At 56.2% G+C, this 57342-nt stretch carries 53 protein-coding genes (2 of these 53 running past the window's edge); 29 read left to right on the forward strand and 24 right to left on the reverse strand.

What is annotated here, in order from left to right; genetic code table 11:
• A protein-coding gene (locus THINI_RS23045; RefSeq protein ID WP_002706953.1) for a helix-hairpin-helix domain-containing protein crosses the window boundary here: on the forward strand, nt 1-540 show its 3' portion. The gene continues 75 nt to the left of window position 1, outside the view; 540 of the gene's 615 nt are visible here — the last part of the coding sequence; its start codon lies off the left edge, out of view; it ends in the stop codon at nt 538-540.
• A gap of 86 nt (nt 541-626) precedes the next feature.
• Here THINI_RS23045 and THINI_RS01690 read toward each other — a convergent pair whose 3' ends face one another.
• On the reverse strand, nt 627-884 hold the full coding sequence (locus THINI_RS01690; RefSeq protein WP_002706954.1) for a helix-turn-helix domain-containing protein: 258 nt from the start codon (nt 882-884) through the stop codon (nt 627-629).
• Between the two features lie 630 nt (nt 885-1514).
• Nucleotides 1515-3545, reverse strand: coding sequence for a cation:proton antiporter (locus tag THINI_RS01695; protein ID WP_040838969.1), 2031 nt, complete (start codon nt 3543-3545; stop codon nt 1515-1517).
• A 107-nt stretch (nt 3546-3652) separates the two neighbouring features.
• Here THINI_RS01695 and THINI_RS01700 point away from each other — a divergent pair, with 107 nt between their 5' ends.
• Complete coding sequence (locus THINI_RS01700; RefSeq protein WP_002706956.1) at nt 3653-4093, forward strand: hypothetical protein; 441 nt, start codon at nt 3653-3655, stop codon at nt 4091-4093.
• Between the two features lie 41 nt (nt 4094-4134).
• Here THINI_RS01700 and THINI_RS01705 read toward each other — a convergent pair whose 3' ends face one another.
• The 3 genes from THINI_RS01705 to THINI_RS01715 form a co-directional block, all read right to left on the reverse strand.
• Nucleotides 4135-4572, reverse strand: coding sequence for a TA system VapC family ribonuclease toxin (locus THINI_RS01705; protein ID WP_002706957.1), 438 nt, complete (start codon nt 4570-4572; stop codon nt 4135-4137).
• Entirely contained in the window at nt 4569-4793 is a 225-nt protein-coding gene (locus THINI_RS01710; protein WP_002706958.1) for a hypothetical protein, read from the reverse strand. Before THINI_RS01710 ends, THINI_RS01705 begins: the two co-directional genes overlap by 4 nt.
• A 67-nt stretch (nt 4794-4860) precedes the next feature.
• A complete protein-coding gene (locus tag THINI_RS01715) occupies nt 4861-5427 on the reverse strand; it encodes an AAA family ATPase (protein ID WP_050987977.1) in 567 nt (188 codons plus the stop codon).
• 361 nt (nt 5428-5788) lie between these two features.
• On the opposite strand from THINI_RS01715, the gene rsxC reads away from it, so the two are divergent.
• The 9 genes from rsxC to THINI_RS01760 all read left to right on the forward strand — a co-directional run bounded on the left by rsxC (nt 5789) and on the right by THINI_RS01760 (nt 13214).
• Entirely contained in the window at nt 5789-7294 is a 1506-nt protein-coding gene (gene rsxC / locus THINI_RS01720) for an electron transport complex subunit RsxC (protein ID WP_002706959.1), read from the forward strand.
• The gene (locus THINI_RS01725; RefSeq protein WP_002706960.1) at nt 7291-8364 is read left to right on the forward strand and encodes an RnfABCDGE type electron transport complex subunit D; all 1074 of its coding nucleotides are present in this window, start codon (nt 7291-7293) and stop codon (nt 8362-8364) included. Before rsxC ends, THINI_RS01725 begins: the two co-directional genes overlap by 4 nt.
• Nucleotides 8361-8999: an electron transport complex subunit RsxG gene (gene rsxG / locus THINI_RS01730; protein ID WP_002706961.1), complete on the forward strand. Its 639-nt coding sequence runs from the start codon at nt 8361-8363 to the stop codon at nt 8997-8999. Before THINI_RS01725 ends, rsxG begins: the two co-directional genes overlap by 4 nt.
• A complete protein-coding gene (locus THINI_RS01735) occupies nt 8996-9694 on the forward strand; it encodes an electron transport complex subunit E (protein WP_002706962.1) in 699 nt (232 codons plus the stop codon). The genes rsxG and THINI_RS01735 overlap by 4 nt, the downstream gene beginning before the upstream one ends.
• Nucleotides 9691-9972 (forward strand): RnfH family protein, encoded by a 282-nt coding sequence (locus THINI_RS01740; protein WP_002706963.1) that lies wholly within the window; start codon nt 9691-9693, stop codon nt 9970-9972. Before THINI_RS01735 ends, THINI_RS01740 begins: the two co-directional genes overlap by 4 nt.
• A 109-nt stretch (nt 9973-10081) precedes the next feature.
• Nucleotides 10082-11398, forward strand: a complete 1317-nt coding sequence (nhaD, locus tag THINI_RS01745) for a sodium:proton antiporter NhaD (protein WP_002706964.1) — start codon at nt 10082-10084, stop codon at nt 11396-11398.
• Between the two features lie 15 nt (nt 11399-11413).
• Entirely contained in the window at nt 11414-11740 is a 327-nt protein-coding gene (locus THINI_RS01750) for a (2Fe-2S) ferredoxin domain-containing protein (protein WP_002706965.1), read from the forward strand.
• 2 nt (nt 11741-11742) lie between these two features.
• On the forward strand, nt 11743-12123 hold the full coding sequence (locus THINI_RS01755) for a hypothetical protein (protein WP_002706966.1): 381 nt from the start codon (nt 11743-11745) through the stop codon (nt 12121-12123).
• 62 nt (nt 12124-12185) lie between these two features.
• Complete coding sequence (locus tag THINI_RS01760; protein ID WP_002706967.1) at nt 12186-13214, forward strand: L-histidine N(alpha)-methyltransferase; 1029 nt, start codon at nt 12186-12188, stop codon at nt 13212-13214.
• Here the strand turns inward: THINI_RS01760 and clpX are convergent.
• From clpX to nifW, 4 genes are read right to left on the reverse strand one after another with little or no spacing between them, the layout of a single operon-like run.
• Nucleotides 13202-14503, reverse strand: a complete 1302-nt coding sequence (clpX, locus tag THINI_RS01765) for an ATP-dependent Clp protease ATP-binding subunit ClpX (RefSeq protein WP_002706968.1) — start codon at nt 14501-14503, stop codon at nt 13202-13204. The two genes, THINI_RS01760 and clpX, sit on opposite strands and share 13 nt — an antisense overlap.
• Before the next feature lies 1 nt (nt 14504).
• Nucleotides 14505-15383: a nitrogen fixation protein NifM gene (gene nifM / locus THINI_RS01770; RefSeq protein ID WP_002706969.1), complete on the reverse strand. Its 879-nt coding sequence runs from the start codon at nt 15381-15383 to the stop codon at nt 14505-14507.
• On the reverse strand, nt 15376-15864 hold the full coding sequence (locus THINI_RS01775; RefSeq protein WP_002706970.1) for a nitrogen fixation protein NifZ: 489 nt from the start codon (nt 15862-15864) through the stop codon (nt 15376-15378). Before THINI_RS01775 ends, nifM begins: the two co-directional genes overlap by 8 nt.
• A gap of 3 nt (nt 15865-15867) precedes the next feature.
• Nucleotides 15868-16191, reverse strand: coding sequence for a nitrogenase-stabilizing/protective protein NifW (gene nifW / locus THINI_RS01780; protein ID WP_002706971.1), 324 nt, complete (start codon nt 16189-16191; stop codon nt 15868-15870).
• A gap of 265 nt (nt 16192-16456) precedes the next feature.
• On the opposite strand from nifW, the gene THINI_RS01785 reads away from it, so the two are divergent.
• The 8 genes from THINI_RS01785 to acnB all read left to right on the forward strand — a co-directional run bounded on the left by THINI_RS01785 (nt 16457) and on the right by acnB (nt 26816).
• Complete coding sequence (locus tag THINI_RS01785) at nt 16457-16999, forward strand: sigma-70 family RNA polymerase sigma factor (protein ID WP_002706972.1); 543 nt, start codon at nt 16457-16459, stop codon at nt 16997-16999.
• A complete protein-coding gene (locus THINI_RS01790; protein WP_002706973.1) occupies nt 16996-17724 on the forward strand; it encodes an anti-sigma factor in 729 nt (242 codons plus the stop codon). The genes THINI_RS01785 and THINI_RS01790 overlap by 4 nt, the downstream gene beginning before the upstream one ends.
• Nucleotides 17725-17935: 211 nt before the next feature.
• Complete coding sequence (gene odhB / locus THINI_RS01795; RefSeq protein ID WP_002706974.1) at nt 17936-19153, forward strand: 2-oxoglutarate dehydrogenase complex dihydrolipoyllysine-residue succinyltransferase; 1218 nt, start codon at nt 17936-17938, stop codon at nt 19151-19153.
• 11 nt (nt 19154-19164) lie between these two features.
• Nucleotides 19165-20601, forward strand: coding sequence for a dihydrolipoyl dehydrogenase (lpdA, locus tag THINI_RS01800; protein WP_002706975.1), 1437 nt, complete (start codon nt 19165-19167; stop codon nt 20599-20601).
• 118 nt (nt 20602-20719) lie between these two features.
• Complete coding sequence (sucC, locus tag THINI_RS01805) at nt 20720-21889, forward strand: ADP-forming succinate--CoA ligase subunit beta (protein ID WP_002706976.1); 1170 nt, start codon at nt 20720-20722, stop codon at nt 21887-21889.
• Entirely contained in the window at nt 21886-22758 is an 873-nt protein-coding gene (sucD, locus tag THINI_RS01810; protein WP_002706977.1) for a succinate--CoA ligase subunit alpha, read from the forward strand. The genes sucC and sucD overlap by 4 nt, the downstream gene beginning before the upstream one ends.
• A gap of 65 nt (nt 22759-22823) precedes the next feature.
• Nucleotides 22824-24128 (forward strand): citrate synthase, encoded by a 1305-nt coding sequence (locus THINI_RS01815; RefSeq protein WP_002706978.1) that lies wholly within the window; start codon nt 22824-22826, stop codon nt 24126-24128.
• 84 nt (nt 24129-24212) lie between these two features.
• Entirely contained in the window at nt 24213-26816 is a 2604-nt protein-coding gene (acnB, locus tag THINI_RS01820; protein ID WP_002706979.1) for a bifunctional aconitate hydratase 2/2-methylisocitrate dehydratase, read from the forward strand.
• 117 nt (nt 26817-26933) lie between these two features.
• On the opposite strand, the gene THINI_RS26950 is transcribed toward acnB, so the two are convergent.
• Entirely contained in the window at nt 26934-27059 is a 126-nt protein-coding gene (locus THINI_RS26950; protein ID WP_281054666.1) for a hypothetical protein, read from the reverse strand.
• A gap of 25 nt (nt 27060-27084) precedes the next feature.
• On the opposite strand from THINI_RS26950, the gene THINI_RS01825 reads away from it, so the two are divergent.
• From THINI_RS01825 to THINI_RS01835, 3 genes are read left to right on the forward strand one after another with little or no spacing between them, the layout of a single operon-like run.
• Nucleotides 27085-27327, forward strand: a complete 243-nt coding sequence (locus THINI_RS01825) for a toxin-antitoxin system TumE family protein (protein WP_002706980.1) — start codon at nt 27085-27087, stop codon at nt 27325-27327.
• 40 nt (nt 27328-27367) lie between these two features.
• Nucleotides 27368-27727, forward strand: coding sequence for an HVO_A0114 family putative DNA-binding protein (locus THINI_RS01830; RefSeq protein WP_002706981.1), 360 nt, complete (start codon nt 27368-27370; stop codon nt 27725-27727).
• Nucleotides 27727-28293: a Uma2 family endonuclease gene (locus THINI_RS01835; RefSeq protein ID WP_002706982.1), complete on the forward strand. Its 567-nt coding sequence runs from the start codon at nt 27727-27729 to the stop codon at nt 28291-28293. Before THINI_RS01830 ends, THINI_RS01835 begins: the two co-directional genes overlap by 1 nt.
• A 22-nt stretch (nt 28294-28315) precedes the next feature.
• Here the strand turns inward: THINI_RS01835 and THINI_RS01840 are convergent, their stop codons facing one another.
• Nucleotides 28316-31531: an Eco57I restriction-modification methylase domain-containing protein gene (locus THINI_RS01840; protein WP_002706983.1), complete on the reverse strand. Its 3216-nt coding sequence runs from the start codon at nt 31529-31531 to the stop codon at nt 28316-28318.
• Between the two features lie 159 nt (nt 31532-31690).
• Here THINI_RS01840 and THINI_RS01845 point away from each other — a divergent pair, with 159 nt between their 5' ends.
• The 3 genes from THINI_RS01845 (at nt 31691) to THINI_RS26955 (ending at nt 32531) form a co-directional block, all read left to right on the forward strand.
• Nucleotides 31691-32005: a hypothetical protein gene (locus tag THINI_RS01845; protein WP_002706984.1), complete on the forward strand. Its 315-nt coding sequence runs from the start codon at nt 31691-31693 to the stop codon at nt 32003-32005.
• Complete coding sequence (locus tag THINI_RS27115; RefSeq protein ID WP_169314577.1) at nt 32002-32265, forward strand: HNH endonuclease; 264 nt, start codon at nt 32002-32004, stop codon at nt 32263-32265. Before THINI_RS01845 ends, THINI_RS27115 begins: the two co-directional genes overlap by 4 nt.
• Before the next feature lie 134 nt (nt 32266-32399).
• Nucleotides 32400-32531, forward strand: coding sequence for a hypothetical protein (locus tag THINI_RS26955; RefSeq protein WP_281054667.1), 132 nt, complete (start codon nt 32400-32402; stop codon nt 32529-32531).
• A gap of 69 nt (nt 32532-32600) precedes the next feature.
• Here THINI_RS26955 and THINI_RS01855 read toward each other — a convergent pair whose 3' ends face one another.
• From THINI_RS01855 to THINI_RS01880, 6 genes are all read right to left on the reverse strand, one after another.
• Entirely contained in the window at nt 32601-34490 is a 1890-nt protein-coding gene (locus tag THINI_RS01855) for a propionyl-CoA synthetase (protein ID WP_002706985.1), read from the reverse strand.
• 21 nt (nt 34491-34511) lie between these two features.
• Nucleotides 34512-35699, reverse strand: a complete 1188-nt coding sequence (gene prpF, locus THINI_RS01860) for a 2-methylaconitate cis-trans isomerase PrpF (RefSeq protein ID WP_002706986.1) — start codon at nt 35697-35699, stop codon at nt 34512-34514.
• Nucleotides 35700-35827: 128 nt separating this feature from the next.
• A complete protein-coding gene (acnD, locus tag THINI_RS01865) occupies nt 35828-38434 on the reverse strand; it encodes a Fe/S-dependent 2-methylisocitrate dehydratase AcnD (protein WP_002706987.1) in 2607 nt (868 codons plus the stop codon).
• A gap of 105 nt (nt 38435-38539) precedes the next feature.
• On the reverse strand, nt 38540-39688 hold the full coding sequence (gene prpC / locus THINI_RS01870; protein ID WP_002706988.1) for a bifunctional 2-methylcitrate synthase/citrate synthase: 1149 nt from the start codon (nt 39686-39688) through the stop codon (nt 38540-38542).
• A gap of 20 nt (nt 39689-39708) precedes the next feature.
• A complete protein-coding gene (gene prpB, locus THINI_RS01875) occupies nt 39709-40605 on the reverse strand; it encodes a methylisocitrate lyase (RefSeq protein WP_002706989.1) in 897 nt (298 codons plus the stop codon).
• The gene (locus THINI_RS01880; RefSeq protein ID WP_002706990.1) at nt 40553-41275 is read right to left on the reverse strand and encodes a GntR family transcriptional regulator; all 723 of its coding nucleotides are present in this window, start codon (nt 41273-41275) and stop codon (nt 40553-40555) included. The genes prpB and THINI_RS01880 overlap by 53 nt, the downstream gene beginning before the upstream one ends.
• Nucleotides 41276-41493: 218 nt before the next feature.
• Between THINI_RS01880 and galU the strand changes: the two genes are divergently transcribed.
• Together galU and recD are read left to right on the forward strand one after the other, a co-directional pair.
• Entirely contained in the window at nt 41494-42399 is a 906-nt protein-coding gene (gene galU / locus THINI_RS01885; RefSeq protein ID WP_002706991.1) for a UTP--glucose-1-phosphate uridylyltransferase GalU, read from the forward strand.
• Complete coding sequence (recD, locus tag THINI_RS01890) at nt 42396-44057, forward strand: exodeoxyribonuclease V subunit alpha (RefSeq protein ID WP_002706992.1); 1662 nt, start codon at nt 42396-42398, stop codon at nt 44055-44057. Before galU ends, recD begins: the two co-directional genes overlap by 4 nt.
• Here the strand turns inward: recD and THINI_RS01895 are convergent.
• Nucleotides 44054-45499 carry a sigma-54-dependent transcriptional regulator gene (locus THINI_RS01895; protein WP_002706993.1) on the reverse strand — a complete coding sequence of 482 codons (1446 nt, stop codon included), beginning with the start codon at nt 45497-45499 and terminating at the stop codon, nt 44054-44056. The genes recD and THINI_RS01895 overlap by 4 nt on opposite strands.
• Before the next feature lie 169 nt (nt 45500-45668).
• Here THINI_RS01895 and ggt point away from each other — a divergent pair, with 169 nt between their 5' ends.
• Nucleotides 45669-47333, forward strand: coding sequence for a gamma-glutamyltransferase (ggt, locus tag THINI_RS01900; protein ID WP_002706994.1), 1665 nt, complete (start codon nt 45669-45671; stop codon nt 47331-47333).
• A gap of 13 nt (nt 47334-47346) precedes the next feature.
• Here the strand turns inward: ggt and THINI_RS01905 are convergent, their stop codons facing one another.
• The 5 genes from THINI_RS01905 to THINI_RS01925 form a co-directional block, all read right to left on the reverse strand.
• Nucleotides 47347-49791: a tetratricopeptide repeat-containing protein kinase family protein gene (locus tag THINI_RS01905; protein ID WP_002706995.1), complete on the reverse strand. Its 2445-nt coding sequence runs from the start codon at nt 49789-49791 to the stop codon at nt 47347-47349.
• Nucleotides 49792-49914: 123 nt separating this feature from the next.
• On the reverse strand, nt 49915-51408 hold the full coding sequence (locus THINI_RS01910) for a hypothetical protein (RefSeq protein ID WP_002706996.1): 1494 nt from the start codon (nt 51406-51408) through the stop codon (nt 49915-49917).
• An 18-nt stretch (nt 51409-51426) separates the two neighbouring features.
• Complete coding sequence (locus THINI_RS01915; protein WP_002706997.1) at nt 51427-52290, reverse strand: hypothetical protein; 864 nt, start codon at nt 52288-52290, stop codon at nt 51427-51429.
• An 88-nt stretch (nt 52291-52378) separates the two neighbouring features.
• Nucleotides 52379-52699 (reverse strand): MGMT family protein, encoded by a 321-nt coding sequence (locus tag THINI_RS01920; protein WP_002706998.1) that lies wholly within the window; start codon nt 52697-52699, stop codon nt 52379-52381.
• Entirely contained in the window at nt 52696-53088 is a 393-nt protein-coding gene (locus THINI_RS01925; RefSeq protein ID WP_040838977.1) for a VOC family protein, read from the reverse strand. Before THINI_RS01925 ends, THINI_RS01920 begins: the two co-directional genes overlap by 4 nt.
• Before the next feature lie 175 nt (nt 53089-53263).
• On the opposite strand from THINI_RS01925, the gene dnaE reads away from it, so the two are divergent.
• Nucleotides 53264-56791 (forward strand): DNA polymerase III subunit alpha, encoded by a 3528-nt coding sequence (gene dnaE, locus THINI_RS01930; protein ID WP_002707000.1) that lies wholly within the window; start codon nt 53264-53266, stop codon nt 56789-56791.
• On the opposite strand, the gene THINI_RS01935 is transcribed toward dnaE, so the two are convergent.
• A protein-coding gene (locus THINI_RS01935) for a polysaccharide biosynthesis tyrosine autokinase (RefSeq protein ID WP_002707001.1) crosses the window boundary here: on the reverse strand, nt 56788-57342 show its 3' portion. Its footprint extends 453 nt past the window's final position; the window shows 555 of its 1008 coding nt (coding positions 454-1008); its start codon lies beyond the right edge, outside the window; it ends in the stop codon at nt 56788-56790. The two genes, dnaE and THINI_RS01935, sit on opposite strands and share 4 nt — an antisense overlap.

A 57342-nucleotide genomic window follows, 5' to 3' on the forward strand; every position in this document is an offset into this window, starting at 1 on the left:
GAGTGGATTTTTGTCCGTTTGTTTGTGCCTAATCCTGGCAAGAAGGCAGAAACCGAGCTGAAAGCAAGCCGTAAGCAAGTCGAAGACCTGCAAAAGAAAAACGCCGAATTGCAGGCATCGCTCACAGCAGCGCAAGCAAGTGCTGCCAAGGCCGAAAAATTAGCGGCTGAAACCAAAGCAGCGCCTGCCCCGGCAGCTATTGTAGAGGCCAAAGCGGCTCCGGCAGCAGCGGCTGAAACCAAACCCGCCGCCAAACCTGTGCCCGCCAAGGTGGAAGCAGCGCTAGTCGGAACCGGCAATGACGACCTGACCAAGCTGGGTGGCGTCGGCCCCAAACTGGCCGAAGCCATGAACGCGGCAGGTATCAGCAGTTACGCGCAGATTGCGGAGTTAGGCGTGGAACAGTTGAATGAGCGGCTGGCTGCCAGCGGTATCCGCTATAGCAAGGCGGCTGTGGAAAGCTGGGCACCGCAAGCAAAACTGGCGGCGATGGGCGACTGGGAAGCCTTGAAAAATTACCAGGCTTCCCTCAAGGCTTGATCGTTTGCCTTTGAGCTGACAGACGCAATAATGCCCGCCAAAAGCGGGCATTATTCAATCTACACGCAGACATTGCTGCCCTGAAATCAGAGCAGGTTATGACGCTTTAGTTTGGTACGCAGAGTGGCACGGTTAATGCCCATGCACTGAGCTGCCTTGGACTGGTTACCATGTGTGTAACGCATCATGATTTCCAGCATGGGGCGTTCCACTTCATCCAGTACGAGGCGGTAAATGTTGGACGCCTCATGATCACCTAAAGTGTCCAGATAATCCTGCAAGGTACGGGCGACCGTTTCTGACAGAGAGGAATCCAGACCGACACGAGAAGATGTATTTGTCATATTCATGCAACCTTTTTAATATATTGTCGAGTACGATTCTAATCAATGCTTTATGAACCGCAACCAACTGTTTTTGAGAAACCGTGATTGCAAAAATCCCTTTTTGTAACAATTCGTAACTAGTTTCGGAGGCACTTCTTCCTGACACCACCGTCTGCATCCATGCAATACGGATAGCTGTACCCGCTCCGTCAAAGTCAGTAGATAAGCCCTGACATGAATCCCCAGCAACTTGCAGCTAGATAGACATTCGTCCCGGTGAAAAGTTCCTCACTTTTAAAAAAATGCTTTCCACCTAAAACGTCTGCGACTAACGCTTTGTTGCCAAGTCTGTCAGAGCCATCGGCATGCGCCTAACTGGACTGGGATAACGCCCCACGCTGTAGGCATCACCCACCTGAATGAACATAAGTGGCACTACATTGCTGTCGACGTTACACCAAGGATTTTTGCCTGTCGATATAGGATCGACGCAAACACCTACATAAACGCATATCCTGTGTAAAAGAATACCATAGCGCAGAATATAAACATGATTGACCTGATAGGCGGTAAATAATAAGCAATAAACGGTGACACAGTAATTTTTATAGACTATTTATTAAGCGCTTCGGGTGTTTTTTGGCAGCTTCAGGCAGCCCGGCTGTTATGCAGCTCAACTGCCTTGGTGGTTTTGCCGCCAGTACGCAGGTGGTTTTCAACTTCCCGGAAAGCGTCTGTCTTGCTACCTTCCAGCACCAGTACATCACCAGCCTGCAAGCTGATTGCTGTCGATGGCTGTTCACCGCGGATTTCGCCCCGCCGTAGCGCCTTGATTGCGACACCGAACTGTTCCAGCTCCAGTTCAGCAATACGTTTGCCGACAGCAAAATCGCTTTCCTGCAAGGTGAAGGTGTGCAGGAAGGCTTCCGGCGGGTTCTTGCCCGGCAAAGGTTTTTCCTGCTCGCCGTGGTAATAGCTGCGCAGTGAACGGTAGCTATCCCCACGGATTTTTTCTGTCATGCGGAAAACCTCATCCGGGGTGAAGCCCAGTTGTTCCAGCATCCGTTGGGTGATCATCAGGGTGGCTTCCAGCGTTTCCGGTAACACGCTGGTGGCACCCAGTTGTTCCAGCGCCTCCAGGTGGCGTTCGTCACGGGTGCGCACCAGCACGGGAATGTCGGCACGCTTTTGCCGTACTGCTTCCACCATGCGTTTGGCGGCGTCAATATCCACTGCCGTAACCACGACCATGCGCGCGCGGTGCAAGCCAGCGGCCAGCAGGATTTCCGGTCGGGTTGCATCTGCATAGTACACAGGGTCGCCCGCTTCCCAGGCTTTTTCCACGATGCCGGGGTCGAGTTCCAGCGCAATGTACGGAACACCCTGCTCGTGCAGGAAGCGCGCCAGGTTTTGCCCCATGCGCCGGTAGCCACACAGGATGACATGATCTTCGACCTCGCTGACGGCAGCGCTGAATGCCTGGGCATCCTGACGTTGTTGGCGCACGTAGGTATCCGCCAGTAGCTGTTTCGTCAACTTGTCGTTGTAACGGATGATGAGCGGGGAAATCGCCATGCTGATGACAATGGCCGCCAGCGTGGTTTGGGATTCGCCGGAGGACATCAGCTCATTACCCAAGGCCAGGGCAAGCAGGGCAAAACCGAATTCCCCGCCTTGCCCTAGCACCAGGCCGGTACGTAGGGCGGCACCATTGCTGGCGGAAAACAGCCGGGTGAGGAAAGCGATCAGCAATGCCTTACCCACGGTCAACCCCAGCACCAGCAACAGCACCGGCAGCCACAGCGAGGGCAGGATGCCGAGGTCAAGTTTTGTCCCCACCGTGATGAAGAAAATCCCCATCAGGATGTCGCGGAATGGGCGGATTTCACTTTCAATCTGGTGCTTGTATTCGGTTTCGCTCAGCAACATGCCGGCCAGGAACGCACCCAGCGCCAGTGACAACCCCAGCGACTGGGTGATCCAGGCGGCAGTCAGTGCCACCAGCAGCACGGTAATATTGAACAGCTCGATGGATTCCGCCCGCGAAATGTACTGAAACAGCGGGCGCAGGGTGTAGTGGCCGACCATCAGCATGGAGATGAACAAAACGGCGGCAATGACAACTTTCCAGGCTAGCTCGGCGGTATTGCCGGTCAGCTCTCCACCACCAGCCAACAGGGGGATCATGACCAGGAAGGGGACAACGGCAATATCCTGAAACAGCAATACACCCAGCGCCAACTGGCCGTGTTGGGCGCGCATTTCTGCCTGGTCGGTCAGTTGCTTGACCACGATGGCGGTGGACGACATGGCCATCGCCCCGCCCGCCACCACGGCGCTTTGCCAGTTAGCGCCGAAGTAGGAGAGGATACCCATGCCCGCCAGGGTGGAAATCAGAACCTGTAAGCCCCCCAGCCCGATAATGGTCGTGCGCATGGCCATGAACTGCTTGAGCGAGAATTCCAGCCCGATGGCGAACAACAGGAACACTACCCCGACTTCCCCCATGAAGTCGAAGCCCTCGCTGTCACCGACAAAGCCCAGCCCATGCGTACCTGTCAACGCACCCACCAGCAAATAGCCAAGGATCGGCGGCAAGCGCATGGTGCGGAACGCCGCAACAGCCCCCACTGACATCACCAGCAATAGCAGGATGCCGTTTAATAGATTATGTTCCAAGGAATCCCCTAACATTTAGCCGAGTAGTTAACCGTTAAGTATACTGATTTCTGACCACCTGCGCATGGTGTGGGTTCAATTCCGACCCTGGCTGATGAGGTAAAATTGTGAGAAAACGCCCATTTTGGCTACAGCTGTTGGTGTATTTGTGGGTCAGCCCGGTCACATTGCTGTGCTTGCCATTGGCTTTGTTGGCGAAGTGGACGGGGGGCGGTTATGCAATCCACTCCGGTGTGGTGGAAATATGGGGCGGTTGGGTAGGGCAGCGGCTCGACAGCGGCATCCCCATCCTGGGGGCTGTTAATGCCGTGACGGTGGGGCATCTGGTTGCGGGCATTTCCCAGCTGCATCTGGACAGCAGCCGGGTGCATGAACGGGTACACGTGGAGCAGTTTGAACGCTGGGGCGTCCTGTTCCCGCTGGTCTACCTGTTGGCCGGGTGGCGGGTGCACAGGCGAGGAGGCAGTTTCTACTGGGATAACCCTTATGAAATCGAGGCGCGTGCAAGAGCCGCTGTCGCAAAAGTGGGTCAGGGAAGGGTTTGCTAGTGGGCTTTTCAGTTGAAATGCGCCCGCTGATGCCGTTGTTCCTATGCTTGTAGAATATGAAGGTGCTTGTCGGCAACTGCTGGGTATAGCGCACTGATTCCACTATCAAACGTTACCAGCCGTGCATCATGGTGAATAGCCAGTGAATACAGGTAGGCATCGGTAATCTGCCTGTGTCCAAGCACATAGCCTTGCTGGAAAACGATGCCATCCGGTAACGGCAAACTGTCTTCCCAGAACTGGTGGGTAGGAATTTCAGTCATGGCTTTCAACAAGCCCAGAGCATCGGCAAGGCTAACGGCATCCGGCAGGATTTTAGGGTTGGATGACAAGCGCAGCAAGGCGCTTTGCGTGATGGGGCAGGTTGCCCAGCCATATTGCTGTTCCAGACTGAACCACTCATGCGCTGCCTCATGATGAATATGTGAGGGCCACGCCAGCGCCACCAGTACGTTTACGTCCAACAAGGCTGTTTTCATGCTTCATCTTCCAGCATTTTGACGTGCTCGGGGGTTATGATTGCTGCATTGGCTGGGAGCTTGAAGACGGGGAATAAACCACGCTTGCTGTATTCAGGCGATTTTTGTAATCCCTTACGCGCTAGTTCGGAAAGTACAGTACCAAGCGCCTGTTTTTTCTGTTCAGCAATGTAGCGAACGATGTTGAATACATCATCATCAATGGTCAGGGTGGTGCGCATGATCGGTTTCCTTTAGCTTATGCTTGGAAGGCCAGTATAGATGCCATGATGTTGCTGCATCAAGTCATCAATTAGCATCGAAAATCATCGCGTCTAACTTCAGTCTCAGTATTAGCAGCCCCATACGCTGATGGATGATGTTGAAGGCGCTACCGCCGGTGATGATTTCCTTGTCGGAGCTATGAATCCGGTAATCGCGCACGTCACGCACCCCACACAGGATGATGCTGTGCGGGAAGGCATTCGGGCGCTGAGCATAACCGGCGCGGATTTGCCGTAACAGGGAAATCAGGGTGTCGCCCACCAGTGCGTCGACTTCATCCAGCATCAATACGATTGGCTTGCTGCTGGTTTTTGCCCATTCCGTGAGTAAGCGGGTTAGCGCCCCGGTCGGACTCTTTTCATTGAACAGGCGTCGGTTGATTTCCCCTAGCCCGGTTTCGATGCCATAAGCTTCGGCACTACCTTCGATGGCTTCGCAAATCAGCCGGATGGCTTCACCCACATCGTGGCGCAGCGCCTGCGCGGCCTCGATATTGACGTACAGCGCCTGATAACGGCCTGCTTCGTTCAGCGCTTTCATCATCGCCAGCAGGGTGCTGGTTTTGCCGGTCTGGCGCGGGGCGTGCAGCACGAATTATTTCTTGCTGGCGATCAGGTGCTGCACTTCCTCCCAGTCCAGGCGGTGCAACGGGTCGATGTGGTAATGGTCTTCAGGGATGATCGGCCCTGCGGTATTGAAGAATTTTTCCATGGGTTGGTAGACCTGGGTGGCAATCAGCGTAGTCTAGCACGCACCTCCTGTTTTCTTTTAGATACAGAGTACGGTGCTGTAATTTTACATGGATGTCGCAAACCCTACATCCCCCACCCCTTGTCACAAACCCCACCAATAAACACTCCATAAAAGCCTTATCTATTCAGCCACCTACGCCCCGTCCAACCTCTGGCACGCTCCCTGCATAACCTTCCCAAAGCCTTTCAGAGGAAATGCCATGGGATACCTCAGCACCCACAAAATCACCAGACTGTTCCGCATCCGTGGCGGTGTACATCCGGACGACTGTAAGACCCTGAGCGCCAGCCAGCCGATCGAAGACTTACCGATGCCCGACCTGTTGCATATCCCCTTGCAGCAGCACATCGGTGCGGCGGCGAAACCGGCGGTCAAGCGCGGTGATTACGTGCTCAAGGGGCAGTTGCTGGCCAACAGCCAGGGGATGATTTCCGCGCCCGTGCACGCGCCCACCTCCGGGCGTATCGTCGGGGTCGGGCATTACCCGGCGCATCACGCTTCCGGCCTGTCGGTACACACCATCACCCTGCAACCGGATGGCAAGGATGAGTGGATCGCACTCGACCCGGTAGCCGACCCGTTCGCGCTGGAGCCTGCCGAAATCGCTGCCCGCGTCGCTGCTGCCGGAATCGTCGGCATGGGCGGGGCAACCTTTCCTTCCGCCGTCAAGCTCAACCTGCGCAACCGCTACGCGCTGCACACGCTGGTGATCAACGGCGCGGAATGCGAACCCTACCTCACCTGCGACGACCGCCTGATGCGCGAGGAAGCGGATGGTGTCATCGACGGCGTGCGCATCATGGCCTACGCGCTGGGCGTGGAAAACATCGCCATCGGTATCGAAAACAACAAGCCGGAAGCGCAGGCCGCGCTGCGTGAAGCAGCCAAGGATTTCCCCAACATCCAGGTGATCGGCCTGCCGATGCGCTACCCGATGGGTTCGGAAAAGCATCTGGTGCAAACCCTCACCGGGCTGGAAACGCCCGCGCGCGGCCTGACCGCCGACATCGGCATTGTGGTGCACAACCCGGCCACCGCGCTGGCGGTGCACGAAGCCCTGCGGACAGGCAAGCCGCTGGTGTCGCGGGTCGTCACCGTTTCCGGCGGGGCGATTACGCAGCCGCGTAACCTGCGGGTGCTACTGGGAACCAAAGTGCAAACCCTGATCGACCATTGCGGCGGTTTCAACACCGAACCCGCCCGCCTGATCAGTGGTGGGCCAATGATGGGTAATGTGCTGCCCGACACGCGCGTGCCGACCGTGAAAGGCGGCAACGGCATCCTCGCCCTGACCGCCAAAGAGGTTTCCGAAAACCAGGAATCGCCCTGCATCCGTTGCGCCAGTTGCGTACAAGCCTGCCCATGCGGTCTGCTGCCGCTGGAAATGGCCGCCAACGCCCGCGCCGGTAATCTGGATGCGGTCACCAAACTGGGGCTGATGGATTGCATCGCCTGCGGTTCCTGCTCGTATGTGTGCCCGTCGCATATCCCGCTGGTGCAGTATTTCAACTACGCCAAGGGTGAACTGGCCAACCGCCAGCGCGCCAAGCACAAGCAGGATGAAACCAAGCGCCTGATCGACCACCGCAATGCCCGCATGGAAGCCCAAGCCCGCGCCAAGAAGGAAGCGATGGAACGCCGCAAACGTGAAGCCGCTGCCAAAAAGGCCGCTGCCGCGAAGAAAGCCGAAGGAGCGACCGCATGAGCCTGATGATCAGCAGCCCGCATACCCATTCCGGCAAGAGCGTGCAGCACACCATGTTGTTGGTGATGCTCGCGCTTGCCCCCGCGACTGCCTTCGGCCTATATCTGTTCGGCTGGCCTGCCATTAACCTGTTTCTGGCCACCATCCTCGGTTGCCTGCTGTTTGAGGCCATCAGCCTGAAAATCATGGGCAAGCCGGTTGGCAAATATCTGTCCGACGGTTCCGCGATCCTCACTGGCTGGCTGCTGGCGATGAGTTTGCCGCCATCCGCGCCGTGGTGGATCGGGGTGCTGGGCGCATTCCTTGCTATTGTGATCGGCAAGCAGGTGTTCGGCGGCATCGGCCAGAACCTGTTCAACCCGGCGATGGTGGCGCGGGTGGCGCTGCTGATTTCGTTCCCACTGGAAATGACCACCTGGGCGCATCCAGCCCCGTTATTTACCGATGGTGCGCCGGATTTCATGCAGGGTTTGCAGATTACTTTCGGCGGCTGGGTTCCCGACGGCTATACCGGCGCGACCACGCTGGGGCATATCCGTACCGAAACCGGGCAGGGGCATTTGCTTTCCAGCTTGGGCGACATGGCATCCGGCGCTGACATGGCGCTGGGTATGATCGGCGGCAGCATGGGAGAAACCTCCGCGCTGTTACTGCTGGGTGGCGGGTTGTTCCTGCTGTGGAAACGCATTATCAGTTGGCACATTCCGGTATCACTGATCGGCACGCTGCTGTTGTTGGCCACCATCATGCACGCACTTCACCCGGAAAAATTTCCCGGCGCGGACGTGCATCTGCTGGCGGGGGCAACCTTGCTCGGCGCGTTCTTCATCGCCACTGATCTCGTGACCTCACCAGTGTCTCCGACTGGGCAGTTGCTGTTCGGTGCGGGCTGCGGGCTGCTGGTGTACGTGATCCGCACCTTCGCGGGCTACCCGGAAGGCATGGCCTTCGCGGTATTGCTGATGAATGCGCTCACCCCGCTGATCGACCATTACCTGCGCCCGCGCATTTACGGGCGTGACCGCAAGGGCGAGCCGCTCAACTACGTCAGCACCGGAGGCAAGTCATGAGTGACGCTACCGTGAAAACCGGCGTGGAAAAGTGGCTGGACAAGATTCCCTATCAGGCTGCCTTGCTGGGCGTATGTGCCGCGATTGCCGCCGGACTGCTGGTCGGGGTCGACAATGCCACCCGCGCACCGATTGCCCAGCGCCAGATGGAAGACCTGCAAGTCTCGCTGGAACAGGTGGTTCCGCATGAATTGCACGACAACAACATGGTCGCCAAACCCTTGCTGCTGACTGGTGCGGATGGCAAGGAAGTCAAAGTCTATCAGGGCACCAAAGCGGGCAAGGTAACTGCTCTGGTGTGGGAAACCGTCGGTTTCGGCTACGCCGGTGAAATCCGCACCATTATCGCGGTTGACCCTGACGGCAAAATCCTCGGCACGCGCGTGCTGGCCCACAAGGAAACCCCCGGCCTCGGTGACAAGATCGAGGAAGCCAAGTCCGACTGGATCACCCGATTCACCGGCCTGTCGCTCGGTAATCCACCCGAAGAGCAGTGGAAAGTGAAAAAAGATGGGGGTCAGTTTGATCAGTTCAGCGGTGCGACCATTACGCCTCGTGCGGTGGTGAAAAGCATTCACGAAGCCCTGCAATTTTTCGCTGCGCACAAGACCGAAATGCTGGAGGTGAAACCATGAGCACCGACTTCAAAAGGATTGCCTCGGATGGCGTCTGGAACAACAACGTGGTGTTCGCGCAGGGTCTGGCGCTGTGCCCAGTGCTGGCAGTGACCAGTTCCGCCACCAATGGTTTGGGTATGGGCATGGCGAGCACGGCGGTGCTGGTCATGTCCAACCTACTGGTATCCCTAATCCGCCAGTGGGTCAGCCCGGCGGTGCGGATTCCGGTCTACATCACCCTGATCGCTACGCTGGTGACGCTGGTCGATATGACGCTAAATGCCTGGGTGCATGAACTCTACAAGGTACTCGGTTTGTTCATTGCATTGATCGTGGTCAACTGCGCGATTCTGGGGCGGGCGGAATCGTTTGCTTCCAAAAATTCGCCGGTTCCCGCTGTATTCGACGGGTTGATGATGGGGCTGGGTTTTACGCTGGCGCTGGTGGTGCTGGGCGGCGTGCGCGAAATCCTCGGCAGTGGCACTTTATTCGCCAGCGCCTCGTTGCTGCTGGGCAAGGCTTTCTCCTTCATGGAACTGACCATTATCCCCGGCTATCGCGGTTTCCTGCTGATGATCCTGCCTGCGGGTGGTTTCATGGCACTGGGTTTCCTGCTGGCGGGCAAACGGGTGCTGGATGGCAAACTGGCCGCGCGGCGTGAACGCAAGGCGGCCGCTGTCAATGACGCCACGCTGGCGGGAGGTGAGGCATGAATGTAGGCATTGCATACGCCGACAAATTCAAACAGACCTGGCTGAAACTGGAAGTGCCGGATGGCAGCACCGTGCAGGAAGCCATCGAGCATTCCGGCCTGCTCAGGCAGTTCCCCGACATTGATCTGGACAATCAGGCGGTAGGGATCTTCGGCAAGCTCACCAAGCTGGATGCCAAGGTCAGCGATGGCGACCGGGTGGAAATCTATCGCCCGATTACCGCCGACCCGGAGACAGTCGAACGTCGTGACCGCGACAATGACGGCGATGACGAATGAGGTTCGCACCGCAACATTAATTATGCGGAAGTAATGATTTTGCTCAACGACGTGCTGAAATCAGCGCGCGCATGATGCCGATTCCTGCAACCCTTTTTAAGGAACTACCGTGAGCGAATTAACCAGTTTCACCAGCAGTGGTTACGGCATCATTGCCCTGCTGACTTTTTTTTCTGCCTACACGCTCGTTATTCTGGAAGAGCGCCTGCACATGCGCAAATCCAAACCTGTCATCCTCGCCGCCGGGATTATCTGGGTGCTGGTGGCGCTGGCTTACCACGGCATTGGCAAGCCGGAAGAAATGGCGGCCATACTCGATCACAACCTGCTGGAATACGCCCAATTGTTGCTGTTCCTGCTGGCGGCGATGACTTACATCAACACGCTGGAAGAGCGCAACATCTTCGCCGCGCTACGTGCCTGGCTGGTGTCGAAGGGGTTTTCGCTGTACCGGATTTTCTGGGTAACGGGCATCCTGGCGTTCTTTATTTCCGCTGTCGCCGACAACCTGACGACGGCGCTGCTGATGTCGGCGGTGGTAATCGCGGTTGCGCCCGACCGGCCAAAATACCTTGCCATGTCGTGCGTCAATCTGGTGGTGGCAGCCAATGCGGGCGGTGCATTCAGCCCGTTTGGCGACATTACTACGCTGATGGTGTGGCAGTCGCATACCGTACAGTTCTGGCAGTTCTTTGATCTGTTTATTCCTTCAGTGGTGAACTGGTTCGTGCCTGCGCTGATCATGTCGTTTTTTATTGACAAAGGGCATCCGGCGGCTTTGACTGAGACGATCAAGGTAAAGCGTGGCGGGCTGGTGATCCTGGGTTTGTTCATGACCACCATCCTGATGGCAGTGACTTTCCATAACTCGCTGGATTTGCCGCCAGTGCTTGGGATGATGACGGGTCTGGGTTTGTTGAAACTGTTTGGCTGGTATTTGAAGGTTTCCGACAACATTCCGGAAAATGACATGGCGGAGGGGGCTGTCGGGCGTTTCGACATCTTTACCCAGTTGCAGCGGGCGGAATGGGATACGCTGATGTTTTTCTACGGGGTGATCCTGTGCGTCGGCGGGCTGGGGGCACTGGGTTATCTGGCGATGGTTTCCAAGGTGATTTATACCGGGCTGGGGCCTGTGTGGGCGGGGATTCTGGTGGGAATCATTTCCGCCATCGTCGACAACATTCCGGTGATGTTTGCGGTGCTGACCATGCACCCTGACATGAACCTGGGCGGCTGGCTGCTGGTGACCATGACGGCGGGCGTGGGCGGTTCGCTGCTGTCGATCGGCTCGGCTGCCGGGGTGGCGTTGATGGGGCAGGCGCGCGGCATTTATACCTTCAATTCTCATTTGAAATGGTCAGGCGCGATCATGCTCGGCTACGCGGCCAGCATTTTGGCGCATTTATGGCTTAATGGTGTGTAACAGGAGTAATCAACCATGGCAAAACCCGAAAAACATGTATTCGTTTGTACGCAGCAACGCCCGCCGGGGCATCCGCGCGGTTCTTGTGGGGCGCTGGACAGCTTTTCGCTGTTCGCCGCGCTGACAATGGAACTGGATCAACGCGGGCTGTTCCAGAAAGTGCAGGTCACTTCCACCGGCTGCATGGGGCCATGCCACAAAGGGCCGACGGTACTGGTGTATCCGGAAGGCGTGATGTATGCGGGGATGAAACAGTCTGACCTGCCCACTTTCATCGAAGAACATCTGGTGGGCGGCAAGCCGGTCGAAAGCCTGTTGATGCCACAGGAAGATTGGGGTTAGCTATGAGTGATAGTCTGGCAGACAAAATCAGCGCCGCCGCGCCGCAAGCCGCAGCCATTTGCACGGAACTGAATCGGCAAATTATCAAACTCGGCTTTCCGGAAAAATGCGCTGATGTGGCGCTGGGCGACAACCTGCAATACAGCCTGCAACGCGACACGTTCACGGGGCAGGATTCGCTGGTTGGGGTGTGGATGCACCCCACTGGCGGCTACAAGCTGGGTTCGTTGCTGTTCCACCCCGATGGCAGTTTCTTTGCCGAATACGACGTGTTGCAGCTACATCCAAGCAAGAGTAAATGGTTTGTGGAAGCGGTGATGGTGTGGGGCAAGGGCGACGAGATCAAGGGCGATCCGCGCTTGTTGCCTGCGTTAGGGGAGTGACCTGAAACCTCACGGTATTTCCATTGTCCAACCCTCAGCAATATAAAAACAGGGGGCTTGCCGTGACTTTTCCACACCACTTTGTCAGCCTGGATGTCAGGATTCACGCTGACCACTTCACCCGGGCCATTTGCCAGGGTTTGCTGGCGGAAGAAAAATCTTTGCCGATCAAATACCTGTACGAGGCTAGTGGCGATGCCCGCTTGTTTGAGCGCCTGACCCAAAGCCAGCGGTGCTACATGGCCCAAGCCGAAGATACGTTGCTGACCCGGTTTGCGCCACGTATCGTCCAGCAACTGAAAGACAATACCGCGCTGGTCAAATTGGGCAGCCGCAGTAACAAGCAGACGCGCCGCGCCATTGAAGCCCTGTTGCACCAGCAGGGTAATACGCAATTTGCACCCATCGACATTGCGGGTGATTTCCTTTCCCACAGCATCCAGCGTCTTCAACGGGATTACCCCGACCTCAGCCTGCTGGGGGTAATTGCTGACACCGCTGGTCTGAACGTGCTCGACCAGGCTCTTGCGCAGCCTCGCCTGTTGTTGTGGCTGGGGTCAGACATCAGCCATGTGGGATACGCCGAGGCCGCGCGCCTGTTGCGCGAAAACATGGTGGCGGAGCTGAAACCGGGCGATCGCCTGCTGTTGGGGATTGACCTGAAAAAGCCGCTGGAAATGCTCCATGCCAACTACGGCTGCACCGACCAGGACAGCGCCGTGCGCAAGGTGTCGCTGGCCTTTGCCCACCATGCCCTGCGCCGCATCAATAGCGAACTGGATGCCGATTTTGCACCGGAAAATTTCGGTTATTACTGCCATTACAACCCGGTACGCGGCTGTATGCAGATTTACCTGCGCAGTGTTTGCCCTCAACAGGTGTACATCGCCAGCCTGGGGCTGAGGGTCGGGTTTGCCACTGATGAATACATCCTCATCCACGAAAGCTACAAATACAGCCAGAAGGATATCCGCACACTGGTGGATGCAACCGGCTTGAAGCTGGAACAGCAGTGGGTGGATGAGGATGCGCTTTACAGCCTCAACCTGCTGGTGGTTGAAGGCAGCGAAAGCAGCAATCAGGCTTCCTGAGCACGGGTTGCTTCGGGGGCGGGAAGGGTGGCGGGTTCACGGTATTCCAGCGCGATGTCAGCCGCACCGTTGACGACTTCCGCCGTCACCACGCAACGCGACACATTTTCCTCGGAGGGCAAGGTAAACATCAGCTTTCGCAGTAGATTTTCCAGCACGCCACGCAGGCCGCGCGCGCCAGTGCCGTGTGCAATCGCTTTCTGCGCAATCGCCCGCAGCGCGTCGTCGGTAAAATCCAGTTCCACCCCATCCAGTGTGAACAGTTGCTGATACTGTTTGGTCAGCGCGTTTTGTGGCTCGGTGAGGATGCGCACCAGCGCTTCTTCGTCCAGATCGTGCAGGGCGGTGATGACCGGGAAACGGCCAATAAATTCGGGGATCAGGCCGAAATGGCGCAGGTCTTCCGCTTGTACTTCGCTGAACAGACGCATTTTGTCGGCCAGCTTGTCGGCTTCGGTAGGGTTGGCGTGGGCGGCGTGGAAACCGATGCCTTTCGCGCCCGGTTTCATGCGTTTTTCCAATAGTTTCTCCAGCCCGGCGAAGGCTCCACCGACGATGAACAGGATGTTGCGCGTGTCGAGAATGATCGGGGCTTGATCCTTGCGGCCTTTGGCAGGGACTTTGACTTGCGTGCCTTCCACCAGTTTGAGCAGTGCCTGTTGCACGCCTTCACCGCCGACGTCGCGGGTGCCGTGTGAGTTTTCACCGCTGCGCGCCAGTTTGTCGATTTCGTCGATGTATACCACACCCCATTCAGCTAGCTCCTTGTTGCCGTCAGCGCTGTCGAGCAGGCGGGCGATGATGCTTTCCACATCTTCACCGACGTAACCGGCCTGGGTCAGGGTGGTGGCGTCGGCGATGACGAAGGGTACGCCGATGATACGGGCAAGGCTGCTGGCCAGCAGGGTTTTGCCAGTGCCGGAGGGGCCGAGCAGCAGAATGTTGGATTTATCGAGTTCCACCACCGATTTGTTGGGGTGGGTGCAGATGCGTGGCTGGTCGGTTTCCAGACGCAGACGCTTGAAATGGTTGTAGACCGCCACCGAGAGGGTTTCCTTGGCGATGTCCTGGCCGATCACGTAGCGGTCGAGGATGGCCTTGATCTCCAGTGGCTTGGGTGAATCCTTGAGCGGCTCACTCATGCTGCGCTTGCGGCTCCAAGTGCTGATGACCTGATGGGCGAGGCGCACGCAGGCTTCGCAGATGTGCCCGTTCATGCCTGCGATCAGGGGGATTTGCGGGGTTTGCACTTGGCCGCAGAAGGAACAGGCCGGGGTTTTGTCGCTCATGTCATAGCTCCGTGGATACGCTGGCTTCGAGTTGCTTCAGCCACGCTTTCTGGCAATTGCGCTGGGCGCGCTCCTGAAGCAAGGTACGGATTTGCGGGCGCGCCTGACTCAGGGAAATGGTGCGCGCGGGGAATATCTGTTCACACAGCAGCACATGGAAACCGATTTCGGATTCGACCGGCTCGCTGATTTGCCCGTTGAACAGGCTGAATAGTCTGTCGTCCAGTTGCGGGTACAGCTGGCCGCGCGGCACGGTACCGAGCTTGCCGCCTTCCATCGCGGTGGGGCATTCGGAATACTGCTTTGCCAGCTTGCCGAACTGTTTGGGGTTGCTACTTGCTTGCGCAGCCACTTGCCTGATGCGTTGCAGGGCGTTGTCGCGGCTGTTTTCCGGGTATTCGTCGTTGATGGTGATAAGGATGTGGCGCGCAGTGCGGGTTTCAGCCTGTTTGAAGCGTTCCTTGTTCATCTCGTAATAGAGCTGCACGTCGAGGTCGTTGATGTCGATGCTGCGCGCGGCGATTTTACCCAGCACGCTGCTGAAACGCAGCTCGCGTTGCAGCGCCTGACGCAGGGTGTCGGGGGTGAGGCCGTTCTGGCTCAGGTCACTGGTGAAATCGTGGTCGTCGGGGTAACGGTTGGCTATTTCCTGCACGGCGGCGTCGACCTGTTCGGGTGGCACTATCACTTGGGAGGCTTCAGGGCTTTGCAGCGCCAGTGTTTCCAACTGGAAACTGCGGTCGGCGCGGAGGCAGACCCGGTCGAATTCATTTTCATCCAGTTGCGGCAGGTTTTTCTGAAAAGTTTCCAGCGCGTTGCGCAACAGGTGGTAGCGGTAGGCAGGTGGTTTGCCGAGGATGGCGAAGTTTAGTTCAGGCATCGGTGTCTTCCTCATCCGGGAGGTCGGTCAGGTCGGGCGCATCCGCCGGGGCAGGGTCGAGCAGCTTTTCGGGGATTTGTAGGGTACGTCCCGGAAAGCGAACATGATATGCCACACCACCGGGCAAGTCGCGCAGCACTTTCAATACCTGCCCGACATCGCCGGGGTTGGCAATCAGTTCACCATTGATTTCCAGTTTCACTGTCGGCGTGACTTTTTCGCGGAACTCAAACTGGCTGGGATTCCACGGGTCATCGGCGCTGATCAGCTCTTCCTCGCGGCAACCGATCATTTTCTGCTGGTCGAAGAAGTGCACCGAGTAAATGAGTTGGTCTTGCAGGAAAGTGCCGACATCGCGCACGTACCCCACGCTGCCCCGGCGCACTAGCAGGTTGCCTATGTTTGCGCCGGGGAAAGTACCGTCATCGCGCACGTTGCGGATGACCCGCACCTGATCGCCGAAATCGAAACGCGGGCGCATGGCTTACGCCTTCCCGAACAGGGCTTCCAGCGGCACGAAGGTTTCCTGCGGCCCCAGCATCTTGTAAATCTTCAGCGCCTTTTCGGTCTTGGCGTCGGAGTCCACGAAATCACCGTAAGCCTGGGTCAGCAGGCGGGTGTATTGTTCGCGCAGGCCATCGTCATCCGCCGGTTTGGCCTCTTTCGACAGGTAATCATGGAAGCGTTGCAGGATATGCAGGCGGTAAACATGTACCACAGTCTGGTCGAACGGGATGTCAAAATAGGTGAGGAAGTCTTCGGCGCTGACCAGTTCGTCCAGGTCGAGTTCGAGGTCGGTATCTGTCATGGCAGGGTCTCCTGTTGCTGGATAGGGAATATCTAGCAAGGGTCGTGCCAGAAGATGAAAATATTTTTATTTCAATATGTTGATGTTTTTCTAAACGCTCCCTGTGAGGTTTGCGACAGAAGGGTATTTGGCCGGATTGTTAGAAACAAAACATTGTGATCTGCACCCGTGGTCGCAGCCTGTGCGATATTTACGCCATTTTGTTATTTGCCACATCCAGATGGCATAATCCAGCGTATAAACAGAAAGAAACAAGGATTGCGGAGTGGATGAACTGAATGAGTGGCTGGTGCGCAGCGGTCGCGGCGACGCGCACGCTTTCCAGCAGTTGTATGAAGCCGCGTCGCCACGGCTGTATTCGCTGTGCCTGCGCATGATGCGTGATGAGGGCAGGGCGGAGGATGTTTTGCAGGAAGGTTTCATCAAGATCTGGAACAACGCGGCCCGTTTCGCCATGGAACGCGCGTCAGCCATGACTTGGATGACAACCATCATCCGCAACCATGCGCTCGACAAGCTGCGTTCCCTCAGCCATCAGCCTGACATTGCGGTAGATGTGGAATACGAAACACTTGAGTTTGCCTCGCTGGAGCTGGAACCAGACGCCTTCGCTGCCCTGCACGAAGACACCCAGCTGCTAATCGATTGCCTGCGTGGCCTCAAGGAAGAGCAGCGGGAATGCGTGATGCAAGCGTTTTATTACGGTTACACGCATGATGAGCTGGCCATGCGCCTGTTGAAACCTTTGGGAACCATCAAGGCATGGATACGCCGTGGTCTGGAACAATTGAGGTTATGCCTGTCATGAAGCGTTATCAAAACCCGGAAGTGTTTGAGCGACTGGCAATGTCCTATGCCCTTGGGACATTGCAAGGGTCGGCGCGCCAGCGTTTTGAAAGCCTGCTGGAAAAACACTTTTACCTGCGTGCCGTGACCGCCGCTTACCAGAAACAGTTCGCCGGTCTGGTGGAAATGATTCCCCCGGTACAACCGCCTGCCCGTATCTGGAAAAACCTCGAACAGCAACTCGACCTGCAGGCCAAACGCAAAGCCACAACCAATAAACCGCAAAAGCAGCCTTTCTGGAGGTTGTGGCAGTGGCCTGCGACCGCCTTTGCGACGCTTTTGCTGGGCTTTTTTCTTGCCCCTGTGCTCAACCCGCCCAAGATGAAGCCGGAAAATTATGTGGCAGTACTGGAGTCCAGCCATAATGTGCCAATGGCCTACGTCAAGGTCGCCCATTCCGACATGCAGCTTTCCGTCAAGGTCATGAGTGAAATGCCAGTACCGGAAGGGATGGAACTGGTATTGTGGTGTGTACCCAAACAAAAAGGGATGTTACCCATGCGCATGGGCACGGTAGCCAGCAACGACGGCATGGATATGCCCATCGACAAAACCACCTGGAAGGATATGGGTCACATCGAACAACTTGCCATCAGCGAAGAGCCAATGGGGCACGCGGACGCCAAGGAGCCGATGGGTGATGTCATGTACACCGGCAAACTCCAGGTTCTGGCCTTGAATAACTGACAGTAAACCCGTAGTGTCGACAATTGCTGTTTGGTAGATCAGGTTTCTGTCAAATAGCACGATCAAAATCATAAAAATGTCGACAATTTATGAGATAATTCGTTGACCCTATACGGAAAAAAACCTATAATGTCGACAATTCCGCAGACCACCAAAACAAAAGCATGTTGCGGATGCTTCCAGACAAAATACCAATGAGGATGTGTATACGATGAGCAGTGAGATTCTGACGCCGGTGCTGCCGGAGTCTGTCGCCGATGCTACCGTGGTTGCATGGAGCAAGAAACCAGGTGATGCCGTCAAACAGGACGAAGTCTTGGTTGAAATTGAAACCGACAAGGTGGTGCTGGAAGTACCAGCCCCGTTTGATGGCGTACTGACCGAAATTCTGGAAGATGCGGGTGCTACCGTCACCAGCAGTCAACTGCTGGGTCGGATGGAGGCTGGTGCAGTTGCCGCTAAACTTGCTGAAGCAGCTTCTGCTCCCAAGGCTGAAGAAGCTCCAGCAGCTCCCGTTGCCGAAGCGCAAACTGCCCCTGCCGTGCGCAAGATGATGGCTGAAAATGATCTCGCTGCTGCTGATGTTCAAGGCTCCGGCAAACAAGGCCGCATCCTGAAAGAAGACGTGCAAGCCGCTGTTGCCGCCAAGCCTGAAAGCAAGCCAGCCGCAGCGCCTGCTCCGGTTGCCTCTGCATCAGCGCCGAAAATGGAAGTCGCCGCCTCCGGTTCCCGTATGGAACAGCGCGTACCGATGACCCGCCTGCGCGCCCGCATCGCCGAGCGTTTGTTGCACGCAAAATCCTCTACCGCCATGCTGACCACTTTCAACGAAATCGACATGAAGCCGTTGATGGATCTGCGTAACCAGTACAAGGATCAGTTCGAGAAAAAACACAAAGCGAAACTGGGTTTCATGTCCCTGTTCGTCAAGGCAGCTGCCACAGCGCTGCAACGTTTCCCTGAAATCAATGCCTCTATCGACGGCAATGATATTGTTTACCACGGCTACTGTGACATCGGTATCGCCGTTTCATCAGATCGCGGTCTGGTTGTTCCTATCCTGCGCAACACTGAAAACATGGGTCTGGCTGACATTGAATCCGGCATCGCCGGTTATGCTGCCAAAGCCCGTGAAGGCAAGCTGGATATGAATGACCTGTCCGGCGGAACGTTCACCATAACCAACGGGGGCGTTTTTGGGTCGTTGCTATCAACCCCAATTCTAAACCCTCCTCAAAGCGCGATCCTGGGGATGCACTCGATCCAGAAGCGCCCTGTCGTTGTTAATGATGAAATCGTAATCCGCCCGATGATGTATGTGGCCCTGTCGTATGACCACCGCATCGTTGACGGTCAAGGTGCTGTTACCTTCCTGAAAACCATCAAGGAACTGGTTGAAAATCCGGTTCGTCTGGTACTGGATGTGTGAGGTAGCGGGTTATGTCTGACAAGTATGATGTCATCGTCATCGGGGGTGGCCCCGGTGGTTACGTCGCAGCCATCCGCTGCGCCCAGCTCGGCCTTAAGACCGCTTGCGTGGAAGAGTGGATCAACAAGCAGCAGAAGCCAGCTCTCGGCGGCACCTGCCTGAATGTGGGTTGTATCCCTTCCAAAGCATTGCTGGAAAGCTCCGAGCGTTACGAAGAAATCGCCAAACACAATGCCGACCACGGCATTACGGTCGATGGTTTGCAGATCGACGTGGCGAAGATGATTGCCCGTAAAGATAAAATCGTACAACAACTGACTGGCGGTATCGAACAGCTGTTCAAGGCCAACGGCATCACCTGGCTGCAAGGCCGTGGCAAGCTGCTGGCTAACAAACAGGTGGAAGTTACCGGCCACGATGGCGCAACTACCACCCAAAGCGCGGGCAACATCATCGTCGCGGTCGGCTCTGTACCGATCGAATTGCCGATTGCCAAATGGCTGGATGAACGCATCGTCGATTCCGCTGGCGCGCTCGATTGGGAAACTGTTCCGGGCAAGCTGGGCGTGATCGGCGCTGGTGTTATTGGTCTGGAAATGGGCAGCGTCTGGCGTCGCCTCGGCTCCGAAGTCGTGGTGCTGGAAGCAATGGATGATTTCCTTGCTGCTGCTGATCGTGACGTTGCCAAGTCCGCACAGATGCAATTCAAGAAGCAGGGGCTGGACATCCGTCTTTCCTCCAAAGTGGCCAAGGTTGATGCAACTGACGCAGGCGTTGTAGTCACTTACAACGACGCTCAGGGAGAGCAAACCCTGACAGTTGATCGTCTGATCGTGGCAGTAGGCCGCAAAGCGAATACTGCTGGCGCATTTGCTGATGATTCCGGTGTCCAGGTGGATGAGCGTGGTCGCGTGGTTGTTGATGCCCATCTGCAAACGGCTGTGCCGGGCGTATATGCCATCGGTGACTGCATTACCGGCCCGATGCTGGCGCACAAAGCGTCGGAAGAGGGTGTGCTGGTTGCCGAACAGATTGCAGGTCAGAAACCACACATCAATTACGACGCTATCCCTTGGGTCATTTACACCCACCCTGAAATTGCCTGGGCTGGCAAGACCGAAGCTGATCTGAAAGCGGCTGGTATTGAGTACAAAGCTGGTTCTTTCCCATTTGCCGCTAATGGTCGCGCCAAGGCAATGGATCAGGCCGATGGTCTGGTGAAGGTGCTGGCTGATGCCAAAACTGACCGCATTCTGGGCGTACACTTCGTTGGGCCGCTGGCTTCCGAACTGGTAGGTCAAGCCGTGATTGCGCTGGAAACTGAATGTTCGGCAGAAGACCTGATGCGCATGACATTTGCGCATCCAACGGTGTCAGAAGCGATTCATGAGGCCATGTTGGCGGTTGATGGACGTGCCCTGCATGCCGTTGGCAAAAAGCGTAAGTAAGTCATTTTAATAAATACGCTTAACGCCACGATCAGCTTCACTGCCGATTCGTGGCGTTTGTGCGAGTATACCCCCGCAAATTGGCGTCGGGTTTAATTACTATCAAAGGAAACTGAGGATGAATTTACACGAATATCAGGCCAAGGTGGTTTTCAGCCAGTACGGTATGCCTGTGCCTAACGGCAAGGTTGCCACTACCGCTGCTGAAGCCGAAGAGGCTGCTGCATCCCTTGCAACCCCCAAGGTCGTTGTCAAAGCACAGGTTCATGCTGGTGGTCGTGGCAAGGCTGGTGGTGTCAAGCTGGTCAGCTCTCCCAAGGAAGCCGGTGAAGTTGCCGGTAGCCTGCTGGGTACGAATCTGGTGACTTACCAGACGGACAAGAACGGTCAGCCGGTCAACTCCATGCTGGTCGAAGAAACCTGCAACATCGCCCGTGAATTGTACCTCGGTGCCGTACTGGATCGTTCCAGCCGTCGTATCGTAATCATGGCTTCCACCGAAGGCGGTATGGAAATCGAGAAAGTTGCTCACGAAACGCCTGAAAAAATTCTGAAAGCGACCGTTGATCCATTGGTTGGCGTGATGCCTTACCAAGGACGTGAACTGGCTTTCGGTCTGGGTCTGGAAGGCACACAAATTGGCCAGTTCACCAAAATGCTGGTGGGTCTGGGCAAAATGTTCAAGGAAAAAGACCTGTCTCTGGTCGAAATCAACCCACTGGTGGTAACAGCTGAAGGCAACCTGCTGTGTTTGGATGGCAAGGTTAATGTCGACAGTAACGCCCTGTATCGTCAGCCTGAACTGGTGGCCATGCGTGACAAGTCGCAGGAAGATGCGCGTGAAATCGAAGCTTCCGAATGGGATCTGAACTACGTTGCACTGGAAGGCAACATCGGCTGCATGGTTAACGGTGCCGGTCTGGCCATGGCAACCATGGACATCATCAAGCTTTCCGGTGGCCAGCCAGCGAACTTCCTCGACGTGGGTGGTACAGCGACGGCTGAGCGTGTTGCTGCTGCATTCAAGATCATCCTGTCTGATTCCAACGTCAAAGGCATCCTGGTTAACATCTTCGGCGGTATCGTCCGTTGCGACCTGATTGCTGAAGGTATCATCAAGGCGGTACAGGAAGTGAACGTTGGCGTTCCGGTCGTGGTACGTCTGGAAGGCAACAATGCTGAAAAAGGTCTGGAGCTGCTGGATCAAAGTGGACTGGCGGTTATCACTGCCAATGATTTGGGCGATGCTGCCCGTAAGGTTGTTGCCGCAGTAGGAGAAGCCGCATGAGCGTTTTGATCAATAAAGACACTAAAGTTATCTGCCAGGGTTTCACCGGCAAGCAAGGTACTTTCCATTCCGAACAGGCCATTGCATACGGTACCAATATGGTCGGTGGTGTCACGCCGGGCAAGGGTGGTACTACCCATCTGGGTCTGCCGGTTTTTAACACAGTGCGTGATGCGGTTGAAGCAACCGGTGCTGATGCCAGCGTTATCTATGTTCCGGCTGCTTTTTGCAAGGACTCCATCATTGAAGCTGCTGAAGCGGGCATCAAGTTAATCGTGTGCATTACTGAGGGTATTCCTGCGCTGGACATGCTGGATGCTAAAGTAGTTGTCGACAATCTTGGCGTGCGTCTGATCGGGCCGAATTGCCCCGGTGTCATTACGCCGGGTGAGTGCAAAATCGGCATCATGCCGGGTCATATCCACAAACCAGGTAAAGTTGGTATCGTTTCCCGTTCCGGCACACTGACTTATGAAGCGGTCAAACAGACCAATGAATGGGGTCAAAGTACCTGTATCGGTATCGGTGGCGACCCGATTCCGGGCACTAACTTCATTGATGCGCTGACCCTGTTCCAGAATGACCCGCAGACTGAAGTCATCCTGATGTGCGGTGAGATCGGTGGTTCTGCCGAAGAAGAAGCGGCAGCCTTCATCAAGGCAAACGTTACCAAACCTGTTGTTTCCTATATTGCTGGCGTCACTGCGCCAAAGGGCAAACGCATGGGTCATGCTGGTGCGATTATTGCAGGAGGCAAAGGCACTGCGGACGAGAAGTTCGCGGCTCTGGAAGCAGCAGGTGTCATTACGGTGCGCTCTCCGGCTGAGCTGGGTCAGGGTGTTGCCGCTGCGTTTGCAAAGCTCGCCTGATGGCGGGCTTTTGCTGCTGACAGGATTCCTGATTTACTTTTTTGAAATTGTTTTGGAGTGCCCTCATGACCAAACAGACTGTAACCATAACTGATAACGTAACAGGCAAGCAGGTCGAGCTGGATGTTCTGTGCCCTACTATCGGGCCAAAATCCATCGACATCCGCAAGCTGTACAAGGAGCTGGGTTATTTCACTTATGACCCCGGCTTCATGGCAACTGCCAGTTGCTCCAGTCAGATTACCTATCTGGACGGGGACGAGGGCACTTTGCTCTATCGTGGTTATCCGATTGAACAGCTGGCTGAACACAGTACTTTCCTTGAGGTCTGTTATCTGCTGCTGAATGGCAAGTTGCCAAACATGATAGAAATGGTGGATTTCGAGAATATTATTACCCGCCATACCCTGCTGCACGATCAGGTGCAGGGTTTCTTCCGCGGTTTCCGGCGTGATGCACACCCGATGGCAACGATGGTGGGTGTGGTTGGGGCGTTGTCCGCGTTCTATCATGACGACCTGAATATCCACGATCCTGAGCAGCGTCAGCGTTCCGCGCATCGCCTGATTGCCAAGATGCCAACCATTGCAGCATGGAGTTACCGTTATTCCATGGGGTTACCGTTCAACTATCCGCAAAATCGTCTGAAATACACGGAAGATTTCCTGCATCTGATGTTTGCGGTACCGACCGAACCGTATGAAATTGACCCGCTGATGGCGCGCGCACTGGATATTATTCTGATTCTGCATGCTGATCATGAACAGAATGCTTCCACCTCTACGGTGCGTTTGGCAGGTTCTTCCGAGGCCAACCCGTTTGCGGCTGTAGCAGCAGGTATTGCGTCCCTGTGGGGGCCTGCGCATGGTGGTGCTAATGAAGCCGTCATCAACATGTTGCGTGAGATTGAAAAGTCCGGCCAGCCTTTGTCCTGGTGGGTTGATCGCGCCAAGGACAAGAATGACCGTTTCCGTCTGATGGGCTTTGGGCATCGTGTTTACAAGAACTACGATCCGCGCGCCAAGATTATCCGTGAGTTGGCTAACCAGATTCTGGATCGTCTGCCACCTGGCAACCCTAACCAGAAACTGTTCGACATTGCGCGTGAACTGGAGCAGGTGGCTTTGCATGATGACTACTTCAAGTCACGTAACCTGTACCCGAATGTTGACTTCTACTCAGGTGTTATCTTCCTGAGCATGGGCATTCCGGTCAGCATGTTTACGGTTATGTTTGCACTGGCACGTACCATTGGCTGGATTTCCCAGTGGAATGAAATGATGGGTGACGAAGAGTCCCGTATCGGTCGCCCACGTCAGCTGTATACCGGTGCTGAAAAGCGCATTTATGTACCAATGGATCAGCGCTAAGCAGTAAGCATTTATTGGGCAAACCAAATCAAGGGTAAATGCCCCGGCATTTACCCTGACTGTTTTTCTTTGAGGAGATCGATAATGTTGCAAGAGTATCGCAAACACGTTGAAGAACGCGCCGCTCAGGGCGTACCACCCAAGCCATTGGATGCTGCCCAGACTGCTGCTCTGGTTGAATTGCTGAAGAATCCGCCTGCTGGTGAAGAAGCATTTCTGGTTGACCTGCTGGAAAATCGTGTTCCTGCTGGTGTTGACGAAGCCGCTTATGTCAAAGCCGGTTTTCTGGCGGCCATTGCCAGTGGTGAAGTGAGCTGTGGTCTGGTAAGTCAGGTTCGTGCCGTTGAAGTGTTGGGTATGATGTTGGGTGGTTACAACGTACAACCACTGATTGCCGCACTGGATAGCGATGTAACTGCCGCTGCGGCTGTCAAAGCGCTTTCCCACACTCTGCTGATGTTTGATGCATTCCATGATGTGGAAGAAAAAGCCAAGGCAGGCAATGCTGCTGCCAAGCAGGTGCTGGAATCCTGGGCTGCTGGTGAGTGGTTCACTTCCAAGCCTGAAGTCGCACAGAAAATCACTGTCACCGTATTCAAGGTGCCGGGCGAAACCAACACTGATGACCTGTCTCCGGCTCCGGATGCATGGTCCCGCCCTGACATCCCGCTGCACGCCAATGCGATGCTGAAAATGCCGCGCGACGGTATGGAACCTGAAGTACCGGGTTCTGTTGGCCCGCTGAAGCAGATCGAAGCAGTGAAAGCCAAAGGTTTCCCGGTTGCTTACGTCGGTGACGTGGTAGGTACCGGTTCTTCCCGTAAGTCTGCGACCAACTCCGTGCTGTGGTTCTTCGGCGACGACATGCCGGGGATTCCTAACAAGCGCGCGGGTGGTTACTGCTTCGGCGGCAAGATTGCCCCGATCTTCTTCAACACCATGGAAGATGCAGGCGCACTGCCGATCGAAATGGATGTTTCCCAGATGAACATGGGTGACGTGGTTGATGTTTATCCTTACGAAGGCGTTGCCAAGCGTCACGGTACGGATGACGTCATCTCCAGCTTCGGCCTGAAAACCCAGGTACTGCTGGACGAAGCCCGTGCCGGTGGCCGTATCAACCTGATCATTGGCCGTGGCCTAACCAACAAGGCGCGTGAAGCATTGGGTCTGGGTGCATCTGAGCTGTTCCGCTCCCCTGAGCAGCCTGCTGACACTGGCAAAGGTTACACACTGGCGCAGAAAATGGTTGGCAAGGCTTGTGGTCTGGAAGGTGTTCGCCCTGGCATGTACTGCGAACCGAAAATGACTACTGTTGGTTCTCAGGATACCACTGGCCCGATGACCCGTGACGAGCTGAAAGACCTGGCTTGCCTGGGCTTCTCGGCTGATCTGGTGATGCAGTCTTTCTGCCACACGGCGGCTTACCCGAAGCCGGTTGACGTAAATACTCACCACACCCTGCCTGATTTCATCATGACCCGTGGCGGCGTTTCGCTGCGCCCTGGTGATGGTGTTATCCACTCCTGGTTGAATCGCATGTTGCTACCGGATACTGTGGGCACGGGTGGTGACTCCCACACCCGTTTCCCAATCGGTGTTTCCTTCCCGGCTGGTTCTGGTCTGGTGGCGTTCGCGGCTGCGACCGGGGTCATGCCGCTGGATATGCCGGAATCCGTACTGGTGCGTTTCACCGGCAAAATGCAGCCGGGCATCACCCTGCGTGACCTCGTTCATGCCATTCCGCACAAAGCAATCCAGATGGGTCTGCTGACGGTGGAAAAGAAAGGCAAGAAGAACGTGTTCAACGGCACTGTGCTGGAAATCGAAGGTCTGGATCACCTGACCGTTGAACAGGCATTCGAACTGTCTGACGCTTCTGCCGAACGTTCTGCCGCCGGTTGTACCGTAGCGCTGTCGGAAGATTCCGTGGCGGAATACCTGCGTTCCAACATTGTTATGCTGAAGTGGATGCTGTCGGAAGGTTACGGTGACCGCCGTACCATCGAGCGCCGTATCGGCAAGATGGAAGCCTGGCTGGAGAACCCAAGCCTGATGCGTGCTGACGCTGATGCGGAATACGCTGCCGTGATCGAAATCAACATGGACGAAATCAAGGAGCCTATCCTGTGCGCCCCGAATGACCCGGATGATGCACACCTGCTGTCTGAAGTGGCTGGCCGCAAGATTGATGAAGTCTTCATCGGTTCCTGCATGACCAACATCGGTCACTTCCGCGCGGCGGGCAAGCTGCTGGACGCTGCCAACAAGCAGATTCCGACCCGCATGTGGATTGCGCCGCCAACCAAGATGGATGCCTCCCAGCTAAGCGACGAAGGTTACTACAACATCTACGGTCGTGCCGGTGCGCGCATGGAAATGCCGGGCTGCTCACTGTGCATGGGTAACCAGGCGCGTATTCAGGAAGGTTCTACGGCGGTTTCCACTTCCACCCGTAACTTCCCGAACCGTTTGGGTACCAACACTGACGTGTTCCTGGCATCTGCGGAGCTGGCGTCAGTTGCTGCGGTGATGGGCAAACTGCCAACTGTTGAAGAGTATATGGAATTCGCGAACAAGATCGATAGCATGGCTAGCGATGTGTATCGTTACCTGAACTTCGACAAGATGGAAAGCTATCAGAATGCGGCGGCGAAAGTCGGCGATATTCCGGTAGTGGCTGCGTAATCAGCTAACCCTTTCCTTGTGAATGAAAAAGCCCCGCTTGTCGGGGCTTTTTCATAGTGCGCCAAACACGGTGTTAATCATTTCCGGGTTCAATTCCCCGCCCCTTGGGGCGATTCTTCAAACAGCATCATCGTTGAAGGCATGGCCACCGTTTTCCCGCACCACGCCTTTCGGCTTGCCGGTAGTGCCGAGCGGGTCAGTGCCCTGGACGGGTACGCGATCAGTCAGTCTTGCGTAAATCACGACATATGGTTTAAATTACCATACTATGCCAGAAGCAAAACTGACCTTGCGCCGTAAGGCTCGTTACGATGATGGAGCAATCCGCGAAATGGTGATTTGGGAACTGCCAGAATCCGTACCGGGAAGCCAGCATTCATACAAATACCGTTTTTTCTACGGCAAAGACGGTAAACGAATCATCGGCTACGATAACGAGCGAGGAAAGGGCGACCACAAGCATGTCAACGATGTCGAAATCCCTTATACCTTCACAAGCTTCGGCAGTTAGTCAGCGATTTTTACGACGATATTTAACAGGTGAGGGAATCATGAGCGATAATACCTTGATCATCAGTATCGGTGATATGGACGATGATTTCACCGATGTTATCGAAGCCTGGGAAAGTGGCAAGGCGGCCACTCCCCTTAACCGTCTGAGGTTTGAATCCATCTCCGGTTTTATGTCATACCTGACTCCCAAGCGTTGGGAATTGGTGACGACGTTGCGTAACCACGAGCATGTCAGCATCAAAAAATTGTCCGAAATCCTCAAGCGTGATTACAAAAACACACATACTGATGTGAAAGCCATGCAGGAAATCGGCCTGATTGAAAGGGATGAAAATGAACTCATTTATGTGCCCTGGGACGATCTGGACATCAAAATGAACCTGAAGCGGGCAGCGTGATGGAAGCCACCAAGCTCAAAACCGTCGACGACCTGCTGCTTGCCAGCCAGCAGGACGAACGCATTGAGCTGATCAACGGCGAAATTGTCAAACGCCCGATGGCGCGTTCCGAACATGCGATGGCACAGGCTGGTCTCTCCGGTCAGTTTCTCCCCCTTTGGCGCAAGGATGGTTCAGGCGGCTGGTGGATCATGAGTGAAATCAGCGTGCGTTACAGCGAGCATCACTGCCCAACCCATGACCTCGCAGGTTGGCGCAAGGAACGTTTTCCGCACCGCCCTACCGGCATGATGGAGATCATTCCCGACTGGGTATGTGAAATCACCTCGCCGGGACATGAGCGCAAAGATACGTTCACCCAGTTGCTGCGTTTGCAGGCTTACAAAGTGCCATATTACTGGCTGATTTCCCCGGAAGACAAAACCTTGATTGCCTATGAACTGGAAAGGGAACACTATCGTGTGGCTTTTTCGGTGGAATGCCATGATGTGGAGGTTTGTAGCAAGCTTGTGATTCCACCATTTGCGGGGCATGTGCTTGATTTTGGGTATGTGTTTGGTGAGTAAGGATAATTCTCAACACCTTTGATCATGCCAGACTCTCCTCCAGTAATTTGATTTCCACCTCATCCAGCCCAAACAGCGCATAAACCGCCTGATTCAACGCCTGTTCCTTCACGGTCAGTTGATAGCCGAGGCTCTGAATCGCTGCTTTGTCCTTATCAAACCGGCCTTCCCATTTATCGACATCATCGAAGGGAATATCCTGCTTGAAAACCTTCTTCACCTCCGCACGGAAAGCGGCAAAATCCATTTCCCACCACGCTTGCAGTTTTTGCGACAGTTTCGCTTCCCTGTCTTTGGGGCAAAGATCAGGAATCCGGCGACGGAAACCGTTTTCCAGCGCGTAACGCTGTTCTGCCAGTGTCTGGCAACTTTCAGCCAATTCCGCTATCGCCTGTTTCTGCTCCTCCGTCGCCTCCGGCACCGGCACAGTTTCCATGTAAATAGTCTTAAGACGAGAGAAGCCGCCACGAATTTGAGGGCACATATTGCGCAAGAAAAACCAAACAACTTCGCTATTTAATAATCCGCAGAGAAATTGATCAGCTTGTTTGATGAAAAAGCCAGTTGTTTCAAACAAGTAAGCTTTGCTGTCAAAACTGAATTTCAAACGGTCAGTAATGTCAGGATAGATGATTTTATTACCGTCAAATTCATCATAATAAGCACAAGCTCTGAGTTCCCACCAAAATTCACCCTGATCAGAGCGCTTTCTACCTCTTTCAGCGAAAGGTTCAAGCCACTCACAAATGGCTGGATATTGATGCTTCAACCATTCCCAGGCTTGAGTTTCTGTAGGAGCTTGCCCCGCAAGCGATTTTATTTGTTGCCGTGTCCAACCCTTAGGAAACAGAACAAGGTACAACTTGCGCGATTCTGCTCGCCATTTTTTCAGGTCTTTGCCTTCCAAAAACGGTTTTAACCGATCAAGCGATTGTGGATTGGCGCTGACTAATTTTTGGTAGGTTTCTTGGTCAATAACAAAAGCATTCATCAAACCGGTTTTGATGCCGTAGAGGGGGGAGCTGTAGACTTCTTTGAGGGTGCGTTTGCCTTTGGTGAGCTTGGCGCGTAGGGCTTGCAGGCGTTCGTCTTCGAGCCGCCAGCCGTCAAGGGCGAGTTTGTTTTGCGGCATTTCGCCAAAGCTGGCTTCCCTGAGTTCGCTGGTAAGCTGGCTGACGTGGGTGGATTGGACGTTGAGGAACTGGAACGCTTGCGCTGGAGCCTGTTTGCGGACTCGGCTGGGCTTTTCCATGATCAGGATGGCGGGGTAGGTGGTCACGCCTTCAAACACCTGCAAGTCGCCAAAGTCGACCACGGTTTTGAGGTTGGATTCCACCGCCAGGAAGCGCCGCAGGTTTTCGCCGCTACCCGTGCGGAAGAAGGTGCCGGAGCTGATATACCCCAACATGCCGCCTTTTTTCAGCAAGCGCAGCCCGAGTTCAAAGAAGTAGGTGTAAAGGTCGGCAACGCCATGATAGGTCTGATAGTGGGTTTCCAGATACGGCTTGATCGGTGTCAGGCGTTCCTGCCGCACATACGGCGGATTACCGAGGATGACATCAAATTCCTTGAAACGCCCGAACCAGTTGAACGCGCCCTTATCCACGCTTTTGTCATCAACAATGCTATTGCCTTGCTTGATATTGTCGCGCAGTGAAGTCAGCGGTTTGCCTTTTTCCGCTGTCGCCAGATGCAGCGAAAGCCGCGCAATTTCGACCGATTCCGCGTTAATGTCGACGCCAAACAGGTTGTTGTTGAGAATGTCGTGGTTCAGCTCCCTGCCGAACAGGTCGCCTTCGTCGCCCAGCTCCTGCAAACGCTGGTTAAGCAGCGCGTATTCCTGCTTCAGGTACTGGAAAGCGGCTACCAGAAACGCGCCACTGCCACAGGCCGGGTCGAGAATGCGCGTGGTCGCCAGAATATCGCGATATGTCTGCCACCATGCCAGCGACTCGGCTTCCGCGCTGATTTCCTGTTTGCGCTTGTCGAGATAGTCGCCCAGTGTTTTCTGCACAATCCAGGTAGTGATGAAATCGGGTGTGTATACAACGCCATCCTGCTTGCGTTTGCCGCTGGTGCCGTGTTTTTGCTGTACCAGTTGCAGGTCGCTGTGTTCATCCAGTGACTCATAAATCTGGTCAAGGTCAGCGATGGATTGCTCGAAAATATGCCCAAGAATGGTGACATTGACATCAGTATCAAAGTCATAGGCCCACAGGCGTTGCAGCTCGTTCAGCAGTTCATCGCTGATGCTGAGTTCTTCCAGTACCTCATCCGGCTTGAACAGATCGCCGTTGTAACGGGGAATATCGCGTTGCCTGTTGCCGTCATTCACATCCCTGAACAGGCGTTTGAGCATATCCCACGAGGTATCGAAACCGCCTTTGGCGCTGATATAGGTTTGCAGGGTATGGGCGGGCAGCAGGTCACGGTCTTCCGCAAACGCAATGAACAACACCCGGTCAAGCAGGGTTTGCGCACGCGCCACCATGCTTTGGCGGCTGAAACGCCCGTTTTCGCGCTTCATGCCATTGATCAGCTTCACCCGAATATCGCGGTAATCGGCATACAGCTCGTTGGTAATGTCCTTTTCAGCTTGCTGGCTTTGCTCAAACAGCTTCTCGGTTGCACCGGACAGCAGGCTTTTTGCGCCCAGCAGCAACACGAAATGGTCGTATTCGGCGGGCTGGATCAGGTTGGCAATCTGCCAGCTTTCATACACCTGATTGGAAAACGGGTATTTGTAGAGGCGGATTTCGATGCAGTTGGAAACCAGATACCAGCGGGCTTCGCCCTTGCTGTTTTCGGCGTATTGGGCAGCTTGTGCAACGGTAGAAAGTTTGCGCCCCAGCATCGGCACATCCAGATCATTGGTGCGTGAATCTTTCAGTTCAAAGGGTGCAAGCCGCTGTTTTTCTTTGTCAGAAAAATGGCCGAAACAGATGTCGGAAAAGCCCCGCCCACTGCTTTCCTCATAGCCTAATGTCCATTGCCCGCTTCTTTTGTCTTTCTGGCTAAAACTCTTGTAGCCCAATACAGTACCGCACAAATCACGGAAAAATTCCGGCTGGAGTTTTTTCTCATTTTGTTTGTGGATGGAGCCATCCGTGATCATGTTCTGCCATTCTTCCAGCACCTTGCGGGCGGCTGCGGGAATTTGCCCGTCTTTCAGGCTGCTGTGCTGGGCAAGGGCTTTCTTGAGGGTGCGGGGGTGAAACAGGCTTGGGGTAGCAGGCATACATTCTCAACCAAAATAGAGTGGCGAGAATTTTAACATAGGCGTGTCAATGACAACTATATTTCCCCTTTCTTCTGTTCAGGGGGCAGGAGGTAAGTAAGTATGTTTCCGCGCCCCATGCTACTATTTAGCGATACTCACCCTTAAAAAGGTAACGACATGATTTCCGATAATTTAGGCAAAGTACTACATGATAAGGCAACTCGTGGGTTGTCTTTGTCCGATGAAGAACAAGCACAGTTACAGGCGTGGTACGACGAGCAGGATGCGCAGGAGGCAAATCTGTTGGCATCCGCCCCTGGGATCAGTGGAGTTTCCCGGCTTCAGGCGCAGATAGATACCACACTGGTACAACTGATGAGCATGACCCGCCGGATTCAGGAGGTCATGTCAGAAAACAATGCATTGCGTCAGGAGATTGAGGGCTTGCGCCATCAGTTGGTGACTTCTATTCCATTGAAAAAAACGGCGTGAGCATTACAGCAGAGACTCGCTTGCTGGTACGTGAGCGGGCGGGGTTCGCCTGTGAGTTCTGTGGTGTTACTGAAACGGACACTGCTGCTGAGTTAACCGTTGACCACTATCAACCTCAGGCAAAAGGTGGCAGCGATGACCCTGATAATCTGATTTACAGCTGTACCAAATGTAATGCTTTCAAGTCAGATTATTGGCCTGATAGCGATGTACAGCCCGTTCTGTGGAATCCACGTATTGAGTTGCAAACCTGCATCTGATTGAGGCCGCTGACGGTTTGCTGTATCCCCTGACGCCTACGGGCAAGTTCACCATAGAACGTTTGCGTCTGAATCGTTCTCCGTTGATACGCAACCGGTTAAAGCGTTCACAGCGGGCGAAAGAGTTAGCGTTATTGCAGCGTTACAGCGAACTGGTGGCGTTGCTTGAAAACATGAACGGTCAAATGTCGTTATTGATGGATGAACAGCAAACACTGCTAAAAGAACAGCGGGATTTGTTGCGGCTGTTGCTACGCCGCAAATAAGAAATAGTGGCGATTATTCTTGTTCCCCCTCGCCCGCTTAGCGGGAGAGGGGGTCAGGGGGTGAGGGTCTTACCCAATCACACCCTTCTCTTTCAACAACGCCTCAATCTCCGGCATGATACCCGGATCATCAATCGTTGAAGGCACCGCATAAGGCTGCCCGTTCACCATTTGCCGCATACTCTTGCGCAGAATCTTGCCGGAACGGGTTTTGGGCAGACGCTTGACGATGTAGGTATCCTTGTAGCAAGCAATCGCGCCGATGCTGCTGCGGATCAGCTGTACCAGTTCCTTGCCAAGCTCAGCTTCGTCAGCTTCCACGCCGGACTTCAGCACCACCAGACCCATCGGAATCTGACCCTTCAGGTCGTCATCGCGGGCAACAACCGCACATTCGGCAACGGACGGATGGCCACCCACGACTTCTTCCATCTCGCCGGTAGACAGGCGATGACCGGCAACGTTGATAACGTCGTCGACGCGACCCATGACGAATACATAGCCGTCTTCGTCGATGTAGCCGCCATCACCACTGGCGTAATAGCCAGGGAAGGACGAAAGGTAGCTGTCCTTGAACTTCTCGACATCACCCCACACGGTTGCCAAACAGCTAGGCGGCAGAGGTAGTTTGAGCGCAATGTAACCTTGCTCGTTGGCACTGAGTTCTCTGCCTGCATCGTCAAGGATTTTGACGTTGAAGCCGGGCGTAGGCACGGTGGAAGAACCCAGCTTGACCGGCATAGGCTCAATACCTTGCAGGTTGGCGGTGATGCCCCAGCCGGTTTCGGTCTGCCACCAGTGATCGATGACCGGTTTGCCGGATTTTTCCATCAGCCATTCCTGAGTTGGTGGGTCGAGACGTTCGCCAGCGGAGAAGATCGCCACCAGATTGCTCAGGTCGTATTTGCCGAAGAATGCACCTTCGGAATCTTCCTTCTTGATCGCGCGGAACGCAGTCGGTGCGGTGAAGAGGGTCTTGACCTTGTACTCTTCACAGATGCGCCAGAAAGCGCCAGCATCCGGAGTCATGATCGGCTTGCCTTCGAAAACAATGGTAGTGCAGCCGCGTAACAGCGGTGCATACACGATGTAGGAATGGCCTACAACCCAGCCCACGTCAGACGCTGCCCAGAACACATCGCCCTTGTCGACGTTGTAGATGGCCTGCATGGAATAGTTCATCGCCACTGCATGACCGCCATTTTCCCGCACCACGCCTTTCGGCTTGCCGGTAGTGCCAGAGGTATACAGGATGTACAGAGGGTCAGTGCCCTTGACCGGCACGCAGTCAGCAGGCTCAGCCTTGGCATACAGCTCGTTCCAGTCGTGGTCACGGCCTTCGATCAGGGTAGAAGTGGCTTGCGGGCGCTGGAAAATGATACAGCTTTGCGGCTTGTGGGAAGACAGGGCAATGGCCTTGTCCAGCAGTGGCTTGTACTCAATCACGCGCTTGATTTCGACACCGCAGGAAGCGGAAATCATCACCTTCGGCTGCGCGTCTTCGATACGCACGGCCAGTTCCGGTGCCGCAAAACCGCCGAACACAACGGAATGGATAGCACCCAGACGCGCCACCGCCAGCATGGAAATGACCGCTTCGGGGATCATCGGCATGTAGATGATCACGCGGTCGCCTTTTTCTACACCCAGCTCTTTCAGCATACCCGCTGCTTTGGCAACTTCATCGCGCAGTTGGGCGTAGGTGTACTGAGTTTTGGTATCCGTTACCGGTGAGTCGTAAATGATCGCCAGCTGGTCGCCACGGCCTTGCTCAACGTGATAGTCGAGCGCCATGTAAGCGGTGTTCATTTCGCCGTCGGCGAACCAGTGGTAAATGCCGTGCTCATCCTGTGACAGGATATTTTCAGGGTTTTTAAACCATTTCAGGGCAGCGGCTTTCTCTTTCCAGAAACCTTCAGGGTCATTCATTGACCGTTCGTATTCGGCTTTGTAACTCATGTGTTTGACTCCTCCTCATTCTTAAAATGCGTCGCCGGGCACTCGTACCCAACCTTCCATCAAAATACGCGCACTGCGGCTCATAATGGCCTTGGTCACAGTCCACTCACCGTTGACCTGTTGAGCTTCCGCGCCCACCCGCAGCGTACCGGAGGGATGCCCGAAACGCACCGCATTGCGCTCGCCGCCACCGGCAGCCAGATTCACCAGCGTACCCGGTACGGCAGCGGCAGTACCAATCGCCACCGCAGCGGTGCCCATCATGGCGTGATGCAGTTTGCCCATCGACAAGGCGCGCACCAGCAGGTCAATTTCAGAACCGCTGATGGTCTTGCCGCTGGATGCTACATAGTCAACAGGCGGCGCAACAAACGCAATCTTGGGCGTGTGCTGACGGGTCAGTGCCTCTTCCGGGGTCTTGATCAAACCCATGCGTAAGGCACCGGCCACGCGGATTTTCTCAAACCGCTCCAGTTGTGCCGGGTCGCTGTTGATGGCTTCACGCAGTTCCGTGCCGGTGTAGCCAATATCCGCTGCATTCACAAACACGGTCGGAATACCAGCAGTGATCATGGTGGCCGGGAAGCTGCCCACGCCAGGCACATCCAGCTGATCAACCAGATTGCCGGTCGGGAACATGCTGCCGCCGTCTTCACTGTCATCAGACGGGTCAAGGAATTCCAGAATGATTTCCGCCGCCGGGAAGGTCACGCCATCCAGCTCGAAATCGCCGGTTTCCTGCACCTGACCGTCACGCACCTGTACGTGCGCGATAATGGTCTTGCTGATATTGGCCTGCCAGATACGCACAGTGCAAACACCATCCTGCGCCAGACGTTCGGCATCAATATAGCCAGCGTGAATCGCGAAAGCACCGGCAGCGGTGGACAGGTTGCCGCAGTTGCCACTCCAGTCCACGAAGTCCTTGTCGATGGCGATCTGGCCGTAGAGGTAATCCACGTCATGATCAGGGCGTGAGCTTTTCGATAGGATTACGCATTTGCTGGTGCTGGAAGTTGCGCCGCCCATACCGTCAATATGCGCGGAATAGGGGTCAGGGCTACCAATGACGCGCTGGAACAGGCGGTCACGGGCTTTACCCGGCACCTGTGCTACTTCCGGCAGGTCTTCCAGCCGGAAGAACACACCTTTCGATGTGCCGCCACGAATATACGTGGCGGGGATTTTGATTTGTGGGATCTGGGACATAATTGTTCCTTTCCTGTTAAACCTTTACCCTCACCCCAACCCCTCTCCCAGAGGTAGAGGGGCTAAGAGTCGGGGCAATTTCTTGCTCCCCCTCTACCTCCGGGAGAGGGGGCTGGGGGGTGAGGGTCTTACGCAGCTCCTTCCAAAAAGTCCTGCGCAAACCGCTGCAGCACGCCGCCAGCCTTGTACACACGCACTTCAGCAGCCGTATCCAGACGGCAAGTGACCGGAATACGCACGGTTTCGCCATTCGCACGGTGCATGACTACGGTCAGGTCGGCACGTGGGGCAATTTCACCTTCCACATCATAAGTTTCGGTGCCGTCGATGTTGTAGGTCTTGCGGGTTTCGCCAGCCTTGAACTCCAGCGGCAGCACGCCCATGCCGACCAGGTTGGTGCGGTGGATGCGCTCGAAACCTTCCGCCACGATCGCTTCCACGCCCGCCAGACGCACGCCTTTGGCCGCCCAGTCACGCGAGGAACCCTGACCGTAGTCAGCGCCTGCCACGATGATCAGGTTCTGCTTGCGCTCCATGTAGGTTTCAATCGCTTCCCACATACGCATGACCTTGCCATCCGGTTCGACGCGGGCGAGGGAGCCTTGCTTCACGGCACCATCGACCACGGCCATTTCGTTGATCAGTTTCGGGTTGGCGAAGGTAGCACGTTGCGCGGTCAGGTGGTCGCCACGGTGGGTCGCGTAGGAATTGAAGTCCTCTTCCGGCAGACCCATCTTGTGCAGGTATTCACCCGCTGCACTGTTCATCAGGATCGCATTGGAAGGCGACAGGTGATCCGTGGTGATGTTGTCCGGCAGCACGGCCAGCGGACGCATACCCTTCAGGGTGCGTTCACCCGCCAGCGCGCCTTCCCAATACGGAGGGCGGCGGATGTAGGTGGACATCGGACGCCAGTCGTACAGCGGGCTTTTCGCCGCTTCCACTTCGCCCAGATCAAACATCGGGATGTAGACTGCCTTAAACTGCTCCGGCTTGACGGACGCAGCAACGATAGCGTCGATTTCCTCATCAGTTGGCCAGATGTCTTTCAGCATGACCGGGTTGCCGGACTTGTCAGTGCCCAGTGCATCCTGCTCAATGTCGAGGCGTACCGTACCGGCGATGGCGTAAGCAACCACCAGCGGCGGGGAAGCGAGGAAGGCTTGCTTCGCATACGGGTGGATACGGCCATCGAAGTTACGGTTGCCGGAAAGCACGGCGGTCGCGTATAGGTCGCGGTCAATGATTTCCTGCTGGATTTTCGGGTCGAGCGCGCCGGACATGCCGTTACAGGTAGTGCAGGCGAAAGCGACGATGCCGAAGCCCAGTTGTTCCAGTTCCGACAGCAGACCCGCTTCTTTCAGATACAGCTCGGCTACCTTGGAACCCGGTGCGAACGAGGATTTCACCCACGGCTTGCGGATCAGACCCAGTTCGTTGGCTTTCTTCGCCAGCAAACCGGCAGCAACCACGTTGCGTGGGTTGGAGGTGTTGGTGCAGGAGGTGATGGCAGCGATGATGACTGCGCCATCCGGCATCAGACCTTGGGCTTCTTCAGCTTTGGCGGCTTCCAGCTTGGCTTCGTCAGCAATGCCGCGCTCGTGCAGGGCGGAAGTTGGCAGGCGACGGTGTGGGTTGGACGGGCCTGCCATGTTGCGCACCACGGAAGACAGGTCGAATTCCAGCACGCGCTCGTATTCGGCGGCTACCATCTGGTCAGCCCACAGGCCGGTGGTCTTGGCGTAGTTTTCTACCAGTGCCACCTGCTCAGGTTCGCGCCCGGTCAGTTTCAGGTAGTCGGTGGTCTGGCCGTCGATGTAGAACAGCGCCGCCGTCGCGCCAAATTCCGGCGTCATATTGGAAATGGTGGCGCGGTCGCCGATGGTGAGACTGTCCGCACCTGCGCCGAAGAATTCGACGTAGGCACCCACCACACGTTCCTGACGCAGGAATTCGGTGATGGCCAGCACGATGTCAGTGGCGGTAATGCCCGGCTGACGTTTGCCAACCAGCTTCACGCCCACGATGTCCGGCAGGCGCATCATGGAGGGGTGGCCGAGCATGACGGTTTCCGCTTCCAGCCCGCCGACGCCGATGGCGATAACGCCGAGGGAGTCGATGTGCGGGGTGTGGGAGTCCGTGCCGACGCAGGTGTCAGGGAACGCAACGCCGTCACGCGCCTGAATCACCGGCGACATTTTTTCCAGATTGATCTGGTGCATAATGCCGTTACCGGCAGGGATCACGTCGACGTTCTTGAACGCAGTCTTGGTCCACTCGATGAAGTGGAAACGGTCTTCGTTACGACGGTCTTCGATTTCACGGTTTTTGCGGAAGGCGTCCGGGTCGAAACCGGGGGCTTCCACCGCCAGTGAGTGGTCGACGATCAGCTGGGTAGGCACGACCGGGTTGACCAGTGACGGGTCGCCGCCTTGATCGGCAATCGCGTCACGCAGACCAGCGAGGTCTACCAGTGCGGTTTGGCCGAGGATGTCGTGGCACACTACACGTGCCGGATACCATGGGAAATCCAGGTCGCGTTTGCGCTCGATCAGCTGTTTGAGGGAATCGGTCAGTGCTTCCGGCTCGCAGCGGCGCACCAGTTGTTCTGCCAGCACCTTGGAGGTGTAGGGCAGTTTGGTGTAGGAACCGGACTGGATGGCTTCAACGGCTGCCTGGGTGTCGAAGTAGTCCAGGTTGGTTCCGGGTAAGTTTTTGCGGTATTCGGTGTTCATAATATCCTGATTCTTGCTCTCCGAAGAGGGCGTATGCAATACGCCCCTACAGGGATGATCTGAGTAGGGGCGTATTGCATACGCCCTCTTTGCTACGGCATTCTTTTAACCACGCTTTGCTAGCGGCACAAACTCCAGCCCTTCCGGCCCGGTATAGTTCGCGCTCGGGCGAATGATCTTGCCGTCTTCGCGCTGCTCAATCACATGCGCACCCCAGCCAGTCACGCGCGAAATGATGAAAATCGGCGTAAACATGTCGGTCGGAATGCCCATCTGCCCGTAGGAAACCGCCGAGAACCAGTCCAGGTTCGGGAACATTTTCTTCAGTTCCCACATGGTGGATTCCAGGCGGTCAGCGATGTCATACATCTTCATGTCGCCGTTTTCTTCCGCCAGTTGTTTGGCAACGCGCTTGATCACGACGTTACGCGGGTCGGAGATGGTGTAAACCGGGTGGCCGAAACCAATGACGATTTCCTTCTTCGCAACACGTTCACGGATGTCGGCTTCCGCTTCATCCGCGCTGTTGTAGCGGGTCTGGATGCGGTGGGCAGCTTCGTTCGCGCCACCGTGTTTGGGGCCACGTAGCGCACCAATCGCGCCGGTAATGCAGGAATACATGTCAGAGTTAGTGCCAGCAATGACGCGGGCGGTGAAGGTGGAGGCGTTGAATTCATGTTCCGCGTACAGAATCAGGGACGTGTGCATGGCACGCACCCAGGATTCGCTGGGTTTCTCACCGTGCAGCAGGTGCAGGAAGTGCCCGCCGACAGTTTCGTCGTCGGTTTCCACGTCGATTACACGGCCATTGACGGCATAGTGATACCAATATAGCAGCATGGAACCGAAACTGGCGATCAGCCGGTCGGTGATGTTGCGGGCGTCGGCAGCAGGCATGTGCTCCTTTTCCGGCAGGCAAGCGCCGAGGACAGAACAGCCGGTGCGCATCACATCCATCGGGTGGGTAGACGGCGGCAGGGCTTCCAGCGCCTGCTTGACCGGCATCGGCAGGCCACGCAGGGATTTCAGCTTGGCTTTATACGCTTTCAGCTCAGCAGCGGTCGGCAGTTTTCCGTGTACGATCAGGTGGGCAATTTCCTCAAACTCGGCCTGTTCGGCGAAGTCGAGAATGTCGTAACCACGGTAGTGCAGGTCGTTACCGGTACGGCCTACGGTACAGATGGCGGTATTGCCTGCGGCAGTGCCGGACAAGGCGACGGATTTTTTGGCTTTTGGCAAAATCTGTTCAGACATGAATCTCTCCTCCTGATTCCTTACTCTGCGCCTTTTTCGGCAAACAACTGGTCCAGTTTTTGTTCGAATGCGTGGTAACCGATGGTGTCGTACAGTTCCATACGGGTCTGCATGGTGTCGATCACATTCTTTTGCGTGCCATCGTTCAGCAGATGGGTGTAGACATTTTCGGCAGCTTTGCACATCGCACGGAAAGCGCTCAGCGGGTACAACACCAGCTTGACGCCAACACCGGCCAGCTCCTCGGTGGTGTACAGCGGGGTTGCGCCGAATTCAGTGATGTTGGCCAGTACCGGTACGTTCACAACCTTGGTGAACTCGGCGTATTGTTCCAGTTTGTTCATCGCTTCCGGGAAGATCATGTCAGCGCCTGCTTCCACACACGCCATGGCGCGGTCGATGGCGGATTGCATACCTTCAACCGCCAGCGCATCGGTACGTGCCATGATGACGAAACTATCATCAGTACGGGCATCCACCGCAGACTTCACACGGTCAACCATTTCCTGCTGGGAAACGATGGCCTTGTTGGGGCGGTGGCCGCAACGTTTCTGCATAACCTGGTCTTCGATGTGGAAACCAGCTACACCAGCCTGAATCATTTCTCGGGTTGCACGGGCAATATTGAAGGTACCACCCCAGCCGGTGTCAATGTCGACCAGCAGTGGCAGGGAAGTGACCGCAGTAATGCGTTTGGCGTCTTCCAATACATCGTGCAGGGTGGTAATGCCCAAATCCGGAATACCTAAAGAGGATGCCGCAACACCACCACCAGACAGGTACAGGGCTTTGTGGCCTACCTTTTCGGCAATGATGGCGCTGTTGGCGGTTACGGCCCCGACGACTTGCAGGGGGGGAGTGGCTTCAACTGCCTGACGCAGCTTTTGACCGGGAGAAAGGGTTTGCTTTGCTGTCATATTCCTCGTCCATCATGTCACTGATACTTTTCCATGCCCCGCTGATATGGCGGCGCATGAGCATTTCGGCCAGTTCACCGTCGCGGTCGGCAATCGCCTCGACGATATGGCGGTGTTGTTGCAGGGCAGGGCGGGTGCGTTTCGCCAGGCGGCTGGTGCGGTAACGGCACATGCGCAGCAACTGGTATAACTCGCCTGCCAGTAGGTCGATCAGCATCTGGTTACGGCTACCCAGTGCGATCTGGTAGTGAAAGTCGAAATCACCTTCATTCTGGAAATAAATCTGCCCTTCGGTGGCTTCAATCTGCTCGGCATGTTTGTCCAGCAGTTCCTTGAGGTTGGCAATTTCGGCTTCTGTCATGCGGGTTGCGGCGGTACGGCAGGCCATGCCTTCCAGCGCTTCGCGCACGGCGTACAAATCCGCCATCATCTCGCGGTTCAGGGTAACGACACGTGCACCTGCATGTGGTATACGCCTAACCAGGCGCATCCCTTCCAGCTGGCGCAAAGCTTCGCGCAAGGGGCCGCGCCCAATGCCGTAACGTTCCGCCAGATCGGCTTCGTTCAGTTTTTGCCCCTGGAGCAATTCTCCCGTGATGATGGCCTGTGTCAATCGTGTAGAGGCGACATCTGCCAGTGTGCCTTCTGGTGTTGTATGTGGTGCTAACATGGTGTGGTTCCTACTGGATTGTTGACAATCTCTCTCTTAAGTATACATATTCCGACGAAAAACTGAAGTTTTTCTTTCAATTTGTAGACAAAATAAAGCTTTATTTTTGTATTTTGTCTACAGTAACCGTTAAGCTGGGAAGTTTTGACATGAGACGGGTAGAACAATGGTAAAATGCCCTACCATCAGTTGTTCAATGATTCCAGAGAGTTTTACGTATGAATAAGCATAAAGTCCGCAAAGCCGTCATCCCGGTCGCAGGTCTGGGTACGCGCATGTTGCCTGCCACCAAAGCCATCCCCAAAGAAATGCTACCGATCGTGGACAAGCCTCTGATCCAGTACGTAGTCAATGAATGCGTAGCCGCCGGTATCAAAGAAATCGTGTTGGTGACGCATTCCAGCAAGAATTCTATCGAGAACCATTTTGACACCAGTTTTGAGCTGGAAACCATGCTGGAAAAGCGCGTCAAGCGCCAGTTGCTGGATGAAGTGCGCTCGATCTGCCCGACTGATGTCACCATCATGCATGTGCGCCAGGGGCAGGCGAAAGGGTTGGGGCACGCCATCCTGTGCGCCCACCCGATTGTCGGCAACGAACCAGTGGCGGTCGTGTTGCCGGATGTGATTATCGATGATGCCGCCAGCAACCTGACCCAGGACAACCTGGCCGCGATGCTGGAGCTTTACGACGAAACTGGCTTCAGCCAGATCATGGTTGAGCCGGTGCCGATGGAAAAAGTGTCTTCCTACGGTGTAGTGGACATTAACGGGCACGTACTGGAACCTGGTGGTTCTGTGCCTATGACGGCCATCGTGGAAAAACCCCGGCCAAACGAAGCACCTTCCAATATGTCGGTAGTAGGCCGTTATGTGTTGTCGCCGCATATCTGGGGCTGGTTAAAGCGTACCCCGCTGGGTGCGGGTGATGAAATCCAGTTGACTGATGCTATTGGCTTGCTGATGCGCGAATACCAGATCAATGCCTTCCACATTACCGGCAAGAGCCACGACTGCGGCTCCAAGATGGGCTACATGCGGGCAAACATCGAATACGCATCCCGCCACGCCGAGGTTGGTGCACGCTTCAATGCTTTCCTGAAAGAATACGTGAAAACGCTTTGATCCAGCCGCTGCCGCATCCGCTTGACGAGCATTTGGCCGGGCTGTTGTCGCGGCTGGATGCAGGCCATGCCGATGCACGCAATCTGCAGGCGTTGGTCAAATACGTCAGCGCCCGTACCCGTGATGGGGTGATTGCCGCGCCTTTGGCGGATGCGCCGGTGACAGACTGGGAATCGCTACATTCTTCACCGGTGATTGGCCAGGAAGGCGAATATAAGCCCCTGATCCTGAGCGCTACCCATGCCTGGTTATACCGCTACTGGCTGTATGAGGAACGGCTGGCACGTTGTATTAAAGAGAAAATCCCCCCTATCCCCCCTTTTTCAAAGGGGGGGATAGAGAGTGTGGAGGGGGAGGTTTCTGATCTCCAGCAGCAAGCTGTCGAGCTGGCCAAAGACAGCCGTTTCCTGATCATTTCCGGCGGGCCAGGAACCGGCAAGACCACGACAGTTACCCGTATCCTTGCCCATCTGATTGAGGCGGGAACCAACCCTGCCCGCATCCTGCTGGCCGCGCCTACCGGTAAGGCAGCAATGCGGATGCAGGAAGCCATCCGCGAAACCCGCCAGCGTCTGGCTTTACCGGAAGAAGTTTCCAGCCGTATCCCTGATCAGGCCAGCACCTTGCACCGCTTGCTGGGGTATATCCCCAACCGGGTGGGTTTTCGCCACCATGCCGACAACCCGCTGCCTGCGGATGTCGTGATTGTGGATGAAGCCTCCATGATCGACATTTCCCTGATGACACATTTGTTTGAGGCTGTGCCGCCAGACGCGAGGCTGATTTTGCTGGGTGACAAGGATCAGTTGGCGTCGGTGGAAACCGGCTCGATTTTCCGCGACTTGTGTAGCGGCGATGCTTTGGCCGGAAACCGGGTAGTGCTGCAAACCAGTTACCGCTTCGTTGCCGAAGATGGCATCGGCCAACTGGCGCAAGCCATCCGTCGCGCGGATGAAGGGCATTTGCTGGCAGTGCTGGATTCGCCCGCCTACAGCGATGTGACCCTGGATGAATCCCCGGCAGGGCTGGATACCGACTGGCTGCGTAACGGCTGGCGGGATTATGTGGCAGCGGTCAGCGGTGGTGGTCGGGAGGCTGTATTCCGTGCATTCAACGCCTTGCGCATCCTTACGCCACTGCGCAAAGGCCGGTTGGGGGTGGAATCGCTGAACCCCTGGGTGGATGGGGTGATGCAGCGCCTGTTGCCCGTCCACGATGGCGCGCAAAAGCCCTGGTATGCGGGCAGACCGGTCATGGTCACCCAGAATGACTACCGCCAGAACCTGTTTAACGGTGACATTGGCATTGCCTTGCCGGATGAAAACGGAGCCTTACGTATCTGGTTCCCCGCGGGCGAAGCGGGGCAATACCGTGCAATTGCGCCGATCCGGCTGCCTGCGCATGAAACAGCCTGGGCGATGACCATCCACAAAAGCCAGGGGTCGGAGTTTTCACGGGTTTTACTGATCCTGCCGGAAGGCGAAGATTTGCCTTTGTTGGGACGCGAATTGTTGTATACGGCGGTGACGCGGGCAAAACAGGGGCTTCACATCTTGGCCACCCGCGCGACGCTGGGCAGGGCATTGCGGCAGGTAACACCGCCCGCATCCTGTTTGCAGGAACGTCTACAAGCAGACAAAACGCCGGGGCAGGCTTAACGCAACTGGAACTTCTCGATCCGGTAACGGATTTTTTCGCGCGTCGTGTTCAGTACCCGCGCGACCTCGGTCACATTACCATCATGCATAACCAGCATCTGGCTGATGATGTTGCCCACCATGTCGTCCAGCCCCATGCTGCCATCCAGCGGGAAGCAAATGTTGCCGGAATCTCCGCCATTATCGGGTGGTGCAGGCATCCCTGCCGGGACTGTCGGCAAGGTGGCAGGTGTGGTGGGGCTGTTTTCAGCATTCTCCGGTAATGGCGCGGCCTGCAACTGCAACCACTGTTCCGGCAGCAGGCTGGAGGTGGAGAGCATCACGCAGCGTTCCAGCACATTGCGCAGTTCGCGCACATTGCCCGGCCATGGGTAACGTTCCAGCATGTTCCACACGCGCGGCGACAGTTGGCTGACTTTCTTGCCGGTTTTGGCGTTGAATTCGGCCAGCAGCGTGGGTATCAGTTCGCGCAGGTCAGTGGCGCGTTCCTTCAACGCAGGCAGGCGTAGCTCAAATACGCTCAGGCGATGGTAGAGGTCAGCGCGGAAATTGCCCGCGCTGATCTCGCTTTGCAGGTTGCGGTTGGTGGCGGCGATGATCTGGATGTCGACGCTGAGTTCGCGCTCGCCACCCAGGCGGCGCACTTTGCGGTCTTCCAGCACTTTCAGCAGTTTGGCCTGCAAATCCAGCGGCATTTCGCCGATTTCATCCAGGAATAGCGTACCGCCGTCGACCTGTTCAATCAGCCCGCGGTGGCGGCCTTTTGCGCCGGTGAAAGAGCCTGCTTCGTGGCCGAACAGTTCTGACTCCATCAGATCCTTGGGGAGGGCGGCACAATTCAGTTCCACCAGTGGTTCCTTGGCGCGGGTGCTGTTGTAATGCAGGATACGCGCGGCCAAGCCCTTGCCGGTACCGGTTGCGCCGGTCAGGATCAGCGCGCTGTAGGGCACTTGGCTGAGCTGTTGCAGCATCTGCCGGGTCTGTTCCGTGACCGGGCTGCCGCCGATGAAACTGTCGACTGTGTAGCGCTGGCTGGCATCGTTAGCCCCGGCCAGCAAACGGCGTTGCGCCTGGGCGCTGCGCATGGCGCTGTGCACGGTCATGTCTAGCTGTTCCTGCGGACACGGCTTGGTCAGGAAGTCAAAAGCGCCGAGTTGCAGGGCGCGTACCGAGTCCGGTACATCGCCATAGCCGGTCAGGAATACCCATTCGCAACCGTTGAGGCTGGCGGGGTTTTCTTCCAATAAGTCCAGCCCGTTGCCATCCGGCAGGTTGAGGTCGGAAAGCACGACCAGCGGGTCGATGCTGCGGCTTTTCAGCTTACGGCGGGCGTCAAAGCAGTTTTCTGCCCAGATGGCCTCATAGCCTTGCTTACGGTAATGCAGTTGCAGTTCGCTGCCCAGCAGGCGTTCGTCTTCGATAATGAGGATGGTGTCAGACATGGTAAGAAGCCTCTGATTGAATCCGGCAAACATTCAACAATCCCAGGATTTTCTCACATTTGGCTCGCTTCGAGCGTAGGCTCCCTGGAGAAATTAAGAAGAATTAATCTGGAACAGGATGTAAACAAAATGCTAAAACGGGTGGGTGATGCCAAATAGAGTGAAACACATGAAATACCTGCTGGCCATTATTCTCTGGGCAATAGTGCCCACCGCTGCATGGGCTGCTGACGCCGGAATCGCCACCGCGCACCCGTTGGCGACCACCGCTGCCAAAGAAACGCTTGCCAAGGGTGGCAACGCTTTCGACGCTGCCATCACTGCCGCTGCCGCACTGGCCGTGGTCGAGCTGTATGGTTCCGGGCTGGGTGGGGGCGGTTTTTGGTTACTTCACCGCGCCGAAGATGGCTTTGAAACCATGCTGGATGGGCGCGAAACCGCGCCTGCCGCTGCCACCCGCGACATGTACCTGGATACAACGGGCGAACCCATTCCCAATGCCTCCCTGGAAGGCCCACTGGCCGCAGGCATTCCCGGCGTGCCTGCAGCACTGGATTACCTCGCCAGCCACTACGGCAAGCTGCCGCTGCGCGAGTCGCTGGCTCCCGCCATCCAGCTGGCGCGGGAGGGTTTCCCGGTCGATAAGGCCATGCGCCGCCATCTGGCGTTTCGTCAGGAGCTGCTGCGCAAGTACCCTGAAACCAGCCGTATCCTGCTCCCCGCTGGCAAGTTGCCGGACATCGGGGATACCATTCGCCAGCCCGAACTGGCCCAAACCCTGGAATTGCTGGCGGAAAAAGGCCGCGCCGGATTTTACGCAGGTGAATTCGCCGAACAAATGGTTGCCGCTGTCAAGGCGGCGGGCGGCATCTGGTCGCTGGACGACCTGAAAAACTATCGGGTTAAAGAACGCGAACCCATCCGGGGCGAATACCACGGCATCAAGGTCACCACCGCCGCACCGCCATCCTCCGGCGGCATTGTGTTGCTGGAAATGCTCAATATGCTTTCCGCCTACGACCTGCCGAAAGCAGCGGCAGCCCAGCGCACCCACTGGCAGGTTGAAACCATGCGCCGCGCCTACCGTGACCGCGCCGAATACCTTGGCGACCCGGATTTCGTGGCAATACCCACGCAGCGTCTGCTGGGTGCAGACCATGCTGCCCGGTTGCGCGCGTCCATACAGGATGACAAGGCTACCCCCAGTGCGGATCTGAAACCGGTTGCGCCAGGCGTCAGTGGCAGGGGCATGAACACCACCCATTTCTCGATCCTGGACAAGGATGGTAACCGTGTGGCCGCCACGCTTTCCATCAATTACCCGTTTGGTTCCGGCTTCATGCCTAAGGGAAGCGGTGTATTGCTCAACAATGAAATGGATGATTTTTCCATTCGCCCCGGTACGCCGAATGTCTACGGTCTGGTAGGTGCGGAAGCCAACGCTATCGAGCCGGGCAAGCGGATGCTTTCCAGCATGACGCCAACTTTTCTGGAAGATGGCAAACGCATCGCCATTCTCGGTACGCCGGGTGGCAGCCGTATCATCACCATGCTGCTGTTGGGCACGCAGGCATTTGCCAATGGGGAAAACGCTAGCCGCATCGTCAACCGTAGGCGTTTCCACCACCAATACCTGCCCGACAGCATCCAGTATGAGCCGGAAGCACTGGATGCCGATACCCTGTTTGAGCTGGAAAGCATGGGGCACAGCCTGTCACCGCAGGATGACGCTTGGGGTAACATGCAAGCAGTCATCCTCGACAAGCAAACTGGCACTGTGGATGCCGCTTCTGATGGCCGTGGGATAGGGCAGGCGGCGACAGTCGCCTACTGATTAGGGTGCCGTGCTACTGGTTTTGCCCGTCCGTTGCTGACAAGCCTTCCTTGATCACATCCAGCGGCACTTCCATTAGGTTGGGTACGTCCGGGGTGAAGGTGTTGCCGTTGTCCTCAGGCACTTCAAACGTGACCGTGGCGGGGGCTGGGTCGTAAGCCGGGGCAGCAACTGGCGGAGCGTCAAGTTGTACCGGTGGCAATTCCGTGGTGGGTGGGGGCAACGGTGTGATGGAGGTATCAGCGGGAATCTCCAGTGCACCTTGTACCGGGATGTCATCCGGTACGCTGACTTCCATCGGCGCTACCGGGGCGGATGGGGTCGCGGTGATGGTTGCCGAAGATGTGTTTGTGGGCGTCATTTCGCCGCCAGCGGTTGGCAGGGTTGGGGGAACGGTAGCCGGTTCGGGTGGTGTCGACGGGTAGCCAATGCTATTGGGCACGGCGGGTGGCGCTGGTACGGCAGTTGCTGTTGGAGTAGGCGTTGCCACGGGGGGGGGGCTGACGCTTGCCGGTTCTTCGCCCGGCTTGAAAATGCCCATCGCCAGGGTTTCCCGGTAACGTTTTTCCAGCGCAATTTGTTCTTCCACCAACGCATCCAGCTTGTATTTGCCGATCAGGGACTGGCTCTCGTCGAGCCAGCTGCGGGCGGTTTCGGTGTCGCGCTTGCCCAAGTAGGAAACGGCTTTTTCCTGTTGCAGGGTGACAAGCTTCTCCATCAGCTTGAGTGCTTCCGATTGGCCGGGGGATTTTTCCAGCAAGGTACTGAGGTAGGCGACGGCGCTTTCGCTGCGTTCATCGCCAGAGTTGAGGTTGCCGTAACCGATGGCACGGCGGGCGCGTTCCAGGTATTGGGTGGTGTTTGTGTCTGCGGTTTCGGCGTTGGCGTCGGTGGTATTTTTATCGGCATCTGCGGCTTTTGCCGTATCTGGCTCGCCGTTATTTTCAGCGCTCAGGGCGGCTTTGCGTTTGGCTTGTTCGGCTTCGGTTTCCAGGCTGACCTGGCGTTTCAGGCTGTCAGCCAGGGTGAATTCGGTAATCAGCCGGTCAGTAGCGGCCAGCAATTTACCAGCTTCTTCGGCTTGGCCTTGTATCAGCAGGTTTTCGGTTTCGGCGTGCTGGCCGTTGACCATTTGCGCCAGCAATTTGCGGGTCTTGATGTTGTCCGGTTCCAGTGCGACAGCTTTGCGCAGGTAGTCAAGCGCGGCTGGGGTATCCGGGTCTTCGCTGACCAGTTTGCCCTTGCGGATGGCGTCGGCGGCCTTGTCCTGCAAGCTGTTGATATCCTTGTCGGCTGCTTCGGCGGCGAGGCGTTCGGCTTCAAGCCGGGCGGCAGCAGTTTCAGCGGCAAGTTTGTCACGTTCGCGCTGGACACTTTCCTGATCCAGTGCTGGTGTGGGGGCATTTTCGTCGACCAGGGCGGCAGTCTCGGCAGGGGTGTTTTCCTGCAAGGCAGGAGCGGTAACGTTGACTGCCGTCTCAGTCGTCGGCTCTGCCGGTTTGCCGCCGGAAAGCCCCCAACTGGAGAGCAGGTGATAAGTGCTGATGGCGACAGTCCCGGCGGCGACCAGGGCGGCAGCGGGCAGCATCAGTTTGCGCTTTTGTGTGCGTTGCAGGGCGCGCAGCAGGGTAGTGGGGGTTTTCTGGCGTGCGGCGCGTTTCAGGTTCAGCCCTTGTTGCAGCACTTGCCAGGCGTCAGGGCGCAACTTGCGGATGCTGGCCGGGGAAAGGTTGCGCACAGTGGCTTCCAGGGTGCTTTGCTTGCCGAATGGCGGTTCGCCTTGTAGCAGGTGATAGGCGATGCAAGCCATCGAGAATGTGTCATCTTCGGATGTGGGCAGGTCGCCCAGCAACACTTCCGGGCTGATGTAGCCGGAATGCAGGGTCTGGCGGTGGCGGTCGCCGTGGTTGTTGTTATAAGCGGAGCGTAAGGCGGCAGCGACTGGCGCGGTCAACAGGCAGGGAGTTTTTTCGCCCAGCAGGATGGAACCCGGTTCCAGGTAGCCGAAAATGCCTTCCGGACGCTGGTTGGCGATGGTGCTGGCAAGGCTGTCGAGCAGTTCTGTGGTGTCTGGTATTGGCATGCCGCGTTCATCCAGTTCCGCCAGCCGTTCAGACAGCAACATGCCGCCAATGCTGGGTATGACCATCCAGCGGATGCCTTCCGGGGTTTTGCCGTCATCGCTGACCTGCGGCATACCCGGCACGGGCTTCTGGTAGGTAGGGAGTACATGGCCAAAAACCTGTTCAAACACCGGGTTTTGTGCCAGCGCGGGCAGCAGGGTAAAAACCAGTACGTTGGTCTGGTTGCTACCCTCGGCAGGCTTCATGTCCTGTGCCCAGTAAAGCTTGCCGAGCGCTGTTTCCGCCATGCAACGGCGTAGGGCGTAGCGCTCTTGCAGGAGGGGCAAATCCTGCGGTTTACTGGTTTCCAGGATAGGCTGGTTGGAGAAAGGCATTGAAAACTCCCGCGAATTGACGCCGGTGGTCGTTAAAATGGGGTGATTATACGGAGATTGTATCGTTTCCGCACATTTTCAGATGCCCCCCTCTATTCCCCATCGCCTACCCATTCCCCGACCCTATTTCTTTTTCAGCGCACTTTCGTGGAACAATTGCCCGACTGCTTCAAGCGCAATCAGTTCGTCGGCGTCGCCACGGATGGTGGTTACCATGTGGGGTGGAACGAACGCGCCCGCGCCCTGTGCTTTCGGCGCGACGATCTGGTGGGCTGCCGCCAGTTCTGGTGCAATGGCGGCGCGTAGCGCATCGTAGGAGGGGTAATTTTTGCGGATTTTACCCACTAGCGTATCGAACAGCATCACCAGTTCAGGCGGCGGTGGGTTGCTGCGGCTGAACCCCATGGAGTGGAAGATGCCTGGCCGTAGCCACAGCAACAGTTCTGCCTGGGCGTTGGAGACATCCCAGGTTTCCCGTTGCTGGCGGGGGATGGCGGTCTTGACAAAATGGTCGATCATGTCTGCTGTGTCCCATGGGCGGAACACCAGCCCGCCGCCGGCCAGTGGCCTGCCGGGCAGGCGATCCTTGAGTGGCTGTAGCCAGTCAGGGGCGGGTTCCATTTCTACCAGTCGGTTCTGTTCGGAATTCTGCATGAAGCTGTCGGAGCCGTTGCCGTAATAATCCAAGTGCTTGCCGTTTTTCCAGAAATCAGCGCCTTCGTTAAGCATGGGTTGGACTTTAGTCCATTTGCCAGCCCCGAACAGGGCGTTGACGCTGGCCTGGTTCAGCGGTGCGTTGAGGCCAAGGTTAAGGGCCAGGTGCATTCCTGCTTCGGAGCAATACACCTGTTCGGCCTGGCTGTGCAGTTCCGCCAGTGCGTTGCGGTCACCGAGCACGGCGTTCATGACATAGCCGCCGAACTCCATCACCTTGGCGTAGGTGTTGGTCATCAGGTTGTCATTGCCATTGTAGTCGGGCGGGAATTTGGTGACTTTTTGCAGCAGCATCGCCCAGGTGCGGATATTGTTGATGTAGGCGCGCTGTTCGCCTGGCCCAATGTTGCCGAGAAATTTGACCCGCCACAGCAGCGAGGGGTAGTCCTTGGGGTTGACATGGCCTGCCGAGTGTTGGTTGGCGTAGCTGCGTGGGCTGTCAGTGGCGACCATGCCTTCGGCCACGCCGATGTAGTTGCGGACGTGGGTAATGCTGAACTTGAGCATTTCCACGCCTTTTTCCTCATCCAGAAAAATGGGCTGGGTAATCTGCCGGTTGCCAGGGTTGTGGTGGGAGGAGCCGATATACCATTCGCCCGGCAGGATGAAGCGCGACAGGTCACGCTGTTTGGTTTTCCAGTCGTTGTTGTAGGCAATCAGGCGTATGTCCTGCTCTGTGTGGACGTGGGTAAAGGCTTCTTCCTGCTTGCCGCCAACCTCGATTTCCTTGGTGACCAGGCTGCGGTTGGTTTTGAGGCTGGAATCTTTCCACAATACCTGCGCTGCCGCCGGGTTGATGTCGTACAGGGATGGGGCCAGCGGGCGGTCGTAACGTTCCTGTGGGTGCTGGGCATACCAGCCATCCGCTTGCGCCAGGGTCATGGTGGTGAGTTTTGGGGCCATGATGAAATCCTCCCAGGTTTACGGTTGTTGGGCGGCGGCGTTGATGCGCTGATATTGGTTGGTGTTGCCCGTACCGCTGACCAGGGAAAGTTCCAGGGTTTCTCCGTCAGCGTTGAGGATGGAGTAGCACATGGCGTCTTGGCCTTTGAGTTGCAGGCAGGGCATTTCCGCGATTGCCTGGCCGCAGGTTTCGGGGCAGGATGCCAGTACCTCGTAGGGGCTGGAGTCCAGCGGTTTGCCGTCGTAAATGTTGCTGTAGGCACTTTCGTTGATGGACAGGCGGGCTTTGGGGTCTTGGGTGGATTGCCAGTCGCCGACCAGGTTTTCACCCAACATGCCGAGGTCGAGGCCATTATTGCCACTTTGCTCCTCGATGGCAGCGGCAATTTGCTCGGCATTGCTGATGGATTGCTGGAGGTTGGCGCAGTCGGTTTCGTCCATCGGGGCAGTAAATTGCAGGCTGGTGGGATCCTTGACGACCAGAATGCCGTTGTCATTGACCAGATCGCCGGTGCCTTGCAGGAGTTGATCGCCCTCCAGCTTGAAATAGGTCTCTTCCATCTGGATGGAGCCTTCGATCATGTAGGTGTGGCTGGCCTTGATCAGGCCGTCGTTGATTTCGCCGTTGAGCACACCGTGTGCACCATCCTTTTCAAACGGTTCCCAAATGAAGTAGCCGGAAATGGCGTTACCGTCTTGCTGGAGTTGGACGGCAGTGAGGTCTTTTCCTTCCATTAGCGAGAAACAGCGGGTTTGTGCGTTGTTGGTTTCCATTTTGCCGGTTGGGGGCAGGTTGGGGGCGGGCTGTTCCGTTTTACCACCATCACAGGCTGATAACAGGGCAATAGCCCCCAGCATGACGGCATAAATCGAATCTTTCATGGATATTCCCTCACAGTTGCTTGGTGGTTGTTTGCGATGTCCAAGAGTCATGTACGCCAAGTATGCTTGAGTATAGCGCAGAGGCGGGTTAAACGGGTTGCCAGCGGAAGCGTTTCAGGTCGATTTTGCCATTGGCGTCGAATGCTATGCCCTCGGCTTCCAGCAGGTGGCGCTGATGCAGTTCGCCGCCAGGGTAAGCGCGCCCGAGGCTGATGCCTCCTTTTGCATTGATAATGCGCTGCCAGGGGACATCGGTGAACTCCGGCAAGGCGTGCAAGGCATAGCCAACCAGCCGGGCGTGGCCAGGTAGCCCGGCCAAGGTGGCCACATCACCGTAGGTGGCGACGCTGCCTGGTGGAATTTTACGCACGATGGCGTAAATACGCTGGTGCTTGCTGGCCGTATTCATACGGGCAGATGCTGGATGATTTCCACTGCATTGTCATCCGGGTCGCGGCAGAACAACGCTTGCCTGCCGGATTGGCTGCGGCTGATGGGGATGCCCGCCGCTTGCAGGCGTTGGGCGATGGCATTGAGGTCAGTGCTCCACAGTGCCAGGTGGCGGTCGCGCCCGCCATGGGCAGGGCGGGTCAGGCCGGTTTCCGGGTTGGGGACTTCCAGCAGGTGGATTTGCTGGTTACCGTTGATGTTGAGCCATGCGCCGGGGTAGCCGAGGTCGGGGCGGGATGCGTCTACCCCCAAGCCGAGCAGCTTATGGTAAAAGCCGAGCGCGCGCTTAGTATCGCTGACAATGATGCTGACGTGGTGCAGGGCGTACAGGTTGGGTGGGTTGTCCATGGCTGCTTGGGTTCCGGGGAGTGGGCTTTGATATTCTGGCATGGCTGTCCGGTTTTGTGGGAAATTTTTTCGTTAGCATTTTGGTGGGCAGGTTTTTGGCACGCTGCTGGAAAGCAAGAGCCTCCCGCTTTATGATGTTCGCCTGTAACCCCGCTGTTTGCGAGTAACCCAATTCATGACCCAGTTCGTCCACCTGCGCCTGCATACCGAATATTCCCTCATTGACAGCACCATCCGCATCAAGCCGTTGATGAAAGCGATCGAAAAACAGGGTATGCCCGCCGTCGCGATCACAGACCAGAACAATTTCTTCGGTCTGGTGAAATTTTACAAGGCGGCCATGGGTGCGGGGATCAAACCCGTATTCGGCGCGGATGTGTTGCTGGCTGACGAGCAGGGTGGTGATACATTGTTTCACGCCATTCTGCTGTGCCAGAACAATACCGGCTACCGCAACCTGACTAAGCTGATTTCCCGTGCCTGGCAGCAGGGGCAGGTGCTGAATGTGCCGCGTGTGCAACGCAGCTGGATCACGGAATTCAGCGATGGCGTGATCATGCTTTCCGGCGGGCGTGACGGCGATGTCGGGCAGGCATTGCTGGCGGGCAATACGGAGCTGGCGGAGCGCCGTATGCAGGAGTGGCTACAGGCTTTCCCCGGGCGCTACTACCTGGAACTGCAACGTACCGGGCGAGAAGGTGAGGAGGACTACATCCACGCCGCCGTGGAACTGGCGCTTGCCCATGATGTGCCGGTGGTTGCCACCAATGACGTGCGTTTTCTGACGGAAGGTGACTTCGATGCACACGAAGTTCGCGTATGCATCAATAGTGGCAATGTGCTGATCGACCCCAAACGTCCGAAGAATTACAGCCCCCAGCAATACCTGCGCAGCCCTGGGGAAATGGTGGAGCTGTTTGCTGACCTTCCTTCCGCGATTGAAAATACGGTGGAAATTGCCAAGCGTTGCAACGTTTCCCTGACCTTGGGTAAAAACTACCTGCCACAATTTCCGATTCCGGAAGGCATGACTGAGGCCGAATATTTTTGCCAGGCCAGTGAAGAAGGGCTGGAAAAACGCCTTGATTTCCTGTTCGGCCATGACTTTCCGCGCGGTACGCCCGGGTTTGAGACAAAGCGCAAGCCCTACGATGAACGTCTGAAGATTGAGCTTGATGTTATCAACAAGATGGGTTTTCCCGGCTACTTCCTGATCGTTGCGGACTTTATCCAGTGGGGCAAGGACAACGGCATTCCGGTGGGGCCGGGGCGTGGTTCCGGTGCTGGTTCACTGGTGGCGTATGCGCTGAAAATTACCGACCTTGACCCACTGGCCTATGATCTGCTGTTTGAACGTTTCCTCAATCCGGAACGGGTTTCCATGCCTGACTTCGATATCGACTTCTGCATGGATAACCGCGACAAAGTGATTGACTATGTTGCGCGCACTTACGGGCGCAATCAGGTGTCGCAGATCATCACCTTCGGTTCGATGGCGGCGAAAGCGGTGGTGCGCGACGTGGGCAGGGTGCTGGGGCATCCGTATGGCTTTGTCGACAGGGTGGCGAAACTAATCCCGTTTGTGCTCGGCATTTCGCTGGAAGATGCGCTGGACCGTACCGAAAAGGCCAAAAAAGACCCCGAACGTGTTTCCCCTGATCTGATCGAACTTTATAACCGGGATGAGGAAGTCCAGGCATTGCTGGATATGGCAATTTCCCTCGAAGGTCTGACCCGCAACACCGGCAAGCACGCGGGTGGGGTGCTGATTTCACCGTCCGACCTGACCGATTTCACCCCGATTGCCTGCGACGAATTTGGGCAGGGGGTTGTTTCCCAATACGACAAGGATGATGTGGAAGGCGTGGGTCTGGTCAAGTTCGACTTCCTCGGCTTGCGTAACCTCACCATCATTGATTGGGCGCTTCAGACCATCAACCGCAAGCAGAAAGCGAAAGGTCTGCCTGAAGTCGACATCAACCGCATCCCGTTGGATGACAAGGCATCCTTCGACCTGCTCAAGGCGCAGAAAACCACCGCCGTGTTCCAGCTCGAATCACGCGGTATGAAAGACCTGATCCGCCGCCTGCAACCGGACGTGTTTGAGGATGTTATCGCGCTGGTGGCGCTGTTCCGCCCAGGCCCCTTGCAGTCGGGCATGGTGGACGATTTCATCAACCGTAAGAAAGGTATCGCTAAGGTCGAATACCCACATCCCAGTCTGGAACAAGTCCTGAAGCCGACCTACGGGGTTATCGTCTATCAGGAACAGGTCATGCAGATCGCGCAGATCCTGGCGAATTACACGCTGGGTGGTGCGGACATGCTGCGCCGTGCGATGGGTAAGAAAAAACCGGAGGAAATGGCCAAGCAGCGTACCATCTTCATGGAGGGTTCGCGCGCCAACAACATCGACGAAAATCAGGCCGGTTTCATCTTCGACCTGATGGAAAAATTCGCGGAATACGGCTTCAACAAGTCACACTCCGCAGCCTACGCACTGGTTGCCTTCCAGACAGCGTGGCTTAAGGCGCATTATCCAGCGGCGTTCATGGCAGCGGTATTGTCGGCGGATATGGACAATACCGAGAAAGTGGTAACCTTGCTGGATGATTGCCGCCAGTTCAAACTGACCGTTTTGCCACCTGACATCAACCGTTCCGACTTCATGTTTACGGTCGATGAGCAGAACCGCATTATTTACGGTCTTGGTGCGGTCAAGGGGGCAGGGGAGGCGGCACTCAGCGTCATGGTCGAGGAACGCAACCAGCACGGCCCGTTTACATCCCTGGCCGATTTGTGCAAACGCTGTAGTTCGCAGAAGGTCAACCGCCGTGTGCTGGAAACCCTGATCAAGTCGGGTGCATTCGATTCCCTGGGCGGAACCCGCCGTGCAATGCTCGAATTCCTGCCCGAAGCCCTGCGCATGGCGGAACAGCATCACCGCGACCAGGGAACCGGGCAAACCGACCTGTTCGGCGGCATGTTCGGCGGGGTGAAGGAAGATGTGCCCGAAGCTTACATGCCAGCTTTGCCGGAATTCCCCGAAAAAGAACGCCTCAAGCTGGAAAAGGAAACGCTGGGTTTGTTCCTCACCGGGCATCCGCTGGATGCATACACCGAGGAAATCGCTGGCTTGGGCAACCGTAAGAAACTTTCCGACATTGCCGAAGACGATGGTGCCACAAAGTACCGCCGTGAGCCTGTGATGCTGGTTGGGCTGGTTTCCAGCATCCGTACCCAGCATACGGACAACGGTAAGCGCGCCTTTGTGCAACTGGACGATAATACGGCTTACTACGAAATACTGGTCTTTACCGATACTTTCGGCCAGTACGGGCATTTGCTGGAAAAGGATGCCTGCATCGTGTTGGAAGGCACGCTCGACACCGACCAACGCACCGGTAAAACCCGCTTGCGGGTAGAAAAAATCTATAGCATGCAATCCGTGCGGGAAAATTTCCTGCGCAAGTTGCTGTTGAGGTTAGACGCCAGTCAGGTGCGGGATAATGGGCTGGGCAATCTGCACAAGCTGCTTAAGCCCGCACAAACGGCCAGTTTCCCCATAGCCGTGGAATACCGTACCCCGCAGGCGCAGGCAGAAATCCGGTTGGCGGGGCAGTGGACTGTACCTCTTGATGACGCAGGCTTGCGCCAGTTACGGCAAACATTTGGCAAGGACAACATCGCCTTGGTGTTTTAGCGCACCTTGGTCATAACCACACCGGCGATATTGGTACGTGCCTGTAACAGGCGTTCATAAGCAGCCCGCAGGGGTGCACGGCGGGTTTCATGGCAAGCAACCACATACAGGGTAGCGTGCACGCGGTTGCCGATCAGCAGCGCGTCCGCCAGCCCGAGCACCGGTGGCGAGTCAATCACGATCAGGTCAAAACCGGATTCACCTTTTTCGGCCTGTTCAATCAACTGGTTCAGGCGGCTACCTGAGAGCAGTTCGACTGCATGGGGTGTAAGTGGGCCGGAAGTGACAACATGCAGGCCGGGAATAGGCGTAGCCCGGGTTAGGGGGGCGAGTTCATTCAGACCCGCCAGATAATGACCAAGCCCCTTGGTGTTATCCAGTTCAAAGTGTGTGTGTAAAGTTGGGCGGCGCAAATCCGCATCAATCAGCAATACCTTTTTGCCGGATTGTGCAAAAGCAGTGGCCAGGTTGATGCTGGTGCTGCTTTTGCCTTCGCTGGCGTCCGTGCTGGTAATGTTGATTACCTTGGGCGGGTTCTGCTGGGTGACCAC

Origin of the sequence: Thiothrix nivea DSM 5205 (genome assembly GCF_000260135.1) — a bacterium.
GTDB classification, from domain to species: domain Bacteria; phylum Pseudomonadota; class Gammaproteobacteria; order Thiotrichales; family Thiotrichaceae; genus Thiothrix; species Thiothrix nivea.

Excerpts from the sequence above, each read along its gene's own strand:
- THINI_RS01690 (WP_002706954.1), bottom strand. The coding sequence starts at position 884 with ATGACAAATACATCTTCTCGTGTCGGTCTGGATTCCTCTCTGTCAGAA.
- THINI_RS01705 (WP_002706957.1), bottom strand. The coding sequence starts at position 4,572 with ATGAAAACAGCCTTGTTGGACGTAAACGTACTGGTGGCGCTGGCGTGG.
- THINI_RS01710 (WP_002706958.1), bottom strand. The coding sequence starts at position 4,793 with ATGCGCACCACCCTGACCATTGATGATGATGTATTCAACATCGTTCGC.
- rsxC (WP_002706959.1), top strand. The coding sequence starts at position 5,789 with ATGGGATACCTCAGCACCCACAAAATCACCAGACTGTTCCGCATCCGT.
- THINI_RS01725 (WP_002706960.1), top strand. The coding sequence starts at position 7,291 with ATGAGCCTGATGATCAGCAGCCCGCATACCCATTCCGGCAAGAGCGTG.
- rsxG (WP_002706961.1), top strand. The coding sequence starts at position 8,361 with ATGAGTGACGCTACCGTGAAAACCGGCGTGGAAAAGTGGCTGGACAAG.
- THINI_RS01735 (WP_002706962.1), top strand. The coding sequence starts at position 8,996 with ATGAGCACCGACTTCAAAAGGATTGCCTCGGATGGCGTCTGGAACAAC.
- THINI_RS01740 (WP_002706963.1), top strand. The coding sequence starts at position 9,691 with ATGAATGTAGGCATTGCATACGCCGACAAATTCAAACAGACCTGGCTG.
- THINI_RS01750 (WP_002706965.1), top strand. The coding sequence starts at position 11,414 with ATGGCAAAACCCGAAAAACATGTATTCGTTTGTACGCAGCAACGCCCG.
- THINI_RS01755 (WP_002706966.1), top strand. The coding sequence starts at position 11,743 with ATGAGTGATAGTCTGGCAGACAAAATCAGCGCCGCCGCGCCGCAAGCC.
- clpX (WP_002706968.1), bottom strand. The coding sequence starts at position 14,503 with ATGAGCGACAAAACCCCGGCCTGTTCCTTCTGCGGCCAAGTGCAAACC.
- nifM (WP_002706969.1), bottom strand. The coding sequence starts at position 15,383 with ATGCCTGAACTAAACTTCGCCATCCTCGGCAAACCACCTGCCTACCGC.
- THINI_RS01775 (WP_002706970.1), bottom strand. The coding sequence starts at position 15,864 with ATGCGCCCGCGTTTCGATTTCGGCGATCAGGTGCGGGTCATCCGCAAC.
- nifW (WP_002706971.1), bottom strand. The coding sequence starts at position 16,191 with ATGACAGATACCGACCTCGAACTCGACCTGGACGAACTGGTCAGCGCC.
- THINI_RS01790 (WP_002706973.1), top strand. The coding sequence starts at position 16,996 with ATGAAGCGTTATCAAAACCCGGAAGTGTTTGAGCGACTGGCAATGTCC.
- odhB (WP_002706974.1), top strand. The coding sequence starts at position 17,936 with ATGAGCAGTGAGATTCTGACGCCGGTGCTGCCGGAGTCTGTCGCCGAT.
- lpdA (WP_002706975.1), top strand. The coding sequence starts at position 19,165 with ATGTCTGACAAGTATGATGTCATCGTCATCGGGGGTGGCCCCGGTGGT.
- sucC (WP_002706976.1), top strand. The coding sequence starts at position 20,720 with ATGAATTTACACGAATATCAGGCCAAGGTGGTTTTCAGCCAGTACGGT.
- sucD (WP_002706977.1), top strand. The coding sequence starts at position 21,886 with ATGAGCGTTTTGATCAATAAAGACACTAAAGTTATCTGCCAGGGTTTC.
- THINI_RS01815 (WP_002706978.1), top strand. The coding sequence starts at position 22,824 with ATGACCAAACAGACTGTAACCATAACTGATAACGTAACAGGCAAGCAG.
- acnB (WP_002706979.1), top strand. The coding sequence starts at position 24,213 with ATGTTGCAAGAGTATCGCAAACACGTTGAAGAACGCGCCGCTCAGGGC.
- THINI_RS01825 (WP_002706980.1), top strand. The coding sequence starts at position 27,085 with ATGCCAGAAGCAAAACTGACCTTGCGCCGTAAGGCTCGTTACGATGAT.
- THINI_RS01830 (WP_002706981.1), top strand. The coding sequence starts at position 27,368 with ATGAGCGATAATACCTTGATCATCAGTATCGGTGATATGGACGATGAT.
- THINI_RS01835 (WP_002706982.1), top strand. The coding sequence starts at position 27,727 with ATGGAAGCCACCAAGCTCAAAACCGTCGACGACCTGCTGCTTGCCAGC.
- THINI_RS01840 (WP_002706983.1), bottom strand. The coding sequence starts at position 31,531 with ATGCCTGCTACCCCAAGCCTGTTTCACCCCCGCACCCTCAAGAAAGCC.
- THINI_RS01845 (WP_002706984.1), top strand. The coding sequence starts at position 31,691 with ATGATTTCCGATAATTTAGGCAAAGTACTACATGATAAGGCAACTCGT.
- THINI_RS01855 (WP_002706985.1), bottom strand. The coding sequence starts at position 34,490 with ATGAGTTACAAAGCCGAATACGAACGGTCAATGAATGACCCTGAAGGT.
- prpF (WP_002706986.1), bottom strand. The coding sequence starts at position 35,699 with ATGTCCCAGATCCCACAAATCAAAATCCCCGCCACGTATATTCGTGGC.
- acnD (WP_002706987.1), bottom strand. The coding sequence starts at position 38,434 with ATGAACACCGAATACCGCAAAAACTTACCCGGAACCAACCTGGACTAC.
- prpC (WP_002706988.1), bottom strand. The coding sequence starts at position 39,688 with ATGTCTGAACAGATTTTGCCAAAAGCCAAAAAATCCGTCGCCTTGTCC.
- prpB (WP_002706989.1), bottom strand. The coding sequence starts at position 40,605 with ATGACAGCAAAGCAAACCCTTTCTCCCGGTCAAAAGCTGCGTCAGGCA.
- THINI_RS01880 (WP_002706990.1), bottom strand. The coding sequence starts at position 41,275 with ATGTTAGCACCACATACAACACCAGAAGGCACACTGGCAGATGTCGCC.
- galU (WP_002706991.1), top strand. The coding sequence starts at position 41,494 with ATGAATAAGCATAAAGTCCGCAAAGCCGTCATCCCGGTCGCAGGTCTG.
- THINI_RS01895 (WP_002706993.1), bottom strand. The coding sequence starts at position 45,499 with ATGTCTGACACCATCCTCATTATCGAAGACGAACGCCTGCTGGGCAGC.
- ggt (WP_002706994.1), top strand. The coding sequence starts at position 45,669 with ATGAAATACCTGCTGGCCATTATTCTCTGGGCAATAGTGCCCACCGCT.
- THINI_RS01905 (WP_002706995.1), bottom strand. The coding sequence starts at position 49,791 with ATGCCTTTCTCCAACCAGCCTATCCTGGAAACCAGTAAACCGCAGGAT.
- THINI_RS01910 (WP_002706996.1), bottom strand. The coding sequence starts at position 51,408 with ATGGCCCCAAAACTCACCACCATGACCCTGGCGCAAGCGGATGGCTGG.
- THINI_RS01915 (WP_002706997.1), bottom strand. The coding sequence starts at position 52,290 with ATGAAAGATTCGATTTATGCCGTCATGCTGGGGGCTATTGCCCTGTTA.
- THINI_RS01920 (WP_002706998.1), bottom strand. The coding sequence starts at position 52,699 with ATGAATACGGCCAGCAAGCACCAGCGTATTTACGCCATCGTGCGTAAA.
- THINI_RS01925 (WP_040838977.1), bottom strand. The coding sequence starts at position 53,088 with ATGGACAACCCACCCAACCTGTACGCCCTGCACCACGTCAGCATCATT.
- dnaE (WP_002707000.1), top strand. The coding sequence starts at position 53,264 with ATGACCCAGTTCGTCCACCTGCGCCTGCATACCGAATATTCCCTCATT.